The organism is Microbacterium sp. NPDC055910, from assembly GCF_042271185.1.
GTDB lineage: Bacteria > Actinomycetota > Actinomycetes > Actinomycetales > Microbacteriaceae > Microbacterium.
The window spans coordinates 1-40,608 of record NZ_JBHJZS010000028.1 but is presented as its reverse complement, the minus strand read 5'-3'; the positions used below and the strand labels follow the sequence as shown (position 1 = coordinate 40,608).

The window sequence follows — 40,608 nt, the reverse complement described above, 5'->3', positions numbered from 1 at the left end:
CCCCTCGGGGGGCGATATCTGGGCCACCCCCCACCTCGCTATGGGGTCCTGACCCCCTCACGACAGAGCGTTTGCCGGGTGCTCCAGCACGCGGCATCCGCTCTTCGTCGTCGGTGCCGACGCCGAAGGCCGGCCGTCTCGGGGGAGACGACCGGCCCCGGGTGGGTCGGACTTGGTCAGTCGACCGGGAAGAGCGAGACGTGCACGGCGCCCTGGTAGGTGCCCTGCTGTGCTCCGATGGGCGCCTCGAGCGTCACGTCGGCACCGAGGCGCGTCGTGCCCCAGCGCGCGTGGTCGTCGGCTCCGGCCAGCAGCTGCGCGCCGACGAGGCCTTCGCCGCCCGACAGCTTGCCGCTGACGGGCTGACCGGCGCGGGCGGTCGCCGCGTCGAGGACACGGGGGAACCAGCCGAGGTGCGACGACTCGATCGTGCCGCGGTGTCCGACGAGGTCGTCGAAGTTCACCGTGACGCTCCAGCCGGCAGCGTCGGTGCGCGTGTCCGTCACGCTCACGACGGGCAGCTCCGCGGCGAACGACCAGCGGTCGCCGTTGTTGACCGCCTCGCCGAGGGCGATCGTGTCGCTTTCGTCCGCGACGCTGAGGCTCAGCGCGCCTTCACCGAGGCTCGGGATCTCGGCCTCGACGACCATGTCGCCGCCGACCGGCTCGCCGCTGTCGCCGAGGCCCGTCGCGACGCGGCGCTGGATGCCCTCGGTGACGCTCTTCGAGCCGTCGGCGTGGCGGACGATCGTGAACGCGTCACCGGTGTCGCCGACCTGCAGGTCGGTGTTCGGGTTGGCGCCGCGACCGGTCTGGGCGACCACGGCCTCGTACTCGAGCGTCGTGGGGGTCACACGGATGCCCTGCGTGAGCGAGATGTGCTGGTACTTCGTCACCTGCGTCGCGCCGTTGTTGAGCCACACGTTCGTCTCGTCGGTCGCGAGGTTGTAGTGCTTCGGGCCCGAGTTCGACACGGCGAAGACGGGACCGTCGGTGGCGCCTTCGACGGCGTCCTCGTTCAGGTAGCCGCGACCGTAGGTGTGGTCGTGGCCCGAGAGCACGAGGTCGACGTTGTGCTTCTGGAAGATGGGCAGCCATGCAGCCCGCTGGAGCGGCTGGTTGCGGCCTTGCGAGACCGAGAAGGTCGGGTGGTGGAACGAGACGACGTCCCAGTTCGCCGTCGACTCCTCGAGCACGCGGTCGAGCCACTGCGACTGGACGCCCAGGTAGACCTGCTGCCACGCGGCGCTCTCGAGGTTCGGCAGGTCGACGCCGAGCGACGCCTCGACCGCCGACTGGCCGACGAGCTGCGAGTTCAGCTGGATGAAGCGCACGCCCTGGTAGTCGGTGTAGTACGCCTTGTCCTTGAGGTGGTCCACCGCGAGCTGCTGGTAGGCCTGCGTGCTCGCATCGGCCGCCGGGTCGACCGTCGGGCCGTTGTGGGCCGTGGTGAAGCTGGCGTCCCAGTACGACGCCGCGGCGTCACGCGAGTACTCGTGGTTGCCGGGCGCGACGAGCCAGTTCTCGCTCTGGCGTTCGCCGTCGGTGATCTCGAACCACTCGTCCCACTCGTTCTCGACCGAGTAGTTGATCAGGTCGCCCGACTGCAGCGTGAGCGCCGAGTTGGGGAACGCGTTCGAGGTGAAATCGACGATGGGGGTCCAGTACTGCGTCAGGTCGTTCTGACCGTCGGCGTACCACGTGAAGGTGTACGGGTCGGCGGCGGCGGACGCCGTCGTGAAGGTGTTCCACTCGTCGGCGATCTCGCCCGTGATGACGCGGTACGCGTAGCTCGCGCCCGGCTCGAGGCCCGTGAGCTCGGCCGCGAACGTGACGGCCGTCTTCGCGGCGTCGGCCGCGGCGGTCTTGACCTGGTTGTCAGCGCCGATGTACAGCACCTTCTTGGTGGCGGCGGTCACGGTCGTGACGTTGCCGGCGGCGTCGCGGACCTCGACCTTGGCGGGAGTGTCGGTGGCGACATCCACCGAGCGCCACGTCACCAGCTGCGACGTCGCGGGGTCGGCGGTCGGGTTGAGGATGACACGCTCCGGTGCGCCGATGACGGTGTCATCGGCTGCGACGGCGGCTGCGGCTCCGAAGGGGCTCGCGACGACGGCGGCGGTGAGGATGCCGGCGCACAGAGCGAGCGATTTCTTGCGGGTTCTGATGCTCATCGTGTTCTTTCGTAGAGGGCGGACCTTACGCACACGATGCTTGCGAGCGCGTGTGACCGGGCGCGGTCGCGACCGCGACCCCGCGTCGACGCCGAGATGAACGGGGGGTGACTCAGGTGCCGGGCCGGGGCGCGGCATCCGTCGACGGGGGTGCCGGGCGACGAGCGCGGACCCGACCGATGATGACCGCGACGACGAGTCCCGCGGCGACGAGGATCGCCAGGTGCACCCAGGGCACCGCGATCACGGTCGCCGACGCGATGCCCGTGGGCAGGACGGTCTCGACGAGGTCGTCGCCGACGACGCTGGGCGTCACGACCGTGTCGGCGGCGAGCGCGAACAGCGGCCACGCGTCGACCGTCGTGACGCCGGCGCGCAGGCCGTCGGGAAGGAGCTCGCGGAACTGCTCGAGGCGCTCGCCCTCGACCTGGGAGACCAGGCCCCCGAGGCCCGACACCGAGAGCGTCGGCTCGCCGCCCAGGCGCACGTTGCCGGTGTTCGCGACCTCCCACGTGATGCGCAGCTGCCCGGGTGCGAGCGGGTTCCAGCTCGGCTCGTAGTCGAGGGCCGTGACGCGCGGGGTCAGGGCGGGGGCGAGCTCGCCCGCGACACGCAGGTGCAGGCGCACGCCCGTGCGCGCGACGAAGGTGACGCCCTCCGCTGTCGCGAGATCCCGCGCGGGGGTGGCGACGATGCCGGCGGGGTGGTCGCCGGGCAGAGCATCGGCGGGCACCGTGATCGACACGGGGACGACGGTGTTCGAACGCGGCGGCACGGTCACCTCGGCGGGCACGTCGATCCAGAGCCCGGCCCGGGTCGAGGTCGCACCGTCGGCGAGCACGTCGAAGTCGCCCTCGGGGGTGATCGTGCCGTCGGCCCCCGCGAGGGCGAACGTGAGCGGCGCGTCCGAGAGGTTCGACAGCTCGACGTGCTCGGTGGCGACCGCGCCCGGGTCGAGGGTCGCGCGGATCGAGACTCGGCCGTCGGCGCCGACGGCCGAGGCGGGGGCGATGCCCCAGGCGAGGGCCGCGTCGCTCGAGGCGGGTGCGGCGCTGACGGCGGCCGCTGATCCGGCCAGAAGGCCCACCGCGACCACCGCCGCCAGCCGTGCCGCTGGATTCTTCGTGCCCTGTCGCCCGCGCATCGTGCCTCCTGATCGTGTCGCGCGACGGTACGGCGCCGGGGTGAACAACCGGCGACGTGCGGGTAGCCGTTTTCGGGCGCGGACGATGCGCAGGGAGCACGGCGGTGTCGAGCGGCGTGTCGCGTCGGCGAGGCGGCATCCGTCACATTTCCTGCACGCCGCACGGGTATCGCAGCGGTGCGCCCTAGGCTTGAGGGCATGGCCGAGTACATCGTGCGCGCCGCGCGCGCCGCCGACGTGCGCGGCATCCAGGACATGCTCGAGCCCTATGTGCAGCGCCGGATCCTGCTCGGCAAGGATCTCGTCGTGCTGTACGAGGCGCTGCAGCAGTTCGTCGTCGCAGAGGATGCGTCCGGCCAGCTGATCGGATGCGGCGCCCTCCATGTCATCTGGGAGGACCTCGGCGAGGTGCGTACCCTGATCGTGGCCGACGAATGGTTGCATCACGGCGTCGGACGCCGCATCGTGGAGCGGCTCGAAGAGAACGCTCGCGAACTGGGGCTCACCCGGCTGTTCTGCCTCACGTTCGAGGTGGAGTTCTTCACCCGGCGCGGCTTCGCGCAGATCGGCGAGCAGGTCGTCGCACCGGACGTGTATTCGCAGCTCGTGCGCAGCCCTGACGAGGGCGTCGCGGAATTCCTCGACCTCGCGCACGTCAAGCCGAACACGCTCGGCAACACGCGCATGCTGAAGCATCTCTGAGAAGGGCGCGCCGCGGCGAGCACGTCGCGGTGTCGTGCCTACCCTGGATCCATGAGCGGCACTCCTCCGCGCCGGCGACACTCCCCGGCGGTCTACCGACGACGTCGGCTCGTGCTGGTGCTCGCACTCCTCGTCGTCGCCGCGGTCGTGTGGCTGCTCATCGCCCAGCCGTGGCGCAGCAACGCCACGGTGCCCGCGCAGTCGTCGGCGACTCAGCACGCACCGGATGCCGCAACCGAACTGCCCATCCCGAACGCCTCGTCGCAGGAGGCGACCGGCGAGTCGACGCCGTCGGCGACCGAGTCTGCCGGAACGACAACCCCCGCCGGGGCGCCGGCGTGCCTCAAGGACGACATCACGGTCGAGGCGCTGGCCGACCAGGACTCGTACGGGTCAGGTCAGGACCCCGAGCTGTCGATCCGGCTCACGAACACCGGCGAGGTGGACTGCGCGCTCAACGTCGGCACGAGCACCCAGGTGTTCACCGTCAGCAGCGGCAGCGACGTGTGGTGGCGGTCGACGGACTGCCAGTCCGAGCCGAGCGACATGGTCGTGCTCCTCGCGGCCGGTCAGAGCGTGACCAGCGCCGCCCCCATCGTGTGGGATCGGACGCGCTCCGCCGTCGGAACGTGTGACGACGCGCAGCGCGAGGTCGCGCCCGGCGGCGGCGCGTCGTACCATCTCGCCGTCGAGATCGGCGGGATCTCCTCTTCGCAGTCCAAGCAGCTTCTTCTATACTGAGCACGTGTCGCGTTGACGCGCCGCCCACCCCCCGCCTCATCTGTGTCTGTCCCCCGAAATGGGGACAGACGCTTGTTGCGCGCTCCGGTATCCTTGAGTCAGCTCCCGTATTGGCTGCGGCACGTTGTCCCCAGCAATGTCTCGTCCCCCAGCGAGTTGTCGTGACGGCCAGTCTCGGAGAGCATCGTGGCCCTCTCTGGGTCGGCCCCGGCCAGGGCCGACCAGAGGGGGCCAGACTTTTCCGCACCGGCGGCGTGCGTAGGCTTGGAGCCATGGCATCCGGTAAGAAGCGCGGCAAGAAGAACGAGCCGCCCGAGTTCCGCAACACGCAGCTCGCTGACGCGCTGCAGACGCAGGACATGGCAGCCGTCGCTCTCGCCCTGCGGCATGGGCCCACCGTCGTCCCCCTCCTGAAGCCGGGCAACCGCGACAACCCGCTCGACGTAGGCGAGGTGTGGACGTACCGCGATCCGAACACCGGCGATGTCGCGTTGCTGCTGTTCAGCGACGCGCTTCACAAGCCCGCGTCGCTGCCGTCGGCTGTCGCGCTGCAGTCACCCGGCGCGCTGCGAGCGTTTCTGGGCACGCACGTGAACACGATCACGACGGTGTTCTTCGACATCGCGGGACCGCACCCCATGCAGGCGTCGCCGGACGATCTCATCGCCGCGCTGGACGCCTAGAACCTGGGTTCGTCGTCTCCGGGCACGCCCCGGATGCGCCGGCGCACATCACCGAGCGCGCCGCGGAGCGTGCCGGAGCGATTGTCGATGACGTCGGTATAGCCGAGGCGGGCCGCTTCGGACCGGCGCTGCGCCGCCTGGGTCACGGGCCGCACTTCGCCCGCGAGGCTCAGCTCGCCGACGGCGGCGAGCGTTCGAGGGGTGGCTTCGTTGCGCAGGGCGCCCGCGACGGCCACGGCGATCGCGAGATCGGCCGCGGGCTCGGTGAAGCGGACGCCTCCGACGGTCGAGACATAGACGTCTTTGTTGCTCGTGACGAGCTCGATCTTCTTCTCGAGCACCGCGAGCACCATCGCGACCCGGGCGCCGTCGACGCCGTTGACGACGCGGCGCGGATTCGGGCCGCTCGCCTTGATCGTCAACGCCTGAACCTCGACGGGAAGCGCTCGCCGCCCCTCGAGTGCGATCGCGACGCACGTGCCCGGCTCGGGCGTGCCATGCCCCAGGAAGAGGGCGCTGGGATCGGGGACCTCGGTGATGCCGGCGCCGGTCATGTCGAAGCATCCGACCTCGTCTGTCGGCCCGAACCGGTTCTTCAACGCGCGCACGAAGCGCAGCGACGTCTGCCGGTCGCCCTCGAAGTGGCACACGACGTCGACGAGATGCTCGAGAACGCGGGGACCCGCGATCGTGCCGTCTTTCGTGACGTGGCCCACGATGATGGTCGGGATGCTGCGATCCTTCGCGACGCGGATGAGCGTGGCGGCCACCTCTCGCACCTGTGACGGCTGACCCGCGATGCCGTCGGACAGGGCCGACGAGACCGTCTGCACGGAGTCGACGATGAGCAGGGATGGCTGGACGGCGTCGATGTGCCCGAGGATCGTCGCGAGATCCGTCTCGCTCGCGAGGTACAGCTCGTCGTGCAATGCGCCCGTGCGTTCAGCGCGCAGGCGCACCTGCGCCGTCGATTCCTCGGCGCTCGCGTAGAGCACGCGATGACCCGCGCGGGCGGACTGGGCGGCGACGTCGAGCAGCAGCGTCGACTTGCCGACACCGGGCTCGCCCGAGAGCAGGATGGCCGCGCCGGGCACGATCCCGCCGCCGAGCACGCGGTCGAACTCGCCCACACCGGTCGTGCGGCGCGGGGCGTCGCTCGTATCGATGTGCGTGATCGGGCGGGCCGTGCGCTCGGCGCCGGGGGAGACCGGCACCATGGCGCGCAGGATGCCTGTCGGCTCGGACGACTCGACGACCGTGCCCCACTGCTGGCACTCGCCGCAGCGGCCGGCCCACTTCGCGGTCGTCCACCCGCACTCCGTGCACCGGTACGGCGCGGTCTGCGCGGGTCGTCGTGTCGCCATGCGACCAGGCTATGTCGGGGGTGCGACATCGGCATGGCGGCGCGTCGCAGCCCTCTTCTAATGTGGGCGGATGCGAGTGGATCGTGCTTCCCGTTTCGTCGCCGCGTCGCCCGATGCGGTCTACCGCGCCTTCGTCGATCCGGCGCTGTTGGTCGCGTGGCTGCCGCCGGCCGGGATGACGGGCCACCTCGAGCGCTTCGACGCGATGTCGGGATATCGGATGCGGCTGGCGTATGGCGAGCCTCCGACGGGCGGGGGCAAGGCATCCGCCGATGAAGACGTCACCGAGGTGAGGCGCGTCGAGGTCGTGCCCGGAGAGAGGGTCGTCGAAGCGGTGGACTTTCCGTCCGACGATGAGGCCTATTCGGGCACGATGACCATGAGGTGGACGCTCGAGCCGGTGCCCGGCGGAACCCGCGTCGTGGTCGAAGCCGTCGATGTGCCCCGGGGCGTATCCGAGGAAGATCACGCCGCCGGTCTCGCGTCGTCGCTCGAGAATCTCGGGCGGCTCGTCGTGGCGGCGGGGAAGGACGGTTCACGCACAGCGGAGGGCGGTGCCGCGGCGGGCGGCTAGGAGCGCAGCGAGTCCGCGACCTCGCGCAGCGCTTTGGCCGAACGGTGGAAGAGCTCGAGCTCGTGCTCGTCGAATCGCGTCTCGCGGATCGGCACGGCACCGCGGGCGCTGACGATGGACGGCACCGACAGCGCGACGTCGGATACGCCGTGGAAATCGTGGAGCACGGGCGATACCGGCATGACCGCGCGCTCGTCGTTGAGGATCGCTTCGACGATCCGCGCGCTCGTCAGCCCGATCGCGTAGTTCGTCGCGCCCTTTCCCTGGATGACCTTGTAGGCGGCGTCACGCACATCGATCGCGATCTGGTCGAGCTCGTCCTTGGTCATGCGCGGGTGGCCCTCGGACTCCCAATCCAGGATCGGCACGGTGCCGATCGTGGCGCGTGACCACAGCGGGAACTCGGTGTCTCCGTGCTCGCCGACGATCGACGCGTGCACGCTCGAGGTCGAGACCCCGGCGCGCTCGGCGAGCTTCCAACGCAGCCGCGATGTGTCGAGCACCGTGCCTGAGGCGAAGATCCGCTCGGGCGGCAGCCCGGTCGCCTCTTGCGCGAGCACCGTGAGCACATCGCAGGGGTTCGTCACGAGCACATAGACGGCCTTCGGGGCCACGCTGAGCAGGTCGGGCATCATCGACGCGATGATCCCCGCGTTCACGCCCGCGAGCTCGATGCGTGTCTGGCCGGGCCGCTGCTTCGCGCCGGCCGTGATGACGACGACGTGCGATCCCTCGACGACCGACAGATCGCTGCCGCCCGTGATGTCGCTCGTGCCCGTGAACTGGGTGCCGTGCGCGAGGTCGAGCACTTCGGCTTCGACCTTCTCAGTGGCGATGTCGTACAGGGCGACATGCCGCGCGGATCCCCGGATCAATGCGGCGTAGGCGGCGCTCGAGCCGACGCTTCCGGCCCCGACGATGGTGACTTTCGAATTCTCGATGACTGCCATGCGGCCAGTGTGGCAGGCGGTGGATGCCGCGGGCCAGGGCCTGACGCGTCGGGGAGCGCGAGGTTGGCACAGAACCCGCGCTGCATGCTCAGGCGCTCTCGGGCCGCGATGGATTGCGGATGCCGGCGAACGAGACGACACCGCCGGCGATCATGAGCGCCGCGGTGACGACGGCGGCGCGATGGAACCCGCCCAGATCGAGAGCACCGCCCAGGATCGTGGCGAGGAGGGCGATCGTGAGCAGTCCTGCCACGCGGGAGACGGCGTTGTTGACCGCCGACGCGATGCCCGAGCGCTCGGTGTCGATCGCGCCCAGGATCGCCGAGGTCAGCGGGGCGACCGTGATCGACAGGCCGAGGCCCATGACGAGCATGCTCGGCAGGACCTGCCACCAGTACGAGAAGTCTTCGGCGACGGTGAGAAGAAGGAGCGAACCCGCGCCCATGAGCAACGGGCCGACCGTCATGAACAGGCGCGGCCCCCACCGCCCGGCGAGGTCGCCGACGCGGGAGCTGAGCAGGATCATGAGCACCGTGATGGGCAGGCTGGCCAGCCCCGCCAGGGTCGCGGACAGTCCGGCGCCCTGCTGCAGGTAGACCGCGACGACGAAGCCGTTGAGTGCGAGTGCCCCATAGATGAACAGCGTTGCGAGGTTGCCGGTCCAGAAATTGCGCACGCGGAAGAGATCGAGCGGCAGGATCGGAGCGGTCGCGGTGCGCTGACGGATGAGGAACCCCGCGAACAGGACGGCGCCGATCACGAAGGGAGCCCAGACAGCGGGGGAGTTCCACCCGAACCGGGGCTCTTCGATGAGCGCGAACACCATCGCACCGAGCCCCAGCGTGCAGAGCACGGCGCCCAGCCAGTCGATCGCGGCATCCGTTCGTCGTGTGTCGCGCACGTCGGCGCGCACCATGAGCCACAACGTCACGCCGATCGGCACGACGTTGATGAGGAACGCCAGGCGCCACGAGAGCAGGTCGACGAAGACGCCGCCGATGACCGGTCCGAGCACCATCGCGCCGGTGGTGAGCGCCGTCCAGGTGCCGATCGCGCGAGCCTGCGCTGCCCCGTGGAACGTCGAGGTGATGAGCGCGAGGGAGCTGGGCACGAGAAACGCGCCGGCGGCGCCCTGCACAGCGCGCGAGACGATGAGGAACTCGGCCGTCGGAGCCGCGGCGATCGCCAGCGATGCGAGCCCGAACCCGATCAGGCCGATCCGCAGCACGAGCATGCGGCCGAACGCATCGCTCACCGACCCTGCGACGAGGATCAGTGCGCCGAGCGTGATCAGGTAGGAGTCGACGACCCACTGCTGCGTCGTGAGCCCGCCTCCGAGTTCATCTTCGATCGCCGGGAGCGCGACGTTCACGACCGTGCCATCGAGGAAGGCGACGAAGGATGCCAGGACGGCGATGGCGAGCACGAGTCGCTCGTTCACGCCCGGGGTGGTCGCCATGAACACACGGTACGCCGGGGGCCGGACAACCGGTGAAGTTCGATTCGCGGCATCCGTCGGCGTGCCGTAAACTCTTCCGCGGTGACGTGTCCGAGCGGCCGAAGGTGCAACACTCGAAATGTTGTGTAGGTTCACCCCTACCGTGGGTTCAAATCCCACCGTCACCGCCATTGTCGAAGCCCCGCGATCCCTTGTAAACACTGGGATCGCGGGGCTTTCACTTTGCCCCAAAGGTGGTCCGTGCCCACATCCTGCCCACATCCGAAAGAGAATCAGGCGATGTGATGACTCAGGACATCGGTGACACTGTTGGGCTCCTAGGTGGTGACACTTCTCGTCTATCTGTGACGGATGAGCCGTGTTGTGGCCTGGCGGTGGCGGAAGGGACGAGGAGATCGGGAGGCGGGCTATTGCTCGGCCTTCATGGCGTCCTGGATGCGGCGGTCGAGGTCGTCGAGTTCGGCGAGCACTTCGGATGCCGCCCAGACGCGGTCCTTCTTGCGACCGGTGATTTCTTCGAGGAAGCCGGCTTCAACGAGCCGGTCGATGACGCGGTACGCCTGGCTGATGGTGGTGCCTGCGGTGGCGGCGTCGATTTCATGCACGGACATGACCGGGTGGTCATAGAACGCGTCGATGAGGATCCCGGCTGCCGAGCCGGCGCGGGGCTTCAGGTCCGCACGCCACTCGCCGGGCATGGCCGTGAGGCGTGCGATGGTCTCGCGGGAGGCGGTGGCAGCGACGCGGGCTGACAAGGCGAACAGGAGGATGAGCGGGGCCGGGTCGCCGAGGCGGTACGAGCCGAGCGCGGCGAAGTAGTCGTCGCGGCGGGCAAGGAGCCCACTGGCGAGGGGGACGACCGCATTCTTGGTGGCACCGCGACGTCGGAGCGCGGCAGAGACGAGCGCACGGCCGATGCGACCGTTGCCATCTGTGAAAGCGTGGATGGACTCGAACTGGGCGTGACCGATAGCGGCCTGGACGAGTGCGGGCACGTCGTCGCGGTTGAGGTAGGCGACGAGGTCGTCCATCAGTGCGTGCACGCGCTCGGGTGCGGGCGGGACGTGCAGGGCGCCGCGCGGCGAGTGGTCGCTGCCACCGATCCAGTTCTGCATGTCGCGGAAGCGCCCGGCGTAGTCGGCTTCCTCGGGGTCGTCGGCCATGAGTGCGCGATGCGCGCTGGTGAGAAACTCGAGCTCGAAGCGGCGAGCATCTCCGACCGTGGTGATCAGCTCGTGGAGGGAGTGGGAGGCGGCGACCATGCTGGTGGCCGACGAGTTGCCCTTGTTTCCAGCGATCGCTTTCGCGTAGTCGCGGGCGGTCGCGTTGATGCGCTCGATCTTGGAGGAAGCGGCCGACTCGGATCGGACCATGAAGCGACTGAGCGCGGCCGAGTGTCCCTCGGCATCGGTGTCGGCCTGAGCGACAGCGAGCAGAGCTTTCTCGGAGGCGATCATCTCCTCGAGCTGCGGGACGTAGTCGAGCTCGGCGATGAAGGGTGGGATGGTGGCGTCGACGGCGCGCGTCATCCGGTCCTCGCGAGTGCCACCGCGCACCTGCTGGCGCCACGGCAGCGTCTCGACGCCGTGCGTCGGCCACCGGGTGGTCGACTTGCTCATATCTGCGATTTTAGCGTCCCTAACTCGCATCCGTCATCAATGGATGCGAATTAACCGAGACGGAATCGTGGGCGCGGGGTGTGGTCAAGGTCTAGATCGTGTGCGGCGCGACACCGCGAGCGCGGCGGTCGACGGCCAGCCTGTGGGGTGACGTCGGTGAGGGGGCTGTGCAATTAAGCCGACAGCATGTCGGTAAGGTGGAGTCATGGAGATTCTCAAGAACGTCATCCTCGCTCTGCACATCATCGGCGTCGTGGCGCTGCTGGGAGGAGTCCTCTATCAGACCGCTGCGATGCGCAAGGGCAAAGCCCGCGTGCTTCCCGCGATGATGCACGGCGCGTGGACGATGCTGATCACCGGAGTGCTGCTCGTGGGGCTGCAGTATCCGCTGGGCAACGACGTGAACAACGCCAAGATCTCCGTGAAGCTCGCCGTCCTCGTCGCGATCATCGTGATCGCTCTCATCAACCGCAAGCGTGAGACCGTCGCGTCATGGGTGCTCCCGGTGATCGGAGGCTTGACCGTGGTCAACGTTCTCCTGGCTACCGTATGGCGGTAGGCCCGCGCCGCCCGAGTGGGGGCAGCGTGCCGAGGACTCGACCGGTGCGCGAGCGCCGACCATAATTGCGAGATGCCGAAGATCTCCGCGCCCACAGTGGCCGAGCACCGCGCGAATCAGCGCGCGGCGCTTATCCGTGCGGGCGAAGCGGTGTTGCTCGAGTCGGGGCTCGCGGCCGTCACGCCACGCAGCGTCGGTGAGCATGCGGGGATGGCGCGGTCGAGCTTCTACGACTACTTCGCGACCAAGGATGACCTGCTCGTCGCGATCGCCATCGATGCGATCGAACGGTGGGATGCCGAGATCGACGAAGAGTTGTCCGGGGCCGAGCCGGGCCTGGAAGAACTGCGCCGATTCATCGACGCGACGATGTCGATGACCGCGGCGGGCAAGCACGCGATCGCGGATGCGCTCCGTGACGCGAATCTGAGCCCTAGTCGCCGCGAGGATCTGATGACCTTGCATGACGCGCTCCTGAGGCCGCTCATTCGAGTTCTCTCGGACTTGGGGATGTCAGCGTCGAGATCCGCCATCATGCTCGTGCAGGGCGTCCTCAGTGCCGGTGTGCAGTTGGTTACCCACGGTGTGGATCATCGGACCGTCGCGGACGATGCTTTCCGCCTTCTCACGCGCGGTCTGACCGACTGAACCGACCCCCAATGCCGGCGCGACGGTGCCTCTTCGCGTCGTCGTGGTCAATTTGGCGATCGCCGATTCGCGACATAGTGTCGGAATGTTGTCGACACACTGTCGGCAAGATCCGCTCTTGGAGAGTCCCCCATGTTTCTTGCGTTGCGCGAACTGCGCTTTGCCCGCGGACGATTTACGTTGATGGGCGTTGTGATCGCCCTGATTTCGGTGCTCGTCGTTCTGCTCTCGGGCCTGTCGTCGGGCCTCGTCAACGACGGCGTCTCCGGCCTCAAGGCCATGCCGGCCAGCGCCTTCGCATTCGACGAGGGCACGATGAAGGACAACGCCTTCAGCCGCTCCGTGGTGGACGACGAACAGCTCGCCGTGTGGCAGGAGGCCGACGGCATCGCCGAGGCTGAGCCGATGGGCGTGAACATCGTCAACGGTGTGACCGATGACGGCACGCAGATCGACCTCACGCTGTTCGGCGTGGAGCCCGGCGGGTTCCTCGCGCCTGCGGTCTCCACCGGGGAGGGTTTGGGATCTCTCGGCGGGATCGTCGTATCCGAACCGCTGCGCGATGAGGGAATCGAACTCGGGACGGTGGTCACCCTGGACCGGCTCGATATCGAACTCACCGTCGTCGGATTCACCGAAGGGCAGGCCACGTTCGGACACGTCGACGTCGCGTACCTGCCGCTGGACACCTGGCGGCTCATGGCTGCAGGTCAGGCCCAGCCCGGTGAACCCACCGCCGCGCAGGTGGACGCGATGGACTTCCCGTACGCGAGCGTCGTGGCCCTCCTCGCCGAAGACGGCGCGAAGCCGGACTGCGAACTCGTCGACGCCGACGCCGGCACAACGACGATGACCCTCACCGAATCGTTCAACGCGTCGCCCGGATACGAGGCAGAGACCCTCACGCTGAGCATGATCCAGGTCTTCCTCTACGCGATCTGCGCATTGGTGGTCGGCGCCTTCTTCACGGTGTGGACGATCCAGCGCTCGCACGACATCGCCGTGCTCCGCGCCGTGGGCGCCTCGAGCAACTATCTGCTGCGCGACAGCCTCGCGCAGGCCGCGATTCTGCTCTTCGGGTTCACCGCGCTCGGCGTCGCAGCCGGGATCGGGCTGGGGGCTGCGATGCCCGCGGCGATGCCCTTCGACCTCGAACTGGTTCCGATCGCGATCGCTTCGGCGACGACGATCGCGCTCGGCCTGATCGGCGCCGCCATCGCCGTTCTCCGTATTGCCCGCGTCGACCCGCTTCGTGCCCTGGGAGGACAACGATGAGCTCTGCAACCACCCCCGCCCTGAAGATCAGCAACGCCGTCCTCGAACTCGGAGACGGAGACTCCCGCGTCCGCGCGCTCGACGACGTCTCGCTCGCCGCGATGCCCGGCGAACTGGTCGCCATCGTCGGCCCGTCCGGCTCAGGCAAGTCCTCCCTGCTCGCGATCGCCGGTGCCCTTGCCAGCCCCGACAGCGGCACCGTCGAGGTGCACGGCACCGACCTTGCAACGATGTCCAAGCGCGCGGCCGCACGCTTCCGGTTGCGCAACATCGGCTTCGTGTTCCAGTCGGGCAACCTCCTGCCCTCGCTCACCGCCACCGATCAGCTCCGGCTGGCCGGGAAGCTCGCGGGCAACCGCCACGTCGAGGCTCACGCACTGCTGGACTCCGTCGGTATGGCGCACCGGGCCGGGCACCGTCCGGGGGAGCTGTCTGGAGGCGAGCGCCAGCGGGTCGGTATCGCGCGCGCGCTCGTCAACGACCCGACGTTGCTTCTCGTCGACGAACCGACGGCCGCACTGGACCGTCGGCGCAGCCACGAAGTCGTCCAACTCCTCGCCGACCGCGCACACGACTCCGACGTCGCCGTCGTCATGGTCACGCACGACCGTGACGTGCTCGAGCATTGCGATCGCATCCTGGAGATGGTCGACGGACGCCTCGGAGCGCCAGTCCTCGCCCACTGACCTTCCGCGATGAAGCCTCGGGCGCCGATGCCGACGGGTCGACTCGCGCGACCGGACTCGCGGATACGAGGCGTCAGCGATCAGCGGCAGCTCGCGAAGCCGCCGCTGAGGCACACGGTGCCGCCAGCGTCGGGAACGCGAGCAGGACCATGTCCACGAGCCGGTCGAGCGGACGAGTGAGCGGATCGGTCGTGGGCAGGCCGAGGGCGAGCTCGTAATCGACGATGACCTCACCGACCTGATCGTCACTCATGTGCTCGTGGTTGATCGTGACGCCGATGACCTTGGTGTCGGCGAACGTCTCGATCAACGCGATCTCGCTGGCGACGGTCGGCATCGGGATCATCGGGAAGTCCCCGAGCGTCTCGCGGCCCGGAGCGTGCTGCACGATGACCGCGGACGGCCGGCTTCCGCGCAGGATGTAGGCAGAGGTCAAGTAGGCGGGGTGGCTGAGCGCACCCTGCCCTTCCACGACGATGATGTCGGGGTTCTCGCCTTCGTATGCTGCGACGACCTGGTTCTCCACCTCGCCTGAGCAGAACTGCGGGACCAGGGCATCGAGGGCGACGCCGTACTTGCCGCCTTGGATGAGACTCGTCTGGCCGGTGCCGACGAGGACAGCCTTGATCCCTCGCGCATTGAGGGACTGGACCAGGAGCGTCGCCGTCGTGCGTTTTCCGATGGCCCCGTCCGTGCCGAGGACGGCGATTCGAGGGCAGGTCACATCGAAGATCCGGCCGGAGAACTGGTGAAGATCCCTCTTCGCCTTGGGGCGGCGCACATCGGTGATCGTCACGTCGGCGCGGAGGCTGGCGGCCGCGAATTCGAGATCGTCGTTCAGGAATTCGTGCAGGCCGTTGATGATGTGCATTCCCCGGGCGACACCGTCGAGCAGCACGAGGCGCTGGGCCGCTGTGAGCAGGCCGTCGGCGGGCGCAACGCCGCAGATGAGGTAATCGGGCACGCGGCCGGCGTGGGCGATGGCTTCCTCGAGGCTCGCCAGCACGGGGATGCCGTTCGGGTCGCCGTCGAGCAGTGCGCCGGCGTCGGCTCCTGCCCGGGTGCTGTCGACGACGCTGAGGATCTCGTACTTCTCGGAATGGCGAACCAGCCCGTTCGCGGTCTTGCCGTCCTGTTCGCCGAACTGCCCTTCGCAATAGACGATGGCGGTCGTGCCGAGCGGCACCGGGCTGGAATCGGGATCGGTCAGGAGCATGTCATTCCTCTGAGTCACTCAGAGGAGGCGACGGAATCGTGGCCGGGCCGAGAGGCCCAACGGTCAACGAGAAGTCTTCCCTGATCCGACGTCTGCCGGAACCCCCACCATACGCTCGTGCTGCCGGCCGGGCGCGGCATCCCGCTGTGAATCGTCACGACAGTGGTAACGCGGCCGCCGCGCACGTGTCTGCCGCCCGGACGCACGGCGCGCGAAGCAGGGAGCGCGGCTGAGTATCTTTGTCTGAGTCGTGGAGGGACTCCCATGAAGCGTGACGATCACCCCGCGCCGGCGGACACGTCCCGGCGCGGTTTCCTGAAGCTCGGCGGTGTCGCAGCGGCAGGTGCCCTCGCCGGCGGAGGTGTGGGCGCCGGAATCGGCGCGGCAGCGGGCTATCGCAGCGGATTCGCCGCCGGGTCGGAGGACTTCGGAGCTCTCGAGCCGAGATCACGCCCCGGCTTCGATCACGTCGTGGTGGTGATGGGGGAGAACCGCTCCTTCGACAACCTGCTCGGCTACCTGTACACGCCCGAGGACCCGCCGCAGGGCGCATCGTTCAACGGCTTGGCATTCGGCGACTACGCCAACGCCGCGCCCGATGGCACGGCGATACCCGCTCACGTGTACGAGGGGCCGACCGACACCGTCATGGGCCTTCCCAATCCCGACCCGGGTGAGGAGTACCCGCACGTCGACACGCAGCTGTTCGACCGCGTCGAGCCGCCCGGCAACGAGCATCTGTGGGTCGAGCAGATGGCCTCGCCCTACAACGCCCCGAGGGCCGACGAGACTCCGACCAACGCAGGCTTCGTGCGGGACTACTTCATCAACTATCGACGGCTGAACAAGGGCACCGAGCCCTCGGCGGAGCAGCTGCGCCCCATCATGGGCAGCTTCTCACCCGGGATGCTCCCCGTGCTGTCGACGCTGGCGCGCGAGTTCGCCGTGTTCGACAACTGGTTCTGCGCGGTGCCGTCGCAGACCTTCTGAAACCGGTCGTTCTTCCACGCCTCCACGTCGCACGGATTCGTCACGAACAAGCACGGCGGCGGGTACGACAAGTGGATCGACGCGCCCGCGGCTCCCACGATCTTCAACCGCCTCGAAGACGCCGGGCTGGACTGGAGGATCTACTACGACGAGCTGCAGCTCATCGCGTTCACGGGGGTTCTGCACGCGCCCGTGCTGGAGAAGTACTGGAAGACGAACCACTTCGCGACCATGGAGCAGTTCTACGACGACGCCGCCAACGGAAACCTGCCGGCGTACTCGTTCATCGAGCCGCGGATGGCGTTCAATCACAACGACTTCCACCCGCCGTTCGGCGCGCTCCGCGAGAGCGACGTCGATGGTCTCGACGTCGTCGACAGCGCGGTGTCGGATGTGCGCGCCGGAGAGGCGCTGATCCACGACATCTACAGCGCTGTGAGGAACTCCCGCGCCGACACGGGGTCCAACGCCGTCAACACGCTGCTGCTCATCACGTTCGACGAGCACGGCGGCACCTACGACCACGTCGCGCCCCCGAGCGCCGTGCCACCCCACGCCGATGCCGCTCCCGGTGAGATGGGGTTCGGTTTCGACCGACTCGGATGCCGCGTCCCGGCGATCGCCGTATCGGCGTACACCCGCCGGGGAACCGTGATCAACGACGAGATGCACCACGGCGCGGTCATCAAGACGCTGAGCGAACTGCACGGCCTGGAGCCGCTGACCCGTCGCGACGCCGGGGCGAACGATCTCTTCTCGATCGTGAACCTCGATGCCCCGCGGCATCCGGATGACTGGCCGGTCACCGTGCCGCAGTGGCTTCCCGCCAATCCGCAGGAGGAACCGCCCCACCCGGCCCATGCGCACCGGACGAAGCCGCTCAGTCCGCCCGGACGCGGTCTGGTCGGCCTGCTGCAGGCGAGGTTCGGTGACGGCGACATGCCCGAGGCGGAAACGTATGCCGAGGCGTATGAGCAGCTGCACCGACTCGGCTACGGAATCATGGGGGCACGCTGAACGACGTGTACGCGACGTCACCGGCCCGCTACGCTCATCCCAGCAACACCCGAAGATCGCCCATTCTTGAAGGGGTTCCATGGGAAAGTTCCTCTACGACGGTCGGCTGAGCGTCGATTTCGAAGACCGTCTGCTCGCGCATCTGCAGGTCACGATCACGACGAAGCTGCGCCGGGGCGAGCCGTTCACCTTCGTGTGGAAGGACGACACCAGCATCGGCGACGGGCGCACGATGGTGTGGCTGCACCCGGGCCTGTCGATCGTCTACAAGTTCTATGGCAGCCGGATGCCGCAGCTGAACCGCGCTTGGCTCGAGGCGCTCATGTATACAGCGAACTCTCCGACCGGACTGTACGTCGTGCCGGAACCGCCAGACCCGGCGTCACAGAACGGCACCGCGAATGAAGCGCATTGATGTCTTCTATGGCGGCCGTCAGTACAGCATCGGCGGGCGGGATCTCGACGATCTGAAGCGCGAGGTCGCCGAGGGCATCACGTCCGACGTTCCGCGTTGGCTGGTCATCAACGACGGGGAAGGCGCGCATCGACCGGCGCATCTCCTGCTCGCCCCGGGCATCGACATCGCGCTGATCCCCGTTCCCGCCGAGGATGACTGACCGCCCGATCAGGAACGGACGAGTCGGGCGATGGCGTCGCTGGCCTCTTTGATCTTCGCGGCGGCCTGATCGTCGTCCTGCCGGGCGGCGTCGAGAACGCAGTGCGTGAGGTGGTCGTCGAGCAACCCGATCGCGACGGCCTCGAGGGCGCTCTTGAGCGCGCTGATCTGCGTGAGAATGTCGATGCAGTACTTCTCATCGTCGACCATCTTCGAGATGCCGCGCGCCTGACCCTCGATCCGCTTGAGCCGGTTGAGGTACCGGTCCTTGTCGGTGATGTAGCCGTGGGTGTGAGGGACGTCGACGGTGGTCATGCGGGCTCCTTCGGGTGGTGCTGCAGAACGGCGCGCGTGCTGCTTTCCGGGGTGAGGTCTATGCGGCGCAGCAGCTGTGCGTTCAGGGCGACGACGACGGTGGACAGCGACATGAGGATCGCGCCGACCGACATGGGCAGCACGAACCCGACGGGGGCGAGGACACCGGCGGCCAGCGGCACGGAGATCAGGTTGTAGCCCGCGGCCCACCACAGGTTCTGCGTCATCTTGCGGTACGCCGCGCGAGACAGCTCGATGACCGACAGCACACTGCGGGGGTCGGAGCCGGCGAGGATCACCCCGGCCGACGCGATCGCCACGTCTGTGCCGGCGCCGATCGCGATGCCGACATCGGCCTGCGCGAGGGCGGGTGCGTCGTTGACGCCGTCGCCGACCATCGCGACCTTGCGCCCCTCGCGCTGAAGGTCGGCGACGATGCCGGCCTTGTCTTCGGGGCGCACCTGCGCGAATACGCGATCGATGCCCAGCTCGGCGGCGACCGCGTGTGCGACGGCCTCGGCGTCGCCGGTGATCATGGCCACCTGCGCCCCGATCTCGTGCAGCGCGTCGACCGCCGCACGGGATTCGGGGCGGATCTCGTCGGCGAGCTTGAGGCCGCCGATCACCGCGCCGTCGCGGACCACGTGCAGGATGATCGCGCCCTCGGCGCGCCAGGCGTCGGCTTCGTCGACCTCGCCCTGACCGACTTCCTCGAGCAGGTGCGGTCCACCGACGCGGATCTGCGCGTCGTCGACCGTGGCCGTCACCCCGACCGCAGGAGACGACGAGAAATCGGTCGCCCTCGGCACGCGCAGGTCATCGTCCTGCGCGGCGCGGACGATGGCCTTCGCCAGCGGATGCTCGCTGTCGCTCTCCGCAGCCGCCGCGAGGGCGAGCACGTCGGCGGCATCCCACTGGCCGACCGGATGCGCGGCGGTCACGGTCGGCTCGCCCTTCGTGAGCGTTCCGGTCTTGTCGAACAGGACCGTATCGACGGTGCGCATGCTCTCCAGGGCGAGCCGGTCCTTGATGAGCACTCCGCCTCGCGCGGCACGCTCGGTCGCGATGGCCACCACGAGCGGGATCGCCAGCCCGAGCGCGTGCGGGCACGCGATCACGAGCACCGTGATCGTGCGCACGACGGCGTCGTCGGGACTGCCGACGAGCGTCCACACGATGGCGGTGACGGCGGCGGAGAGCAGGGCGAACCAGAACAGCCATCCCGCGGCCCGGTCGGCGATCCGCTGCGCCCGGGACGACGAGCTCTGTGCTTCGGCGACGAGTCGCTGGATGCCCGCGAGGGTCGTCGCGTCGCCGATCGCCGTGACCTCGACCCGCAGGCCGGAGTCCGTGGCGACGGTGCCCGCCGTGACGGCATCCCCCACCGTGCGCGCAACCGCCCGGGATTCGCCGGTGACCATCGATTCGTCTACATCGGCGCGACCGTCGACGATCGTCCCGTCTGCGGGGATGCTGCCACCCGGCCGGACGAGGACCACGTCGCCCACCCGCAGATCTGCCGGCGCGACAGCGACGACCTGGTCGCCCTCGACGCGCTCGGCTTCATCGGGCAGCAGTGCCGCGAGGCTGTCGAGGGCGGAGCTGGTCTGCGCGAGCGAGCGCATCTCGATCCAGTGACCGAGGAGCATGATCACGATGAGGAGCGCGAGCTCCCACCAGAACTCCAGCTCGTGGTGCAGCAGGCCCAGCGTCGCGCCCCACGACGCGAGGAACGCGACGGTGATCGCCAGACCGATCAGCAGCATCATGCCGGGTCTGGCCGAGCGCAGCTCGCTGACGGCGCCCGTGAGGAACGGCCATCCGCCCCACGCGTACATGACCGTGCCCAGGGCGGGGGCGACCCACAGTGCCCAGCCCGGCACCTCGTAGCCGAGGATCATCGCGAACATCGGCGAGAGCGCGACGACCGGCACGGCGATGATCAGGTTGATCCAGAAGAGCCGGCGGAACTGCCCGACGTGGTCGCCGTGCCCCGCATGGCCGTGACCGCCGTGCCCGTCGTGCTCGGCGTGGCCGTCGTGATCCGCGTGCCCGTCGTGATCCGCGTGCCCGTCGTATTCGGCGTGCCCGCCGTGTTCGGCGTGTTCCGGGGATGCGTGGTGGGGCGCGTGCGGATCGGTCATGCGTTCACTTCCCTTGCGGCCGGGCGGCGGTGCTCCGGAAGCCGCGCAGTCGCAGGCTGTTGCCCACGACGAACACGCTGGACAGCGCCATGGCGGCTCCGGCGAGCATGGGGTTGAGCAGACCCAGGGCGGCGACCGGGATGGCGGCCACGTTGTAGGCGAAGGCCCAGAACAGGTTCGACCTGATCGTGCCGAGTGTCCTGCGCGAGAGGCGGATCGCGTCGACGGCGCTGCGCAGGTCACCGCGGACGAGAGTGATGTCGGACGCTTCGATCGCGACGTCCGTGCCGGTGCCCATCGCGAGCCCGAGGTCGGCCTGCGCGAGGGCGGGCGCGTCGTTGACCCCGTCTCCGACCATCGCGACGACCTTCCCGTCGCGCTGCAGCGCCGCCACGACGTCGACCTTGTCCTTCGGCAGCACCTCGGCCGAGACATGCTCGATGCCGACCTCGGCGGCGATGCGGCGGGCGACGGCCTCGTTGTCACCGGTCAGGAGGATCGGGGTCAGCCCGAGCGCCTTCATCTTCGCGATCGCTTCGGCGCTCGTGGGCTTGACGGTGTCCGCCACGACGAGCACGCCGCGCGCGGCGCCGTCCCACCCGACGGCGACGACGGTCTTGCCTTCGTCCTCGGCCCGCGCCTTGGCGGCAGCGGTCTCGGCGCTCAGCTGCTGCGACCCCTCGCCCAGCAGCGACTCGCGGCCGACGAGCACGGCGCGCCCGTCGACGATGCCCTGAACGCCCTTGCCCTCGATGTTGGTGAAGCCCTCGACCGGGAGCAGGGTGCCGGTTCGCTGCGCGGCATCCTTCGCGATGGCCTGCGCGATCGGGTGCTCCGACGCGTCTTCGAGCGCGCCCGCCAGGCGGAGCAGCTCGTCGGGGTCGGTTCCGGGCTCGGCGATGACCTCGACGAGCGTCATCTTGCCGGTTGTGACCGTGCCCGTCTTGTCGAGGACGATCGTGTCGACCTTGCGGGTGGACTCGAGCACCTCCGGGCCCTTGATGAGGATGCCCAGCTGAGCGCCGCGACCTGTGCCGACGAGCAGTGCGGTCGGGGTCGCGAGGCCCAGCGCGCAGGGGCACGCGATGACGAGCACGGCGACGGCGGCGGTGAAGGCGGCGGATGCCGGGAATCCGGCGCCCAGCCACGCGCCGAGGGCGATGACCGCGATGACGATCGCGATCGGCACGAAGACACCCGAGATCCGGTCGGCCAGTCGCTGCACCTCGGCTTTGCCGGTCTGGGCGTCCTCGACGAGTTTCGCCATCTGGGCGAGCTGCGTGTCCGACCCGACCCGGGTGGCGCGCACGACCAGTCGCCCGCCGGCGTTCACGGTGGCGCCGGTGACGGGGTCGCCCGCGCCGACCTCGACCGGCACGGATTCACCCGTGAGCATCGACGCGTCCACGGCGGACGTGCCCGAGACGACGACGCCGTCGGTCGCGATCTTCTCACCCGGACGCACGACGAACTCGTCGCCGACCTGCAGATCGTCGGTCGGGATCTTCGTCTCGATCCCGTCGCGCAGCACCGACACGTCCTTCGCGCCCATCTCGAGCAGAGCGCGCAGAGCCGCTCCCGCCTGCCGCTTGGAGCGCTTCTCGAAGTACCGGCCCAGCAGGATGAACGTCGTCACCCCGGCGCCGACTTCGAGATAGATGTTGCCGGCACCGTCTGACGGGGCGATCGTGAGTTCGAACGCGTGGGTCATCCCGGGCATGCCGGCGGTGCCCAGGAACAGGGCGTAGAGCGACCAGAAGAAGGCGGCGAGGGTGCCCATCGAGATGAGCGTGTCCATCGTCGCGGCACCGTGGCGCAGGTTCGCCCACGCGGCCTTGTGGAACGGCCACGCGCCCCACACGATGACGGGCGCGGCGAGCGTCAGCGACGCCCACTGCCAGTACGGGAACTGCAGCGCCGGGATCATCGCCATCGCGATCACCGGCACGGTCAGGAGGGCTGAGATGACGAGTCGGGTGCGCAGCGATGTCAGTTCGGGATCGGCAGGCTCGGCAGCATCCGTCGCCGGTGTCTTCGGTGCGGGCAGCGCGGCGGTGTAGCCGGTCTTCTCGACCTCGGTGATCAGCTGCGCGGGGTCGTACCCGGCGGGCACGGTGACCCGGGCCTTCTCTGTGGCGTAGTTGACGGTGGCGGCGACCCCATCGAGCTTGTTCAGCTTGCGCTCGATGCGGTTCGCGCATGAGGCGCAGGTCATCCCGCCGATCGTGAGTTCGACGCGGTCACCGGCGGGCGTCGCGCGGGGATCGACGGCACTCATCGCGGGGGCTCCTCGGAGTGGGTGGGGGCCTGGTCGATCTCGGCCCGCTGGTTCCAGTCGGTGACGACGCTGTCGGGGACGACGGCCGCAGCGATGCCGTACGAGGCCGCGAAGGCGACCACCAGGCCGGCGGCGTAGAGGCTGAGTCGTCCCGCGGTGTTCATCAGACACGCACCGCCGTGTAGCCGGCCTCGTCGACGGCGGCCAGCACGGCGGCGTCATCGAGCGGCTGCGTCGCGGTGACCAGGAGCTTGCCGGTCTGGGCGCTGACCTGAACCTCGTCGACGCCGGCGATCTCAGCGACCTCTTCGCGAACCGACATCTCGCAGTGCCCGCAGGTCATTCCGGTCACCCGGTACTCGGTCGTCGCCATGATGCTCCTCCTTCGATACCCCCCGTGGGTATCCACGCAGGATAACGCATACCAGCGGCGGGTATTCCTGCGGGGCGGGATACATCGCGAGGATGACGCCGTTCACTCCCGAGGCCGATGGCACGGATGCCGCCCGCGACGAGGCTGGAAGCATGAACGCTCCAGTGCTGCACGCCCAAGGACTCGTCAAGACATACGGGTCGACCATGGCTCTCGCCGGTGTCGACCTCTCGATCCGCCGCGGCGAGTCCGTCGCCGTCATGGGGCCTTCGGGATCGGGCAAGACGACACTCATGCATGTCCTCGCCGGTATCACCGCCCCGGATCAGGGGGCCGTCACGTTCGCGCCGGCATCCGGGCCCGCCGCGCAGGTCACCGGCCTCAGCGAGACGCGACGCTCGAAGCTGCGTCGCGACAGCTTCGGATTCGTCTTCCAGCAGGGGCTGCTCATCCCCGAGCTGACAGCGATCGAGAACGTCGCCATCGCCCTCATGATCACCGGATGCGGGCGCGACGAGTCGATGAAGCGCGCGGCATCCTGGCTCACCGCCCTCGGGCTGGCCGGCATGGAGGAGCGCCGCATCGGCGAGCTCTCGGGAGGTCAGGCGCAGCGCGTCGCGATCGCCCGCGCGCAGGTCACCGGTGCCGAAGTGGTGTTCGCCGACGAGCCGACCGGCGCGCTGGACTCGCGCACGTCGGTCGAGGTCATGGACGCCCTGCTGTGGGCGACGACGCAGCAGGGGCGCACGCTCGTCGTGGTGACGCACGACGCCGATGTCGCTGCTCGCTGTTCGCGCACGCTCTCGGTGCGCGACGGCCGCCTGATGCCCGAGGGGGTCTCGGCATGAACCCGCGCGTCTTCCTGCTGCTGATGCGGCCGACGCGCGGGCAGTACGACGTGCTGGCGCTTCCCGTCTTCGCGTTCGCGGTCGTGAGCACCCTGGTGCTGACGGTCGTGGGCGGCGCCCAGTCGTTCTGGGCATGGCAGGACCCCGAAGCGCCGATCTACCACGCGCTCGCCGCGATCGCGCTCGTGCTGCTGGTCGTCCCCCTCGTCACGCTGGGTGGAGCGGCGGCGCGGCTGTCCGCACGCCGCCGCGACGAGCGCCTCTCGACGCTTCGACTGCTCGGGGTCTCTCCCGCGGGCGTCGTCGGGGCGACGGTCGCCGAGTCGGCCCTGGTCGCCGCCGTCGGTGCCGTCGCCGGGTTCCTCCTGTACCTCGTACTCGTGCCCCTCGTGGGACTCATCCCGTTCCGCGGCGAAGCTCTCGGAGCGGGGTCTGTGCTGCTGCCCGCGGGCGCGGTGCTGGGCATCATCGTCGCGATCGTGCTGCTGGCCGCCACGAGCGCCGCCATCGGACTGCGCAAGGTCGTGATCTCGCCCCTCGGCGTCCGCACTCGGGCAACCGCGGGCACATCGCACTGGATCCGCGCCGTCATCACCGTCGTCGCGCTGGTGGTGGCCTACGTGCTCATCTCCGCCGTTCCGAGCGCGGCCGAGATGCTGCCGACCATCATCGTGCTCTCCGCCGTCTTCGCCATCGCCTTCGCCGTGCTCAACGTCATCGGTCCCTGGGCGATCCGTCTGCAGGCGCGCCGGCGGCTGCGCCGTGCGACGCGGGCCGATCAGCTGCTCTCGGCGCGCACCGTGCTCGAAGCGCCGAAGGCGGCGTGGCGTCAGGTGGGCGGCATCGCTATGGCGAGCTTCATCGCCGTGTTCGCCGGAACGGGCGTCGCCCTGCTCGATGTCATGGGCAACGGCTCGATCGAGGACATCCAGCTCGCCGTCGACATCCGCACGGGCGTCGTGATCACCCTCGTCGCATCCTTCCTCATGGTCGCCGCCTCGGTCGGCGTGAACCAGGCCGCAGAGATCCTCGACCGGCAAGAGCTGAACGCGAGCCTGCACCGCCTCGGGATGCCGATGGAGACGGTGGAGCGCGCGCGCCGCAACGCCATCATGCGCCCTCTGCTGCTCACGGCGGTCGGCTCGGCGCTGTGCGCCGGTGTGATGATCTTCCCGCTGCTGGGCATCGCACTGATCACGGCTCCGGTCTCGCTGCTCACGATCGCGACGGTCATCGCCGTCGGCTTCGCCGTCATGTGGCTCAGCACCCGCGTGACGCGGCCGATCCTGGGGCGGGCGTTCGCCTGAGTTGGGGCGGCGTGGTCGAGGGCGCGTGCACCGTGTCGGGCCGTGGGGGCGACACGCCGGTGTCGGGATGCCCCGGCCCGGCGTGTCGGGGCGGGGGTCCGACATCGTGCCCAGGGCCTGGGCCCTGGACCCAGACCCCGGGCCCAGACCCCGGACCCAGACCCCGGACCCAGACCCCCGGACCCCCGGGGCGCGGCCCTCAGCAGTACACGAGCACGAGGCTTCCGCCGCCGCCGGGGGAGGGGCGGTACCGCGAGCAGAGCCGCGACTTCTTGCCGCCTCCGCCTCCCCCGCCGTTTCCGCCCACCGACGCCTGCCGGCGCGAGGCTTCGGCGCGGGCGGCTGCCTCGGCGGCTTCGGCTTCCTCCTTCTCGCGCTGCACGACGGCGGCGTGATCGGCCTGCGCCTTCTTCGTCGCCTCGACGTAGGCCGCAAGGCCGGTGAGGATCCGGTCGGCGTCGTCGGTCGAGGCCTGCTCGTTCACCTGCTGCGCCGCCGCGACCGCGACACCCGAGGCATCCGGTGCCTTCGCTGTCTGCGCGGTCACTTCCGCCGCCTGCGCCGATGCGCCCTCCGCGACCGCCTGCAGCACGGGCATGGCCGACTCGATGGCGGCGTCGAACTCGGCCATCCGCTTCTCTTCTGCCTGGATCAGCGCCAGCAGCTCGCCCGTCTCTGCTCTGATGGATGCCACCTGGGCACCGGTCTCGTCGATGATCTCGGGCGTGACGTCTTCATCGGCCACGGTCTGCGCTTTGCCGGGCGCCCGCTCCGCGCTGATCAGCTCGACCGCATCGCTGACTCCGATCGTCAGGAAGGACGCGGGAGAGGCCGGCTGCGGGGCTTCCTCACCCGCCTCGGTCGCGGCGACGACGGCGGCTTCGTCTTCGGTACGCAGCGCCTCGACCGCGGCCACGAGCTTCTCGTGCATCCGCGCGTCGGCGTCGGCCGGCTCGGTGGCCTCGCCGACCACCTCGCCCACGGCGCTGCCGGCCTCGGTGAGCTGCTGCACCTGCTCTGCCGTCAGGATCGGCGCGGGGGTCTGCCCGAGGTCGACCATGCGCGATCCGAGCGAGCGCGCCTCGCCCTCCTGTGCGAGGCGCAGGGCGATCGCCGCCTCGAGGTGCGACTCGGCCTCGGCCTTGTCGGCCAGAGCAGTGTCGCGCTCGTGCACGAGCGCTGAATACTCGTCGACGCGCTGAGCGTGCACGATCTGCGGCACCGCGATCCCGGCCGCCACGAGCACGAGCGCGAGGCCGCCGCCCACCCAGGCGAGCGTGCGCTTGGACCGCTTGCGCACGGGTTCGGCGGTGGGGGAGGCGGTGTTCTCGCTCATGGTCTTCAATCTGCCCGTGCGGCGTTCGCGGCGCACATATCCCCAACAACCCCGGACACGGCTCCGACGCGCGAAGCGGGCAGAATCTGAAGGACGGATGTCCCGACGACGAGGAGCGAGATGATCACCCCGCCGCTGCGCATCGACGACGTTCCCGAACAGCTCCGGGCGATGCGCGCACAGGCGGGCGAGCCCTCGTACGCCGAGATCGCCCGCCGGGTCACCGCTCAGCGTGCCGCGCGAGGTGCGGCATCCGTCGTCTCGCGAGCCACCGTGTACGACTGCTTCCGCGAGGGTCGCAAGCGGTTCGACGTCGAACTCGTGCTCGCGATCGTGCGCGCCCTCGCACCCGCCGAGGCGACCGTCTCGGCGTGGACGGCGGCCCTGGCGGCGCTGGGCCAGCGCACCGCGGCGGCGGGCCTGGTCACCGTCACCGACGAACTGCCCGCCGCGGTCGCACCGTTCGTGGGACGCACGCGCGAGCTCGCGCTACTGACGCGGGGAACGAGCGCGCACTGGATCCACGCGATGCCCGGCGCAGGCAAGACCACCCTCGCCATGCAGGCGGCGCGCACGGCGCGGGCCTCAGGTCACGTCGGGGGTGTCATCGTCGTCGACCTGCGCGGGCACAGTCCCGTCGGGCCTCCCGCCGCCCCGCACGCGATCGTGCGCGCCGTGCTGCGACACCTCGGCGACAAGAACAACGGTCTGTCGGTGACAGCGGCCCGACGCCAGCTGCGCGACCGACTGCGTGCGACCCGCACCATGCTGCTGCTCGACGACGCCGCGTCACTCGAGCAGGTCGAGGCGATCGTCCCGCACCCCGCCGGGGTCTCGGTCATCGTGACGAGTCGTATCGTGCCGCGGTCGACGACGTTCCGTCCGCTCGAGCTCGCGCTGTTCGCGCCGTACGAGTCCCTCGCCCTGCTCGACGCCGTCGCCGGGCGGGCGACGATCGAGCGCGACCCGGCGGCGGCCGAGGCGCTGCTGCAGCTCACCGACCACCAGCCGCTCGCGGTCAGCATCACGGCGGCGCGCGTCGCCGCGCGCGACACCTGGACCCTCGCCGAGCACCTCGAGCTCGCGCGCACCCGCCGCGCCAACCTGCGCCTCGACGAGCCGGTCAGCCGGTCGCTCGACCTCACCTACGGGCTGCTGCCCGATTCCGCGCAGCGCCTGCTCCGTGCGCTTGCCGCGCACCCCGTCGAGCTGCTCGATCGCGAGAGCATCGTGGCGATAGCGGATGCCGCACCCGACGTCGACGCGGATCTCGACCTGCTCGCCCGGCACAGCCTCATCGCGCGCACGGGCGACGGGCGGATCCGGATGCACGAGGCGGTGCGCATTCACGCCGTCGATCTGGGGCTCGAGGTCGATCCGTCGTCGCAGCGCCGTGCCGCGGCGGACCGGCTGCGGCAGAGCGTCGTGTCCCGCGCGTGGGCGGCGCACGCCGCGCGCAGTCGGTCGCGGCGGGCTCCCGGCCGTGCGCCCCGATGGCCCGTCGGCGAGGTCGAGCTCACCGCGCGCGAGGCCGAGGCGTTCTTCGCCGACGCCATCGACCTGCTGCTGCACATCGCGCTCGAGGCGTCCGCTGACGAGACGTCTCCCACCGTCACCCTCATCGCAGAGACGATCGACGACGCGCTGCACCGCGCCGGGCGCGCCGACGACGCCGTCGGGCTCTTCCGCGAGGCGCTGCGCGTGGCTCGCGCCGGCGGCGACCGCGAAGGCGAGCTGCGTGCCCTCGTCGACGTCGGATCGACGCTCACCCTCACGGGGCGTGCCGCCGAAGCGGAGGCGATGCTGTCGAGCATCGACCGGGAGGCGCCCGGATGGCCGCTCGAAGCACCGCTCGTGGGCAATGCCCTGGGGGCGAGCCTGCTCGCGCAGGGCCGGTTCGCCGAAGCGCGTGCGTCGTTCGAGGGCGGCCTGGTCGCCGCACGGGCGGCAGGTGATCTCTGGCGCGAGGGGATGCTCTGGAACAACATCGCGCTGCTGCACCTGCACACCGGCGAGCTCGACGAGGCGCGCACGGCGCTCGGCCGATCGATCGAGATCAGCACGCAATGCGGTGACGCCAGCGCCGCGGCCCGGGGCCGGGTCAATCTCGCGAAGCTCCTGCTCGATCTGGGCGACGATTCCGCCGCCGAGACACAGGCGCGTCAGGCGCTCGCCGACATGCAGGAGCTCGAGCATGTTCCCGGCGTCGTCGTCGCGTACTCGAACCTCGCCGCCGCCGTGTGTGCGCTCGGCCGGTTCGACGAGTGCGCCGAGATCGCCGAAGCGGGCCTGGCAGTCGCCCGCGAGGCCGGCATGAAGCGGTCCGAGTTCGAGCTCTTGCGCACGATCGGAGCGAGCCTGCTGGGCGAGGGGCGTCTCGGCGAGGCACGTGAGGCCTTCGAGCGGGCGCGCATTCTGATCGAGTCGATCGGCGACCGGCTGGGTGTGGCAGAGGTGGCCGAAGACCTCGGCGACTGCGCACACGCCGCGAACGACATCGCCGAGGCGCGGCGGCGGTGGCAGGAGGCCGTCGACGAGCACGCCGCGATCGACTCGCCGTGGGGCGCTGAGGTGCGCGACAAGCTCGAGTCGCTGCTCGCACCGCGGACGTGAAGCCGCCGGGCGCGGGTCGAATGAGCAGGTAGACCCTGTCCAAAGTTGTATGCTGTCTACTGCGTCCTCCCGTGCCCGACGGGGTAGGGAAACGCGGTGTGATTCTGGGGAAGAACGCCGACTCGCAGGGGATGCCCGGGGCGCTGCGAGGTACTGGGGAATCGATGGTGGCGGATGCGGGTGTGGGGCCCAGGCATCCGCCGCCTCGTCCGGTTCTTCCCGGTCAGTGGCCCGCCACGCGGCGGAGGTCGTCCAGCGCGGCATCGAACTCCTCCGCGCTCGCCGTGATGTCACCGGCTGCCGCCATCCACCCGCCCGCCATCGTCGAGATCGCCGCGTAGGCGGCATTCGTCGCGAGGGATGCCTCGGCGGTGGGGTCGTCGGGAAGCCGCGCGTGCTGGGGGTGCTCGATGAGCCAGTCGCGGACGCCGGACATCAGCAGGGCGGCGGAGTCGACCAGGATGAGCGTGCCCACGGCGCGTGCGTCGGGCTGGGTGCGGGTGAGTTCTTGACGTGCGCGAGCAACGTCGGTGTGGACGTGGGCGTGCCCGACGGAGGCGAAGATCAGCTCGAACACCCCGCGCGGAAGAAAGCCCGCGTGCGCGCTCAACACGGCCGAGGCGTCCTCTCCCTCGAGGATCTGCAGCTCGCGTCCCAGGATCGCGGCGTCGCGCGACGAGAAGTACTTGAAGAAGGTGCTGCGCGCGACGTCGGCACGATCGCAGATCTCGTCGACCGTGACATCGTTGAAACCCTGCTCGAGGGCGAGCGAGGTCGCGGCAAGCTCGATGCGGTTCTCCGTGTCGCGACGGCTGCGCTCGCGCGGGGATGGCGCTGCGCTCACGGGGTCGTCCCCAGGACGGTGCGCAGCTGTCCGAGTCGACGGATGACCTCGGATGCCGGATCGGTCAAGGCCTCCACGGGCACGCGCCATCCCTCGGCCGCGGCATACAGGACACCGTACGCCGCCGTGACGGCGAGGGTCGCCTCGCGCAGCGGATCGCGCGCGAGGCGCGCGGACTGCGGGTTCGCGCTCAGCCACCGGAAGGCGGCATCCGTGAGGTTCGCCTGTGACGTCACGAGGGCCGCGGAATACTGCCGCACCGCGACCGGCTCGTCGGCCAGCAGCCGCGTGCGAAGTGCGGTGACTCGGCTGTCGGACGCATCGGATGACGTCACGTGCGACACGGCGAGGGCGATGACGCCCATGACAGGATCGCCCCGGTACGCGCCGAAGGCCGCGGTGATCGCGTCGTCGTCCAGCACGGGCACGCTCCGGCCCAGGATCGCGGCATCTCGTGAGGGGTAGTAATTGAAGAAGGTGCTTCGCGAGACGTCGGCACGCCGGCAGATCTCATCGACCGTCGTGTGGTCGTAGCCGCGCTCGATCGCCAGCTCGACGCTCGCGAGGGCGATCGCGTCGTCCGTCTCGCGGCGCTTGCGCGCCCGGCGGCCTTCGTTGCTCAGCTCCGCACTCATCGTCCCCTCCAGCCCGTGTGGCCTGGCCAACCCTAACCCCGAGCGCGCATGTCCAGAGGACGTGCATCTGACGCCGTGAAGGTCAGGCCTGCATCGCCGACAGGGTCACCAGTGCCGTGACGATCGCGCCGTGCTTGAGGTCGAGCGGCTCGATGCGGTGGCGGGTGTCGGCGGCCGTGAGCAGCAGGCGGCTGCCCGCGGACTCGTCGTTGTAACCGCCGATGAGCCGGACGGCGGGAATGCCGGCGGCGAGGAAGTTCGCGTGGTCCGAGTTCGTCGTGTGGGCGTAGATCGGATGCACCGGGGTGCCGCCCAGCCGGCTCGCGCGCTGCAGCAGATCGAGGATGACCGGGTTGCCGGCGGTGAGCCCGTAGAGGCGCGGGTAGCCGACGGGGGTGTCGACGTTGACGTTGCAGTGGATGCGGCCGCGCTCGGCCTCGTCCAGGGAGGCGACGTACTCGGCGGAGCCGGTCAGAGCCCACTCCTCGAAGGTGAAGAGGGCGACCAGCAGCCCGCGCTCGCTGTCGGCGGCGCGCGGGCCGAGACGCCTGGCGACCTCGAGCACTGTCGCGAGGCCCGCGCCGTTGTCCATGGCGCTCTCGGCGAGGCCGTGACCGTCGATGTGCGCGCTCAGCACGACCACGTCGTCGGTCCGGCCGGGGAAGCGAACGAAGATGTTGCGACCGGTCCACTCGCCGGCGGTGGCCTCGTTGACCAGGTGCACCTCGGCCGGACCGAACGCGAGTGCTGTCGCGAGTTCGCTCGTCGCGTCGTGACTCAGCCCGAACGCGGGGATCTCGCCGGGCTCGCCGGTGCCGCCCGATCCACTCACGGCGCCGGCACCGGGCTGGTTGTTGCCGATGAGGAACGCGGCGGCGCCGTATTCCCGCGCGAGGGCGAGCTTCACGCCACGGTGCACGTGGTTGGTCGAGAACGGGAACTCATGCCGCACGAGCACGGCGTGACCGGGGATCAGGTCGCGGGCACCCTCGAAATCGGAGGGGGTTCCGCGCCCGAGATCGATGACGGGGAGAACGTCGTCGACCGCGGCGCAGTTGAGCAGCGGGTAGCTTTCGAGCTCGCGTCCACTCGCGATCAGGCGCACGGAGTGCCCCTGGCTGCGCAGTCCCGTGACCGTGAACGTCTGCTCGCTGTACTGGCCGCCCAGGTCGCGTGCGCGTCGCTCGAGCAACGCCTGCGCCGCTGCCTCGCTTGCGGTTCCGGCCACCCGACCGCCCGTGTCGCAGATCGCGGTGAGGTCGCCCATGAGCTCATCGCTCAGCCAGATGTCGCCGATGATGTCGCGGATGTCGGTCATGAAGGTGTCTCCCGTCACAGGACGCTGTCGAGGAATGCCTGGGTGCGCGGATGCTGCGGTGCCGCCATGATCCGCTTCGGGTCGCCTTCTTCGACGACCTTCCCGTCGTCCATGAAGATGAGGCGGTCGGCGACTTCGCGCGCGAACCCCATCTCGTGCGTGACGACGATCATCGTGGTGTGCTCGGTCGCAAGACCCCGCATGACGGCGAGGACCTCGCCGACCATCTCGGGATCCAGGGCGCTCGTCGGCTCGTCGAACAGCAACAGCTTCGGCCGCATCGCGAGCGCGCGGGCGATCGCGACGCGCTGCTGCTGACCGCCGGAAAGCTGCTTCGGATACGCGTCGCGCTTCTCGGCGAGGCCGACTCGCTCGAGCAGCTCGAGTGCGTACGCGACGGCGGTGGAACGCTTCTCCTTCTTCACGCCGACGGGCGCTTCGATGATGTTCTCCAGCACGCTCAAGTGCGGGAAGAGGTTGAACGACTGGAAGACCATGCCGATCTGCTCGCGCTGCGCGCGCACGGTGCGCTCGGGTGCCTCGTGCAGGCGACCGCCGCGCACGAGGGCGCCGATCGGATCGCCGTCGATCGCGATGAGTCCCTCATCGATCGTCTCGAGCCGGTTGATGCAGCGCAGGAACGTGCTCTTGCCCGAGCCGCTCGGGCCGATGACGCAGACGACCTGTCCGCGATCCATCTCGAGGGAGACGCCCTTGAGGACCTCGACACCGCCGAAGCTCTTGTGCACGTCACGCACGCTGACGAAGCTCATCGGTTTCCTCCTGTCACGGTCGCCGTCGCCGCGCGGCGACGGAACCGGATGCCGGTGAGGCGCTGCAGCGACCCCGTTCCGCGTCCACCCGAGCGCGTGCTTCCGCGCGAGTAGAAGCGCTCCAGGGCCTGCTGGCCGACCATGAGGATCGACGTCACGATGAGGTACCAGATCGTCGCGACCATGAGCAGCGGGATGGTCTCGAAGGTGCGGCTGTAGACGACCTGCACGGAGTAGAGGAGTTCGGGCAGGGCGATCACCGACACCAGCGATGTCGATTTGAGCAGCGACAGCACCTCATTACCCGTCGGCGGGATGATGAACCGCATCGCCTGTGGGATGACGATGCGGCGCATCGCGCGGCGTCCGCTCATGCCGAGTGCGCGCGACGCTTCGAGCTGGCCGTTGTCGACCGACAGCAGTCCGCCGCGGATGATCTCGGCCATGTAGGCCGCTTCGTTGAGCGCGAGTGCCGCTACTGCGACGACGTACGGCGTGACGATCTCATTGACGCTGCCCTCGAAGAACGTCGGCCCGAAGGGTATGCCGAGCGAGATCGAGGGGTAGAGCGCCGAGATGTTGTAGAGGATGACCAGCTGCACGAGCAGCGGTGTGCCGCGGAAGAACCAGACGTACGCGCCGGCGACGGCGTTGAGCACTCGGTTGTCCGAGATGCGCATGAGCGCGATCACCAGACCGATGACGATGCCGATCACCATCGACACGACGGTGAGCTCGATCGTCTTCCACAGGCCGTTGAGCACCGAGGTCGAGAAGAAGTACTCCCCGACGACGTCCCACTCGAAGCGGGGGTTCGTCACGATCGAGTACGCCACGAGTGCCGCGAGCGCGATCACGACGGCCGTCGCGACCCACATCATCGGCCGCGGACGGCCGACGATGCGGTAGTCGCTCACCTCGGCGAGTGCGGGCGGTGCCGCCGTCTGCTCTCCGCGGCTGCTCATCCAGCGGCCTCGTTGTTCTTGCCTGCCATCGGCACCGCGAGCTGCTGCAGACCGTAGACCGAGAGCATCTCGTCGTACGTGCCCTCATCGATGAAGGTCTGGAACACCGCCTGGATCACGGGGAGCAGTTCGCTGTCCTTCGGGAACGCCATGCCCGACAGTCCGCCCTGGAACGGCTCTCCGCTCAGGGTCAGCTGCTCATCGTCGGTCTGCGCGATGTAGCCGGCCTGGGCGGCAGCCGTGCCGTACGCGTCGATGCGGCCGCTCGTGAGTGCCAGGACGCCCTCGTTGTTCGTCTTGAACGCCATGATGTTGATCGGCTCAGCGCACGTCTCGTTCTTCTCGGTCAGCGAGATCTCTTCGACCGAGCCGGCCGCGACGCCGATCGCCAGGCCGCACGCGGTGTCGGGCGACAGGTTCTCGGGTGCATCCGCATCGTCGCGCGCGACGATGAACTGCGAACCGCCGCGCAGGAAGTCGATGAAGTCGACCTGCTGCTGACGCTCTTCGGTGTCGAGCATCGGGGCGAGCGAGAAATCGTAGCGGTCTGCCGCCAGACCGGGGATCAGGTTCGCGAAGACGACCTGCCGCAGCTCGATGTCCAGACCGAGCGCGTCGCCGAACGCGAAGGCCAGATCGGGGGCGATGCCCACCATCGTGGCGCCGTCGGCGTCATACGATCCGAACGGCTCGCCGATCGTGGCATCCGTCGCGATGACGAGCTTGCCGCTTTCGGCGATCGATTCCGGAAGCTGTGCGACGAGGTCGGCGATCGGCTCACCCGAGGCGACGTGGTAATTGACGTCGGCCGTGTTGCCGGGTGCGCTGTCGCCATCGGCGCCTGTCGACCCGCCGCCGCACGCGGTGAGGGCGACCGTTGCCGCAGTGAGGATGCCGACGGCGAGCAGGGGGCGAAGAGACTTCATGTGAGTGCTTTCTGAACGGTGAGCCGGTCGCGTCAGATGCGGCCGACGATGGTCACGTGCTCACGCATGTGTCGAGCGGCTTCGTCGGAATCGCCGTTCTCGATCGCCGCAAGGATGGCGCGGTGACCGGTCAGCGAAGTGGCGCGTCCGGTGGGACTCGCGTGGGAGATGCGACGGAAGTCGCTCACCCATTCCGACGTCGCCCGACTGAGCGAGACGATGAGGTGGTTGTGCGTCGCGGCGGCGATCGCCTCGTGGAAGCGCTGGTCGTGCTCGAGGGATTCCTCGGTCGACACCGTCGCGGGGTCGAAGTCGCAGTGATTCGCCAGCACGAGCAGGTCGCTGTCGGTGCGCCGCCCCGCGGCGAGCCCCGCGATCTGCGGCTCGAAGGTCGTGCGGAAGTCGATCACTTCGGTGGCATCCCGCTCGGATGCCGACATGTCGCGAAGCAGGGATGCCGCCGCGCTCGAGGTGTCCAGAAGCACCGTGCCCGATCCCTGGCGACGCCGCACGACGCCCTTGAGCGTCAGTTCGTGGATGGCCTCGCGGATCGTCGTACGCGAGACGCCGAGCTGCGTTGCGAGGTCGCGCTCGGGAGGCAGAGCGGTGCCCGGTCCGACATCACCGCGCTCCGCGAGTTCGAGGATGCGAGCGGCGATCGCGCTCGAGGTCGCCATGCGCGGCACAACGCCGAGCGAGGCCCATCCATCGGTTGACATGCGTTGTACAGTAACAGAATTGGTCCGACCACCACACCACCTGTTCGGCCATCCGCACACGTAGAGAGCGAGCAGGCATGGACCTCATGAGCCCCTTGGGCCTCGGTGTCCTCGCGCTCGCCGCCATCGCAGCCGGCATCATCAACACGGTCGTCGGGTCGGGGACGCTCATCACGTTCCCTGCGCTTCTCGCCCTCGGGGTGCCTCCCGTCACCGCGAACATGACCAACACCGTCGGCCTCGCGATCGGCAACATCGGCGGGGTGATCGGCTACCGCCGAGAGCTCCGGGGCCTGTTCGCGGCCATCGTGCCACTCGCAGTCCTCACGGCGATCGGCGCCCTGATCGGGGCGCTCGCGCTCCTCGTGCTGCCGGCCGACGTCTTCCGCATCGTCGCCCCCGTGCTCGTCATCGTCGGCTGCGTGCTCGTCGGCATCCAGCCGCTGCTGCGGCGGCGCGCGACACGCACCCCCGGACGCACGTCGGCACCGGCGTGGCTGCGGTTTCCGCTCACGGCGGCGACGGGTGTCTACGGCGGCTACTTCGGAGCAGCTCAAGGCGTCTTGATCGTCGGCGTGCTCGAGATGACGATGACGCAGGACATCCAGCGCATCAACGCGATCAAGAACGTGTTGCAGACACTCGCCGGCGGCGTCGCAACGGTCGTCTTCGTCTTCGCCGCGTCCCTTCCGTGGGTCGCGATCGCGACGCTCGCGCTCGGGTCACTGGCCGGCGCGGTCATCGGCGCCGCGATCGGCCGGCGCCTGCCTGCGTGGCTGCTGCGGACGCTCATCATCGTGATCGGCGTCGTCGCGGTGTACTTCCTCGTCATCTGACGACGCCGGGTGGCCGGGCGGCACACGGAGCACCTGGATAAGAGTGAGGACGTGTGCCTGTCGCTCGGGCCGTCGCATCCCCGAAGATCGTGTCATCGCGCGATCGGGAGGAACCATGCGCAGTGACCCGGGCGGAAAGCCGAGTCGCACGTTCGACGCGGCGCATCGTCGCGTCGGGGGCGTCGCCATCGTCCTCGTGGGCGGCGTGACGACCGTGGCCGCCGTCGGCACCTTCGTGGGGGTTCTGAGTACGGGCGTGCCGGGGCTGCCGGGTGTCTTCATGCCGGCGTGGCTCGTCGTCGCGGGCATCTGGCTCGCGGTCGGCCGCAGCCGCGTCACCCGCGCCGAGAACGCCCGATGACCGCGCCCACGGGTGCCGTCTGCAGGACCGATAGTGACGGGTGTCGACGCGCGGGCGTGATCCGCTGCCAAGGGCGCCCCTCTCTCCTGCGCCGGGCACGCCCGCTCCGTCGTCCGCGCGTCCTGGCTGCGGGGGTCGCCATCGCGGCACTCGCGCTGCTCGTCGGCTGCGCCGCCGACGAGCGAGGCCTCGTCGACCCCGGCCCCGCGACCGACGTGCTCGATGAGCCGCTGCCCGCCGGTGATGTCGAGGAGCCGCTGCCCGCCGGTGATGTCGAGGAGCCGCTGCCCGCGGGTGACGTGCCGGACGAGTGCCGCGACGCCTTCCCGCTCGCCGTCTTCCCCGCCGACATCACCGATGTCGAGATGCAGCCCGCGAACTGGGCGGCGCCGCCGGCGGATGCCGTGCTGTGCATCACGGCATCCGCAATGGACGGCTCGAGCGAGACGCTGTCGTATGCGACGGATGCCGCGATCGGCGACGTCTTCGCACACTACGAAGCCTCACTCGGCGGGTACGACATGTTCCGCACGCCCGGCACCGACAACGGGACGGGCTATGACACGCTCGACGGTACGAGCGCTGAGGCGACCTTCCATATCCGCGAGCACGACGGGGGTTTCGTGCTCGTGTTCGCACGCGGTGACGTAGGGGGCTGATCACCGCGTGACGGATCGGCTTCGGGCGCCGATCCGATCCGGCGCCCGTGCTGTGGCGCGGCCAGTGCCGGTCCGACGTCGCTCGGGCCGGCACTCGCGACGCGTCACCGAGAACGGGCGATCCCCCGGATGCAGGCGAATGTCGCTGGATGCCGCCTGCATCCGGCCGTTCGCCTGTTGCGGGCCCGTCCGGGGTGGGGTCTGATCCGCGCATACGTGCGCCTCGCCGCCGCGGCGGTGACGTTGCAGACGCCGGGCGGACACCGTGGGGTGGACGAACAGGGAACTCCAGGGGCGGCGGCCGGCCCACATCAGCGCCTGCGACGATTCTGAATCGCCCATACTCGAAGTCCCCGCGTGGCGCGAACCATTGCGCGATCATCGCGGGTCGGGCATCATCACCGACATCGCGAATCGCGCCGTGCCACTGACCGTGGTCTTCGCCGTCCGATCCGCCGACGCGATCGACACGATCGACCTCGCGCCCGGCCCATCGGCGCCGGACGTGACCATCGCGAGCGGAAATGCGTATGCCGACGCGGTCGTGCCACCGTGCGAGGAGCACCTCATGTTCAAGCAGGACTTCTTCCATCCGACCGACCTCGTGCTGTTCGTCTGGCCGTCACGGATCCATGCCGAGCCGTCGCAGAGCGAGGCCGTCTGGAGAGAGGATGCCGCGGGCACAGCGTGGGCGATGGAGCGCGCCAAGGCCGACCGCGTGCGGGTGCTCGTCTCGGTCGCCGTCGACACGATCGTCGGCGCGTGGCACGTCACCGGCAGCGAGAGCACGCTGACGGCGCGCGAGGGCAAGACGCGACGCGTCAACCGCTCCCGCTTCGACATGCGCGACGACGCCCGTCTGCACTACCTCGTGGGAAAGCGCTCGCAGGTGCCGCGGCGGCGAAATCCCCAGACCACGATCGAACTGCGCGACCTGTTCGGCGGCGAGAGCCTGCTCGAGCCGCGCCCGGATGCGCGTCGCCACGGCGTCGTGCGCATCGGCGATTACACGCTGACCGTCGGCGAAGACGGCACGGCCGACCTCGTCTACCCGGCGCGCGCCGTGGTGACGCTGCGGCCCGAGAACTGAGGTCTCCGTTCTCGATCGGCGGCACCTCGACGGCGCCGGTGTCACGGGATGGCGACGACGATGCCCGATCCGGTGCTGCGGGCGTCCATCGCGACGAGCGCCGCGCCCGCGCCCGCCAGGTCGGTGCGGGCCCCGATCAGCAACTCGGGCCGCAGCCGCCCGTCGGCGACCATCTCGATCATCGCCGGATAGTCCACTGCCGGCATGCCGTGCGAGCCGAAGACCGAGAGCTCCCAGGCGATGACCCGGTCCCAGGGCAGGGGTGCCCGCGCGTTGTCACCCAGCATGAGGCCGATCTGCACGTGCCGCCCGCGGCGGCGCAGTGACAGAACAGCCGCCGCCGAGGTCGCGGGTGAGCCGAGCGCGTCGATCGTGACGTGCGCGCCGCCTCGGGTGGCGTGCAGCACCTGATCGACCGGGTCGGAGGAGCGGATCGTCGTCGTCGCGCCCAGGTCGCGGGCGTGCGTGAGAGCGTCCTCCGACAGATCGACCGCGGTGACGCGGGCCCCGAGCGCAGCGCAGATCATGACCGCCGAGAGGCCGACTCCGCCGCATCCGAAGACCACCACCTCGTCACCCGCAGAGACCTGGCCGTGGGTCGTCGCGGCGCGGAACGCCGTCGCGAAACGGCAACCGAGAGCCGCCGCCGTGGCGAAGTCGACCGCGTCGGGCAGGGCGACGAGATTCGTGTCGGCGGCGTGCACCACCACGTATTCCGCGAAGGATCCCGCGTGGGTGAACCCCGGCTGCGTCTGCGCGGGGCACACGTGCGCGTCACCGCTGCGGCAGATGTCGCAGGCGCCGCATCCGCACACGAACGGCGCCGTGACACGGTCGCCGACGCTCCAGTGGCGCACGTCCGCTCCCACTTCGGCGAGCGTGCCGGCGAACTCGTGACCGGGGATGTGGGGCAGGGCGACCGGGTCGTGACCTTGCCAGGCGTGCCAGTCCGATCGGCACACTCCCGTCGCGCCGACCCGCACGATCACACCGTCGGGCGGACAGATCGGTCGGGCGACGGTCGCCACGCGGGGGAGCGCGGCGGTGGCGTCGTAGACGACGGCCGACATCAGGGGGCGATCAGGCAAGGGGAACTCCAGGGGCCGGAGCCACACTAGCCGACAGTGCCGGCGCGGAGCGGAGGCGCGGGGGCTGCAGAGGGCGGATGCCACGAGCCGGCCGCCGAACGGAGGGTCCCGCCGGGCCGGTACTGTCGAACGCGTGATTTTTCTGCGCCGAGCCGCTCTGCCCGCCGTGCTTCTGTTCACTCTCACCGGCTGTGCCGCCGGTCCAGCAGAAGCCGAGCCCGCCCCGCCCGCCCCGATCCAGGAAGAGGCACCCCCCGCGGAAACGACGGCGTTCGACGGCGGCGCGGCCGTCGCATCGATCACGAGCTGCGATCAGGTGGAAGCTGTTTTCGGCACGTACATCGCGGGGCTCGACCCGGTCGAGAGCAACTCCGTCGACGAGTGGGGTGCCTATTGTCAGTGGGAGACGCCCGAAGGCGCCGTCGACCTGCTCGAGATCCGCTCGGTCGGGGTGCAGGTGTCGCCGCAGGAGGGTGGCGAAGCGCCGCCACTGGACCTGCTCGAGCAGATGGACGGCTTCTCCCGCATCGACGACGCCGCGATCGCGCGCCACGGTGGTCTCGCCTACTCCCTGACGGCCGAGATCGCCGTCGCGGCGGTCACCGTCACGACGGTGTGGCTGCCAGGGGCCGAGGTCACGGTCACCGGGGGCAAGTGGGGCGAGCACCCCGCGCTCGACGGCCCCGCCGCCGTCGCGGCGACGGTGCAGCTGCTGGGGCTCTGACGAAGGTTCCCGCGTGCATCCTCGATGCATGCGGGAGGC

General features: G+C 69.6%; 39 protein-coding genes, 1 tRNA gene and 1 pseudogene. 20 read left to right on the top strand and 21 right to left on the bottom strand.

All coding sequences use genetic code 11. The features are described 5' to 3' along the window. Positions 1 to 176: 176 nt before the first annotated feature. Positions 177 to 2,174, bottom strand: a complete 1,998-nt coding sequence (locus ACFC3F_RS11755; RefSeq protein ID WP_376129677.1) for a metallophosphoesterase — start codon at positions 2,172 to 2,174, stop codon at positions 177 to 179. Positions 2,175 to 2,286: 112 nt separating this feature from the next. Next, positions 2,287 to 3,318, bottom strand: coding sequence for a hypothetical protein (locus ACFC3F_RS11750; RefSeq protein WP_376129674.1), 1,032 nt, complete (start codon positions 3,316 to 3,318; stop codon positions 2,287 to 2,289). A 198-nt stretch (positions 3,319 to 3,516) separates the two neighbouring features. Here ACFC3F_RS11750 and ACFC3F_RS11745 point away from each other — a divergent pair, with 198 nt between their 5' ends. The 3 genes from ACFC3F_RS11745 to ACFC3F_RS11735 all read left to right on the top strand — a co-directional run bounded on the left by ACFC3F_RS11745 (position 3,517) and on the right by ACFC3F_RS11735 (position 5,444). Beyond that, positions 3,517 to 4,020, top strand: a complete 504-nt coding sequence (locus tag ACFC3F_RS11745; protein WP_376129671.1) for an amino-acid N-acetyltransferase — start codon at positions 3,517 to 3,519, stop codon at positions 4,018 to 4,020. A gap of 51 nt (positions 4,021 to 4,071) precedes the next feature. Beyond that, positions 4,072 to 4,761, top strand: coding sequence for a hypothetical protein (locus ACFC3F_RS11740; RefSeq protein WP_376129668.1), 690 nt, complete (start codon positions 4,072 to 4,074; stop codon positions 4,759 to 4,761). Positions 4,762 to 5,033: 272 nt separating this feature from the next. Next, a complete protein-coding gene (locus ACFC3F_RS11735; RefSeq protein ID WP_376129665.1) occupies positions 5,034 to 5,444 on the top strand; it encodes a dehydrogenase in 411 nt (136 codons plus the stop codon). Here ACFC3F_RS11735 and radA read toward each other — a convergent pair. Continuing rightward, positions 5,441 to 6,808, bottom strand: coding sequence for a DNA repair protein RadA (radA, locus tag ACFC3F_RS11730; RefSeq protein ID WP_376129662.1), 1,368 nt, complete (start codon positions 6,806 to 6,808; stop codon positions 5,441 to 5,443). The genes ACFC3F_RS11735 and radA overlap by 4 nt on opposite strands. A 70-nt stretch (positions 6,809 to 6,878) precedes the next feature. Between radA and ACFC3F_RS11725 the strand changes: the two genes are divergently transcribed. After that, positions 6,879 to 7,382, top strand: coding sequence for an SRPBCC domain-containing protein (locus tag ACFC3F_RS11725; RefSeq protein WP_376129659.1), 504 nt, complete (start codon positions 6,879 to 6,881; stop codon positions 7,380 to 7,382). Here the strand turns inward: ACFC3F_RS11725 and ACFC3F_RS11720 are convergent. Together ACFC3F_RS11720 and ACFC3F_RS11715 are read right to left on the bottom strand one after the other, a co-directional pair. Continuing rightward, a complete protein-coding gene (locus ACFC3F_RS11720; protein ID WP_376129656.1) occupies positions 7,379 to 8,332 on the bottom strand; it encodes an L-lactate dehydrogenase in 954 nt (317 codons plus the stop codon). The genes ACFC3F_RS11725 and ACFC3F_RS11720 overlap by 4 nt on opposite strands. 88 nt (positions 8,333 to 8,420) lie before the next feature. Beyond that, positions 8,421 to 9,791: an MFS transporter gene (locus tag ACFC3F_RS11715; protein ID WP_376129653.1), complete on the bottom strand. Its 1,371-nt coding sequence runs from the start codon at positions 9,789 to 9,791 to the stop codon at positions 8,421 to 8,423. An 80-nt stretch (positions 9,792 to 9,871) separates the two neighbouring features. Here ACFC3F_RS11715 and ACFC3F_RS11710 point away from each other — a divergent pair. Beyond that, a tRNA-Ser gene (locus ACFC3F_RS11710) sits at positions 9,872 to 9,961 on the top strand. A 237-nt stretch (positions 9,962 to 10,198) separates the two neighbouring features. Here the strand turns inward: ACFC3F_RS11710 and ACFC3F_RS11705 are convergent. Continuing rightward, entirely contained in the window at positions 10,199 to 11,410 is a 1,212-nt protein-coding gene (locus ACFC3F_RS11705) for a Fic family protein (protein WP_376129651.1), read from the bottom strand. A gap of 205 nt (positions 11,411 to 11,615) precedes the next feature. Here ACFC3F_RS11705 and ACFC3F_RS11700 point away from each other — a divergent pair, with 205 nt between their 5' ends. From ACFC3F_RS11700 to ACFC3F_RS11685, 4 genes are all read left to right on the top strand, one after another. Further along, on the top strand, positions 11,616 to 11,969 hold the full coding sequence (locus ACFC3F_RS11700; protein WP_376129648.1) for a hypothetical protein: 354 nt from the start codon (positions 11,616 to 11,618) through the stop codon (positions 11,967 to 11,969). 72 nt (positions 11,970 to 12,041) lie between these two features. Next, positions 12,042 to 12,617, top strand: a complete 576-nt coding sequence (locus tag ACFC3F_RS11695; protein WP_376129645.1) for a TetR/AcrR family transcriptional regulator — start codon at positions 12,042 to 12,044, stop codon at positions 12,615 to 12,617. 132 nt (positions 12,618 to 12,749) lie between these two features. Then, positions 12,750 to 13,892, top strand: a complete 1,143-nt coding sequence (locus tag ACFC3F_RS11690; RefSeq protein ID WP_376129643.1) for an ABC transporter permease — start codon at positions 12,750 to 12,752, stop codon at positions 13,890 to 13,892. Next, positions 13,889 to 14,578 (top strand): ABC transporter ATP-binding protein, encoded by a 690-nt coding sequence (locus tag ACFC3F_RS11685; RefSeq protein ID WP_376129640.1) that lies wholly within the window; start codon positions 13,889 to 13,891, stop codon positions 14,576 to 14,578. The genes ACFC3F_RS11690 and ACFC3F_RS11685 overlap by 4 nt, the downstream gene beginning before the upstream one ends. A gap of 73 nt (positions 14,579 to 14,651) precedes the next feature. On the opposite strand, the gene ACFC3F_RS11680 is transcribed toward ACFC3F_RS11685, so the two are convergent. Then, positions 14,652 to 15,794 carry a DUF1611 domain-containing protein gene (locus tag ACFC3F_RS11680; RefSeq protein WP_376129637.1) on the bottom strand — a complete coding sequence of 381 codons (1,143 nt, stop codon included), beginning with the start codon at positions 15,792 to 15,794 and terminating at the stop codon, positions 14,652 to 14,654. A gap of 264 nt (positions 15,795 to 16,058) precedes the next feature. On the opposite strand from ACFC3F_RS11680, the pseudogene ACFC3F_RS11675 reads away from it, so the two are divergent. From ACFC3F_RS11675 to ACFC3F_RS11665, 3 genes and pseudogenes are all read left to right on the top strand, one after another. Then, a pseudogene (locus tag ACFC3F_RS11675) lies at positions 16,059 to 17,801 on the top strand (alkaline phosphatase family protein). Between the two features lie 79 nt (positions 17,802 to 17,880). Beyond that, entirely contained in the window at positions 17,881 to 18,216 is a 336-nt protein-coding gene (locus tag ACFC3F_RS11670) for an ATP-dependent DNA ligase (RefSeq protein WP_376129635.1), read from the top strand. Next, positions 18,203 to 18,418, top strand: coding sequence for a hypothetical protein (locus ACFC3F_RS11665; protein ID WP_376129632.1), 216 nt, complete (start codon positions 18,203 to 18,205; stop codon positions 18,416 to 18,418). Before ACFC3F_RS11670 ends, ACFC3F_RS11665 begins: the two co-directional genes overlap by 14 nt. Before the next feature lie 8 nt (positions 18,419 to 18,426). On the opposite strand, the gene ACFC3F_RS11660 is transcribed toward ACFC3F_RS11665, so the two are convergent. From ACFC3F_RS11660 to ACFC3F_RS11640, 5 genes are read right to left on the bottom strand one after another with little or no spacing between them, the layout of a single operon-like run. Continuing rightward, positions 18,427 to 18,732 carry a metal-sensitive transcriptional regulator gene (locus ACFC3F_RS11660; RefSeq protein WP_376129629.1) on the bottom strand — a complete coding sequence of 102 codons (306 nt, stop codon included), beginning with the start codon at positions 18,730 to 18,732 and terminating at the stop codon, positions 18,427 to 18,429. Then, a complete protein-coding gene (locus tag ACFC3F_RS11655) occupies positions 18,729 to 20,876 on the bottom strand; it encodes a heavy metal translocating P-type ATPase (protein ID WP_376129626.1) in 2,148 nt (715 codons plus the stop codon). The genes ACFC3F_RS11660 and ACFC3F_RS11655 overlap by 4 nt, the downstream gene beginning before the upstream one ends. A 4-nt stretch (positions 20,877 to 20,880) precedes the next feature. Then, positions 20,881 to 23,154: a heavy metal translocating P-type ATPase gene (locus ACFC3F_RS11650; protein WP_376129623.1), complete on the bottom strand. Its 2,274-nt coding sequence runs from the start codon at positions 23,152 to 23,154 to the stop codon at positions 20,881 to 20,883. Next, positions 23,151 to 23,318 (bottom strand): hypothetical protein, encoded by a 168-nt coding sequence (locus ACFC3F_RS11645; protein ID WP_376129620.1) that lies wholly within the window; start codon positions 23,316 to 23,318, stop codon positions 23,151 to 23,153. The genes ACFC3F_RS11650 and ACFC3F_RS11645 overlap by 4 nt, the downstream gene beginning before the upstream one ends. Then, positions 23,318 to 23,527 carry a heavy-metal-associated domain-containing protein gene (locus tag ACFC3F_RS11640; protein WP_376129618.1) on the bottom strand — a complete coding sequence of 70 codons (210 nt, stop codon included), beginning with the start codon at positions 23,525 to 23,527 and terminating at the stop codon, positions 23,318 to 23,320. Before ACFC3F_RS11640 ends, ACFC3F_RS11645 begins: the two co-directional genes overlap by 1 nt. A gap of 152 nt (positions 23,528 to 23,679) precedes the next feature. Between ACFC3F_RS11640 and ACFC3F_RS11635 the strand changes: the two genes are divergently transcribed. Next, the gene (locus tag ACFC3F_RS11635; RefSeq protein ID WP_376129615.1) at positions 23,680 to 24,375 is read left to right on the top strand and encodes an ABC transporter ATP-binding protein; all 696 of its coding nucleotides are present in this window, start codon (positions 23,680 to 23,682) and stop codon (positions 24,373 to 24,375) included. Further along, a complete protein-coding gene (locus ACFC3F_RS11630) occupies positions 24,372 to 25,682 on the top strand; it encodes an FtsX-like permease family protein (RefSeq protein WP_376129612.1) in 1,311 nt (436 codons plus the stop codon). Before ACFC3F_RS11635 ends, ACFC3F_RS11630 begins: the two co-directional genes overlap by 4 nt. Positions 25,683 to 25,881: 199 nt before the next feature. On the opposite strand, the gene ACFC3F_RS11625 is transcribed toward ACFC3F_RS11630, so the two are convergent. After that, positions 25,882 to 27,018: a hypothetical protein gene (locus ACFC3F_RS11625; RefSeq protein ID WP_376129609.1), complete on the bottom strand. Its 1,137-nt coding sequence runs from the start codon at positions 27,016 to 27,018 to the stop codon at positions 25,882 to 25,884. Between the two features lie 120 nt (positions 27,019 to 27,138). On the opposite strand from ACFC3F_RS11625, the gene ACFC3F_RS11620 reads away from it, so the two are divergent. Further along, positions 27,139 to 29,631 carry a tetratricopeptide repeat protein gene (locus ACFC3F_RS11620; RefSeq protein WP_376129606.1) on the top strand — a complete coding sequence of 831 codons (2,493 nt, stop codon included), beginning with the start codon at positions 27,139 to 27,141 and terminating at the stop codon, positions 29,629 to 29,631. 223 nt (positions 29,632 to 29,854) lie between these two features. Here the strand turns inward: ACFC3F_RS11620 and ACFC3F_RS11615 are convergent, their stop codons facing one another. From ACFC3F_RS11615 to ACFC3F_RS11585, 7 genes are all read right to left on the bottom strand, one after another. Continuing rightward, positions 29,855 to 30,475: a TetR/AcrR family transcriptional regulator gene (locus ACFC3F_RS11615; protein ID WP_376129603.1), complete on the bottom strand. Its 621-nt coding sequence runs from the start codon at positions 30,473 to 30,475 to the stop codon at positions 29,855 to 29,857. Then, on the bottom strand, positions 30,472 to 31,110 hold the full coding sequence (locus ACFC3F_RS11610; RefSeq protein ID WP_376129600.1) for a TetR/AcrR family transcriptional regulator: 639 nt from the start codon (positions 31,108 to 31,110) through the stop codon (positions 30,472 to 30,474). The genes ACFC3F_RS11615 and ACFC3F_RS11610 overlap by 4 nt, the downstream gene beginning before the upstream one ends. 82 nt (positions 31,111 to 31,192) lie before the next feature. Further along, entirely contained in the window at positions 31,193 to 32,446 is a 1,254-nt protein-coding gene (locus tag ACFC3F_RS11605) for a M28 family peptidase (RefSeq protein WP_376129597.1), read from the bottom strand. Next, on the bottom strand, positions 32,443 to 33,201 hold the full coding sequence (locus tag ACFC3F_RS11600) for an amino acid ABC transporter ATP-binding protein (protein ID WP_376129594.1): 759 nt from the start codon (positions 33,199 to 33,201) through the stop codon (positions 32,443 to 32,445). Before ACFC3F_RS11600 ends, ACFC3F_RS11605 begins: the two co-directional genes overlap by 4 nt. Further along, a complete protein-coding gene (locus ACFC3F_RS11595; RefSeq protein WP_376129591.1) occupies positions 33,198 to 34,166 on the bottom strand; it encodes an amino acid ABC transporter permease in 969 nt (322 codons plus the stop codon). The genes ACFC3F_RS11600 and ACFC3F_RS11595 overlap by 4 nt, the downstream gene beginning before the upstream one ends. Then, positions 34,163 to 35,092, bottom strand: a complete 930-nt coding sequence (locus ACFC3F_RS11590; RefSeq protein ID WP_376129588.1) for a transporter substrate-binding domain-containing protein — start codon at positions 35,090 to 35,092, stop codon at positions 34,163 to 34,165. The genes ACFC3F_RS11595 and ACFC3F_RS11590 overlap by 4 nt, the downstream gene beginning before the upstream one ends. A 32-nt stretch (positions 35,093 to 35,124) precedes the next feature. Then, a complete protein-coding gene (locus ACFC3F_RS11585) occupies positions 35,125 to 35,811 on the bottom strand; it encodes a FadR/GntR family transcriptional regulator (RefSeq protein WP_376129585.1) in 687 nt (228 codons plus the stop codon). 77 nt (positions 35,812 to 35,888) lie between these two features. Between ACFC3F_RS11585 and ACFC3F_RS11580 the strand changes: the two genes are divergently transcribed. From ACFC3F_RS11580 to ACFC3F_RS11565, 4 genes are all read left to right on the top strand, one after another. Continuing rightward, positions 35,889 to 36,647 carry a sulfite exporter TauE/SafE family protein gene (locus ACFC3F_RS11580; RefSeq protein ID WP_376129582.1) on the top strand — a complete coding sequence of 253 codons (759 nt, stop codon included), beginning with the start codon at positions 35,889 to 35,891 and terminating at the stop codon, positions 36,645 to 36,647. Positions 36,648 to 36,762: 115 nt separating this feature from the next. Further along, positions 36,763 to 37,008, top strand: a complete 246-nt coding sequence (locus ACFC3F_RS11575; protein WP_376129579.1) for a hypothetical protein — start codon at positions 36,763 to 36,765, stop codon at positions 37,006 to 37,008. 56 nt (positions 37,009 to 37,064) lie between these two features. Beyond that, positions 37,065 to 37,667: a hypothetical protein gene (locus ACFC3F_RS11570; protein WP_376129577.1), complete on the top strand. Its 603-nt coding sequence runs from the start codon at positions 37,065 to 37,067 to the stop codon at positions 37,665 to 37,667. 421 nt (positions 37,668 to 38,088) lie between these two features. Beyond that, complete coding sequence (locus tag ACFC3F_RS11565) at positions 38,089 to 38,757, top strand: hypothetical protein (RefSeq protein ID WP_376129574.1); 669 nt, start codon at positions 38,089 to 38,091, stop codon at positions 38,755 to 38,757. A 41-nt stretch (positions 38,758 to 38,798) separates the two neighbouring features. On the opposite strand, the gene ACFC3F_RS11560 is transcribed toward ACFC3F_RS11565, so the two are convergent. Then, entirely contained in the window at positions 38,799 to 39,827 is a 1,029-nt protein-coding gene (locus tag ACFC3F_RS11560) for an alcohol dehydrogenase catalytic domain-containing protein (protein ID WP_376129679.1), read from the bottom strand. Between the two features lie 151 nt (positions 39,828 to 39,978). Here ACFC3F_RS11560 and ACFC3F_RS11555 point away from each other — a divergent pair, with 151 nt between their 5' ends. Further along, positions 39,979 to 40,569, top strand: a complete 591-nt coding sequence (locus ACFC3F_RS11555; protein WP_376129571.1) for a hypothetical protein — start codon at positions 39,979 to 39,981, stop codon at positions 40,567 to 40,569. Positions 40,570 to 40,608 lie beyond the last annotated feature (39 nt).

Coding starts and splice junctions, on each gene's coding strand:
- ACFC3F_RS11695 (WP_376129645.1), top strand. CDS start 12,042: ATGCCGAAGATCTCCGCGCCCACAGTGGCCGAGCACCGCGCGAATCAG.
- ACFC3F_RS11745 (WP_376129671.1), top strand. CDS start 3,517: ATGGCCGAGTACATCGTGCGCGCCGCGCGCGCCGCCGACGTGCGCGGC.
- ACFC3F_RS11720 (WP_376129656.1), bottom strand. CDS start 8,332: ATGGCAGTCATCGAGAATTCGAAAGTCACCATCGTCGGGGCCGGAAGC.
- ACFC3F_RS11625 (WP_376129609.1), bottom strand. CDS start 27,018: ATGAGCGAGAACACCGCCTCCCCCACCGCCGAACCCGTGCGCAAGCGG.
- ACFC3F_RS11700 (WP_376129648.1), top strand. CDS start 11,616: ATGGAGATTCTCAAGAACGTCATCCTCGCTCTGCACATCATCGGCGTC.
- ACFC3F_RS11715 (WP_376129653.1), bottom strand. CDS start 9,791: ATGGCGACCACCCCGGGCGTGAACGAGCGACTCGTGCTCGCCATCGCC.
- ACFC3F_RS11630 (WP_376129612.1), top strand. CDS start 24,372: ATGAACCCGCGCGTCTTCCTGCTGCTGATGCGGCCGACGCGCGGGCAG.
- ACFC3F_RS11620 (WP_376129606.1), top strand. CDS start 27,139: ATGATCACCCCGCCGCTGCGCATCGACGACGTTCCCGAACAGCTCCGG.
- ACFC3F_RS11670 (WP_376129635.1), top strand. CDS start 17,881: ATGGGAAAGTTCCTCTACGACGGTCGGCTGAGCGTCGATTTCGAAGAC.
- ACFC3F_RS11685 (WP_376129640.1), top strand. CDS start 13,889: ATGAGCTCTGCAACCACCCCCGCCCTGAAGATCAGCAACGCCGTCCTC.
- ACFC3F_RS11750 (WP_376129674.1), bottom strand. CDS start 3,318: ATGCGCGGGCGACAGGGCACGAAGAATCCAGCGGCACGGCTGGCGGCG.
- ACFC3F_RS11610 (WP_376129600.1), bottom strand. CDS start 31,110: ATGAGTGCGGAGCTGAGCAACGAAGGCCGCCGGGCGCGCAAGCGCCGC.
- ACFC3F_RS11560 (WP_376129679.1), bottom strand. CDS start 39,827: ATGTCGGCCGTCGTCTACGACGCCACCGCCGCGCTCCCCCGCGTGGCG.
- ACFC3F_RS11645 (WP_376129620.1), bottom strand. CDS start 23,318: ATGAACACCGCGGGACGACTCAGCCTCTACGCCGCCGGCCTGGTGGTC.
- ACFC3F_RS11735 (WP_376129665.1), top strand. CDS start 5,034: ATGGCATCCGGTAAGAAGCGCGGCAAGAAGAACGAGCCGCCCGAGTTC.
- radA (WP_376129662.1), bottom strand. CDS start 6,808: ATGGCGACACGACGACCCGCGCAGACCGCGCCGTACCGGTGCACGGAG.
- ACFC3F_RS11665 (WP_376129632.1), top strand. CDS start 18,203: ATGAAGCGCATTGATGTCTTCTATGGCGGCCGTCAGTACAGCATCGGC.
- ACFC3F_RS11680 (WP_376129637.1), bottom strand. CDS start 15,794: ATGCTCCTGACCGATCCCGATTCCAGCCCGGTGCCGCTCGGCACGACC.
- ACFC3F_RS11590 (WP_376129588.1), bottom strand. CDS start 35,092: ATGAAGTCTCTTCGCCCCCTGCTCGCCGTCGGCATCCTCACTGCGGCA.
- ACFC3F_RS11655 (WP_376129626.1), bottom strand. CDS start 20,876: ATGACCGATCCGCACGCGCCCCACCACGCATCCCCGGAACACGCCGAA.
- ACFC3F_RS11575 (WP_376129579.1), top strand. CDS start 36,763: ATGCGCAGTGACCCGGGCGGAAAGCCGAGTCGCACGTTCGACGCGGCG.
- ACFC3F_RS11705 (WP_376129651.1), bottom strand. CDS start 11,410: ATGAGCAAGTCGACCACCCGGTGGCCGACGCACGGCGTCGAGACGCTG.
- ACFC3F_RS11585 (WP_376129585.1), bottom strand. CDS start 35,811: ATGTCAACCGATGGATGGGCCTCGCTCGGCGTTGTGCCGCGCATGGCG.
- ACFC3F_RS11725 (WP_376129659.1), top strand. CDS start 6,879: ATGCGAGTGGATCGTGCTTCCCGTTTCGTCGCCGCGTCGCCCGATGCG.
- ACFC3F_RS11650 (WP_376129623.1), bottom strand. CDS start 23,154: ATGAGTGCCGTCGATCCCCGCGCGACGCCCGCCGGTGACCGCGTCGAA.
- ACFC3F_RS11640 (WP_376129618.1), bottom strand. CDS start 23,527: ATGGCGACGACCGAGTACCGGGTGACCGGAATGACCTGCGGGCACTGC.
- ACFC3F_RS11635 (WP_376129615.1), top strand. CDS start 23,680: ATGAACGCTCCAGTGCTGCACGCCCAAGGACTCGTCAAGACATACGGG.
- ACFC3F_RS11580 (WP_376129582.1), top strand. CDS start 35,889: ATGGACCTCATGAGCCCCTTGGGCCTCGGTGTCCTCGCGCTCGCCGCC.
- ACFC3F_RS11740 (WP_376129668.1), top strand. CDS start 4,072: ATGAGCGGCACTCCTCCGCGCCGGCGACACTCCCCGGCGGTCTACCGA.
- ACFC3F_RS11600 (WP_376129594.1), bottom strand. CDS start 33,201: ATGAGCTTCGTCAGCGTGCGTGACGTGCACAAGAGCTTCGGCGGTGTC.
- ACFC3F_RS11660 (WP_376129629.1), bottom strand. CDS start 18,732: ATGACCACCGTCGACGTCCCTCACACCCACGGCTACATCACCGACAAG.
- ACFC3F_RS11595 (WP_376129591.1), bottom strand. CDS start 34,166: ATGAGCAGCCGCGGAGAGCAGACGGCGGCACCGCCCGCACTCGCCGAG.
- ACFC3F_RS11755 (WP_376129677.1), bottom strand. CDS start 2,174: ATGAGCATCAGAACCCGCAAGAAATCGCTCGCTCTGTGCGCCGGCATC.
- ACFC3F_RS11690 (WP_376129643.1), top strand. CDS start 12,750: ATGTTTCTTGCGTTGCGCGAACTGCGCTTTGCCCGCGGACGATTTACG.